The organism is Tardiphaga sp. 841_E9_N1_2, from assembly GCF_051811065.1.
Taxonomy (GTDB): domain Bacteria; phylum Pseudomonadota; class Alphaproteobacteria; order Rhizobiales; family Xanthobacteraceae; genus Tardiphaga; species Tardiphaga robiniae.
In genome coordinates this window covers 5,971,826-6,028,923 of record NZ_JBPWQC010000001.1, presented here as the reverse complement: position 1 = coordinate 6,028,923, position 57,098 = coordinate 5,971,826, and the positions used below count along the sequence as shown (strand labels likewise).

Sequence of the window (57,098 nt, the reverse complement as noted above, 5' to 3'; positions counted from 1 at the left end):
TCGATACCCACATTATTCCTGATCCTGATCGGCGTGTTCCTGCTGCTGCAATTCGCACCGGGAGACACCGTCGATGCCATGATGGCGCAGATGGGCGGCGGCGATGCCGCGACCGCGCGCGAGCTGCGCAAGTTCTATGGGCTCGACCTTTCGATCCCGATGCAGCTCGGCAACTATCTGTGGCGACTGATCCGCCTCGATCTCGGCTTCTCATCGATCTATGGCAAGCCGGTGGCGACCGTGATCCTCGAACGGCTGCCGCCGACGATCCTGCTGATGACCGCGTCGCTGTCCTTTGCATTTTTCTTCGGCCTGTTGCTGGGCGTCGTCGCCGCACGCGGCGTCAACAAATGGCCGGACACGCTGATCTCCACCCTCGGCCTCGTCTTCTACGCCACGCCGTCATTCTGGTTCGGCCTGATGGCCATCGTGGTGTTCTCGATCTATCTGCAATGGCTGCCGGCCGGTGGTTTCGAGGATATCGGCGCCGTACAGACCGGATTTGGCCGCACCATCGACATCGCGCTGCATCTGATCCTGCCGACGCTGACACTGGGCCTGATCTTCCTCGCGATTTATCTGCGCATCATGCGCGCCTCGATGCTGGAAGTGCTCAACCTCGATTTCGTGCGCACCGCGCGCGCCAAGGGCCTCGACGAGACCCGGGTGGTGGTGAAGCATGTGCTACGCAACGCCCTGCTGCCGATGGTGACGCTGATCGGGCTGCAGGCCGGCACCATGCTCGGCGGCTCCGTCGTGGTCGAGAGTGTATTCTCCCTGCCGGGTCTCGGACGTCTCGCTTACGAGTCCGTCGTGCAACGCGATCTCAACACGCTGCTCGGCATCGTCTTCGTCTCGGCGCTTCTCGTGATCCTCGTCAACTTCCTCGTCGACCTTCTCTATGCGCGGCTCGATCCGCGTATCCAGGCGGAGGGCTGACGATGGACGCCGTAAAACGCTATTTCCGCAGCCCGGCAGCCGTCGTGGGCCTGCTGCTCCTGCTGGTGGTCATCGTGATGGCCATCACCGCGAGCTGGATCTATCCGCGCGATCCGCTGGCGCTGGCCGGCCGGCCGCTGATCTGGCCGTTCTCCAATCCGCGCTTCCTACTGGGTACTGACAATTCCGGCCGCGATATCGCGGCGCAGATTTTCTACGGCGCGCGCATCTCGCTGCTGATCGGCGGTGTGGCGACTGTCATCGCCGTGGTCATCGGTGTGCTGATCGGCGCCTTTGCCGGCTATTATGGCGGCTGGGTCGATACCGTCTTGATGCGCATCACCGAGGCGTTCCAGACCCTGCCGAATTTCGTGCTGCTGCTGGTGCTCGTCGCCGTGTTCGGCTCGACCATCACCACCGTCACCATCGCCGTCGGCATCGTGTCATGGCCGGCACCGGCGCGGTTGACGCGCGCAGAATTCATGTCGCTGCGCAGCCGTGAATTCGTCCAGGCCGGGCGCACGCTGGGCATGAAAGACATTCAGCTCATTCTGGGCGAGATCCTGCCCAACGCGCTACCGCCGGTCATCGTCTATGCCAGCGTGGTGATGGCGCTGTCGATCCTGCTGGAAAGCGCACTGGCCTTCCTGCGTCTGTCCGATCCCAATGTGGCGTCATGGGGTAACCTCATCGGCCTTGGCCGCGACGTGCTGCGCGTGCAGTGGTATGTCTCTGCGATCCCCGGCATCGCGATCCTGCTCACGGTGCTCGCGGTGTCGCTGGTCGGCCAGGGCCTCAATGACGCGCTCAATCCGAGACTGAAAAGCCGATGAGCGCCGTGGACAATCCGATCCTCACCATCGATGGCCTGAGCGTGAAGCTGCCGAAAGGCGCCGATCGCTCACACGCGCTTGGCGGCGTCTCCATGGCGATTTCCGCCAATGAGATCGTCTGCGTGGTCGGCGAGTCCGGCTCCGGCAAGTCTGTCATGGCCAACGCCATCATGCGGCTGCTGCCCGGCGAAGTCGCGATCGATGGCGGCCGCGTGCTGTTCGAGGGCAAGGACCTCGCCAGCGCCAGCAATGCCGAGATGCGCAAGGTGCGCGGCGCCGGGATCGCGATGATCTTCCAGGAGCCGATGACGGCGCTTAATCCGCTGCGCACCATCGGCGACCAGATCGGCGAGATGTTCGAGATCCATACCGATCTCTCGAAGGCCGACATCAAGGCGCGCGTGCTGGCTTTGCTGCAAGACGTGCACATTCCCGATCCTGCCCAGGCCGCACGCGCCTATCCGCACGAACTCTCCGGCGGCCAGCGCCAGCGCGCGATGATCGCCATGGCGCTGGCGCTCGATCCGCGTCTCCTGATCGCCGACGAGCCGACCACCGCGCTCGACGTCACCACACAGGCGCAGATCCTGAAACTGATCAAGGAACTGCAGAGCCGCAGGAATACCGCGGTGCTGTTCATCACCCACGATTTCGGCGTGGTCGCCGAGATCGCCGACAGGGTCGTGGTGATGCAGCACGGCAATGTGGTCGAACAGGGCACGGTCAAGGATGTGCTGACCGATCCGCAGCATCCCTATACGCAGCAGCTGATCGCCGCGGTGCCTCCGCTGACGGCGCCGCCGCCGCGCGCACTGTCCGACGACATCATCCTGACGCTAGACAACGTGTCCAAGACCTATCGCAATGGCGGCTTTCTCGGCCGCGGCGTGCGTGTGACCCATGCGGTGAAGTCCGTCTCCCTAAAACTGCCACGCGGTGCGACGCTCGGCATTGTCGGCGAGTCAGGTTCGGGCAAATCGACGCTAGCCCGCTGCATCATCAGGCTGATCGATCCCGATGGCGGCGCGATCGTGCTGGAAGGCAAGGACTGGGCGAAGCTCTCACGCGACGAGGTGCGCCGCGAGACCAGACATATCCAGATGGTGTTTCAGGATCCGTTCGCCTCGCTGAACCCGCGCCGCAAGGCCGGCGACCTCGTGGCGCAAGGCCCGATCGTGCACGGCACGCCGCGCACCGAGGCGATAGCGGCGGCGAAAGAACTGTTCAGGCTGGTCGGTCTCGATCCCTCGGCCATCGATCGCTTCCCGCACGAATTCTCCGGCGGCCAACGCCAGCGCATCGGCCTTGCGCGTGCGCTCGCGCTGAAGCCCGACGTGCTGGTGGCCGACGAGGCTGTCTCGGCGCTCGACGTCTCCGTGCAGGCGCAGGTGCTGAAGATGTTGCACGAACTGCGCGAGCGGCTTGGGCTCTCCATCGTCTTCATCACGCACGATCTGCGCGTTGCCGCGCAGATCTGCGATCTCGTCGCTGTGATGAAGGACGGCGAAGTCGTCGAACACGGACTAGCCGGCGAAGTGTTCGGCAATCCGCAGCACGCCTATACCAAGGCGCTGCTGGCTTCGATCCCCGGCGGCGACTTTGCGCGCAGCCGGAAGCCGGTGACGGTGTAGCTCCATCCCTCATGGTGAGGAGCGCGCACTTGCGCGCGTCTCGAACCATGAGATGGCTAGGTTCCGAGCTCGCGCCCATCCTTCGAGACGCCGCTGCGCGGCTCCTCAGAATGAGGGCTGAGTGTGTGGCGTACGCTAAGCCATCTCCTTCGCGTCCCTTCGCCGGTACACCAGCAGCATGAACGGCGCGAGCAGGCGCATCAGCCCGTGGGCTGCGATTGGCACCGGCTCGGAGAATGGCAGCGCCAGTTCGCTCTCCGGCACACCGCGCACCACCTTCGAGAATTCATCGCCGAGCGCCACCGACAGCGCCACGCCGCGGCCGTTGCAGCCGGTCCAGCCGTAAGCATTCGGCCCGAGTCTGTGCATGCGCGGCAGGAAGTCCGTGGTCATGCCGACATAGCCGTTCCAGACATAGTCGAACTTGACGTCACCGATCTGTGGCCATAGCCGTTTCAGCCGTTCGGCCACCATGACTTTCAGCCGCTCCGTCTTGTCGCCGAGCCCGACCACATTGCCGCCGGTGACGAGGCGATTGCGCGCGTCATAGCGCGCGAAATACAGTTCGCCATGCGTATCCGACATCGACTGGCGGCCGGGGATGATGGTCTTGCGCGCCTCGTCTGACAGTGGCTGCGTCGCCATCTGCCATGACAGAACCGGCATCACTTCGCTGGCGATGCCCGGGGAGAGTTGCTTGGAGAATTCGCCGGTATAGGCGTTGGTGGCGACGATCAGGCTGCGCGCGCTGACCTGCCCATTCTTCGTCTTGACGATCCAGCGATCGCCCTTGCGCTCATAACTCTCCACCGGCGAGCGCGCATAGATGCGGCCGCCCTGCTCCAGCACCACGCGCGCAAGGCCGCGCGCCAGCGCCAGCGGATTGATATGGCCGCCGGTCCTATTCCAGAAACCGCCGAACCACGCATCGGAGCCGAGCAGCCCGCGCATCTGCTCGCGCGAGAGCAGTTCCACCGGCGCGCCGTGCTTGGACCACTGCCGCACGCGGCGCTCCGCGATCTTGATGCGGCCCGGCGAATGCACCGGCTGGATCCAGCCGTTTTGTTCGGCCTCAGCCTGGATCTGATAGCGGCGCGTGAGATCGAACAGGATCGAGGCGCTGTCACGGATCAGGCCGACGAGACGTTCGCCGGCCGCGCCATAGCGCTTGATGATGTCCTCCGGATCGGGCCGCGACAGCGTCGGGATCACCTGGCCGTTATTGCGCCCCGACGCACCCCAGCCGGGCTCCATCGCCTCGACCACGGCGACATCGACACCGGCTTCTCGCAGATGCAGCGCCGTCGAGAGCCCCGTGAAGCCGCCGCCGATGACGACCACATCGGCATCAACAGCGCCTTTCAGCTCGGGCAAGTCCGGACCCGGAGGCGTGACGCCGGCCCAGAGCGACTTCGGCCAGGGCACAGTTGCGGTATCCATCGTCACGCCCTTCTGCAGCATCAATCATGCATTGCGCCGCGCAAACCGAACATAACCGTTCTCTTGCGGCACCCCTGCATTCTGCATAGTTTACGGCCCTGATCCATTGCAAGGTAATGAGCACGTGACGCTGAAAAACATCGTTGGAATCGACCACGCCGTGGTCGTCGTCAAGGACCTCGACGCTGCTGCTGCGAACTGGAAGAGCCTCGGCTTTACGGTGTCGCCGCGCGGCACCCACAGCGCCAAGATGGGCTCCGGCAATTACACCATGATGCTCGGCCCGGACTATGTGGAGCTCTTGGGCGTGCTCAACGAGACCGAGCACAATGCGCCGACGCGGGCGTTCCTCGCCAAGCGCGGCGACGGCATCGAGCGCATCGCCTTCACCACCACCGACGCCGCTGTCGGCGCCGAGGAAATCCGCGCGCGTGGTTACACGCCGATCGGCCCGACCGATTTCGAGCGTCCGGTGACCATGCCGGACGGTAGTCTGAGCGCGGCGAAATTCGCCACCTATCAGTGGCCCTATGAGGAAGCCCCCGGCGGCCTCCGCATCTTCGCCTGCCAGCACAAGACCCGCGAGACCGTCTGGATTCCCGAACTGCAGGTGCATGCCAACACGGCGAAGCGCCTGAAGAAGGTGTTCATCGTCACGCCGGAGCCGGAGAAGGACGCGCAGCACATGGCGAAGCTGATCGACGGCGCTGCGCGCAGCGAAGCCGATGGCGCTGTCGTCGTGCCGTCAGGCGGCGACCGCGCGGACTTTGTATTCGTCACCAAGGACGTGCTTGCGAAGCACTTCCCCGGCACATCGCTGGCCGGCATTCCCGAGCGTGGCGGCATTTCGCTGGTGTTCGGCGTGGCTGATATTGCAGCGGCCGAGAAGGCCGTTGGATCAGCTGGCGGCCGCAGCGATGTCGGCGTCGTCGTGCCGCCGAGCAAGGGCAACGGTGTGTTGCTGGCGTTTGTGAAGGATTGAGAGGGCGCTGCCCCCTCCTCATCATCCCCGGGCTTGACCCGGGGATCCATCTTTTTGAAGATGACGGGTGCGAAAGATGGATGGCCGGGTCAAGCCCGGCCATGACAGCGCAAAGCACGAGCGCCATTGCTCATCGTTACTATCGCAACGATTAGGCCCGCACAGTCGCCTCACCCAAATCCCAGAACAACCCCGCCATGATGTTCAGCGCCTCCTCCGTCACCGGCAGGAGAATGTGCTCATCCGGCGCGTGCTGCGAGCAGCCGGGATAGGAATGCGGCACCCACACAGTGGGCAGGCCGAGAATATCCGTGAACACGTCATTCGGCAGCGAGCCGCCGAAATTCGGCAGCAACGCCGGCGCGCTACCCGTCGTCTTGCGCACGGACTCCACGGCCCAGCCGACCCAGGGATTATCGATATCGGTGCGCGACGCCGAAAAATATTGCGACTGGCTCACCCTGATATCAGCGAAGCCATTTTCAGCGAGATGCTTCTGTATGGCCGGCACGACATTTTCGATATCGGTGCCGACCACGAAGCGGAGCTGCAGCACCGCGCTTGCCTTGCCGGGAATGGCATTGGCCGGATTGTTGATATTGCCGGCATTGATCGCCAGCACTTCCAGCGTATTCCAGGCATAGAGCCGTTCCGCCGGCGACAATCCGTCTTCGCCCCAATTCTCCGACAGAGCCGGTTCATCGGCCGACGGCGCGACGATCACGTCAGCCAGAGCCGCACGGACCTGATTGGAAATGCGCGGCGGCTTCAGTGCGTCGAGCAGGATGCGGCCGTTCCTGTCGACCAGCGTCGCTATCGCCGAAGCGAGGATCGTCGCGGGATTAGCGAGCAGCCCGCCCCAGTTGCCGGAGTGATGCGCGCCGTCGCGCAATTCGATATCGAGATGGATGCGGCGGCCACCACGGCAGCCGAGAAAGATCGTCGGCCGCTCGGCCGAGAGCCGCGGCCCGTCGGAGGCCAGAAACAGGTCGGCCTTCAGCGCATCGCGATGGGCCTCGCAGACCTTCGGCAGATCCGGCGAGCCGATCTCCTCGCCCATCTCGATGATGAACTTCGCATTAAAGCCGAGCCTGCCGCCGCGCGCTTCATGCACGGCGCGAAGTGCGGCGATGTTGATGGCGTGCTGGCCCTTGTTGTCGGCGGTGCCGCGGCCATAGACGCGCTCGCCGACGGTGGTGCAGCGCCACGGATCGAGCCCGTCGCGCCATTCGCCTTCCATGCCGGGGACCACGTCACCATGGCCATACATCAGCACGGTCGGTAGGTCGTCGCTCTCATGATAGGTCGCGAGCAGATGGGGCCCGCGTCCCGATGGCGACGGGATGATGTCAGTCGTAAAGCCGAGCGCCGTGAAGGTCGGCGTCAGTTCCTGTTCGAGATAGGCGCGCAGATCGTCGGCGCGCTTGTCGCTCTGGCTCTCGGTCTGGTAGCCCACCATGCGATCGAGCGTGGCGAGGAAATCACCCGACGTGAACTGCGCGTTGACCCGCGCGATGGCATCAATTCGTGTCATCTCAGAGCGACGCCATCACGGCTTCGGCCTCGGTCAGCAGGCGATCGGCGTTCGCTTCGGTGAAGACCAGTGGCGGGCGCACCTTCAGAACATTGGCATGAGGACCCGTCGCCGAAATCAATACGCGGCGTGCACGCAGACCATTGACCACGGCAGATGCCGCGGCAGCATCTGGCTCCTTGGACGCACGGTCCTTGACCAGTTCAACGCCGACATACAGCCCCGAGCCACGCACATCGCCGATCTGCTCGTATTTCTTCGCCAGCGCATGGAAGCCATCGCGCAGGATCTTGCCGACGCAGAGCGAATTCTCGACGAGCTTCTCGTCGCGAATGACGTTCAGCACAGCCTGTGCGGCCGCCATCGCCACCGTATTGCCGCCGAACGTATTGAAATAGCGGTTATCGCGGCCGAATTTCTCGACGATCTCCGGCAGCATCACGGCGGCAGCAACCGGATAGCCGTTGCCCATCGGCTTGCCCATGGTGATGATATCCGGCGTGATGCCATGGCGCTGATAGCCCCACAATTTCTCGCCACTGCGGCCGAAGCCGGACTGCACCTCATCGGCGATGAACACACCGCCCGCCTTGTGCACCACGTCGAGCACCGGCTTTAGTACATCGGTCGGATGCGAGAAGATGCCGTCGGACGAGAACATCGAGTCGGCGATGAAGGCGGCGACGCCGACGCCGCGGCGTTGCAGGTCAACGATCTGCTCGGACACTTTCTCGGCCATCCACGCACCGATCTTCTCCGGCGCGATGCGATAGGAATCCGGCGCGGGCACGCGGCGCACATAGGTGCCGAGCGGCGAATACGGCCCGAGCGATGGCGAGAAACCCGCGGTCAGCTCCGAATTGCCGTGATAGGCCTCGTCGGTGATGATGATGCCCTGATTGCCGGTGTGATGCTTGGCCATGCGGACGGCGAGATCGTTGGCTTCCGAGCCGGTACAGGTGAACATCGCGTGGCGCTTCGGCCCGTCGAAGGTGCCGAGCAGATCCTCGGCGTAATCGAGAATGCCCTTCTGGATGTAGCGCGTGTGGGTGCAGATGGTCTGCGCCTGCTGGGTGATCGCATCGACCACGCGCGGATGGCAGTGGCCGACCGACACCACATTGTTATAGGCGTCGAGATATTCGTTGCCTTCCGAGTCATAGAGCAGCACGCCTTTGGCGCGCGCGACCTCGACGGGGTTGCTGTAGAACAGCCGGTAGGCCGGGCCGAGTAACTCAGTGCGGCGCGTGACGAGCTTGCGGCTCTCTTCAGTGAGGCCGGTTGCCGTGGCGGGGTCGAAGCCGTTGACCATCTTGCCGCGCGGGGCGCTGGTGATTGCGGTCATGTTGTTGTTTCCTCTGGAAGCAGGGTCGGATGTGGCGAAGATTATCTGGCGAAATCCATCAACTGATCGGAGATCTCGTCCATCGAGCGGGCGATGAACCAGTCCATCTGCACCCAGGTCTGCTCATTGTTGCGCAGGACATAGGCGGCGACGGACGGCACCCGGTTGGCCATCGCCGTCGACAGCAGCAGGCGCGTCGCCAGACGCGAGAAGATCAGATGCGGAATGAGGCTGAGTTCTTCCGCGGTCAGATCGGCTATCGAGAGATAGCCCTTGAGCAGATCGCGGCCGTCGGCAAAGACATCGCCCTTCATCGCGACAGGCAACTGGTTGAGCATCGCCGTCGAAGCATCGATGGCGATCGCGGTACGGACCGTATCGCCGAAATCGATGATGCCGCTCACGAAACCCGGCAGCGACGCATCGACGACGACGTTGGAGCGGGTGAAATCATTATGCAGCACCTGCATGCGGCACTGTTTGAGCCGGGTTTCGATGGCGGCGAAGCGCTCCAGTGCAGCCTCGACCTTGCGGCGCTGTGCGGCATCGGTGATTTCCGCCAGCAGATCGCGCAGCGTCAGCAGGTTCTTGACGTCCCATGCGACAACCCGGGAATCCGACGGATGGCTGAAATCGGCCAGCGCGAGGCGGAGCCGCGCCAGCAATTTGCCGATCTCGGCCCGACCCGACGCCGTGGACGGCACCTCGCTGAGAGGCTGGCCTTCGAGATAGGACATCATCCGCACCTGCCGGTTCTGACCGGCGCGATCCAGATAATTGAAATGCCGCTCGCCCTTGTCGTTCGGAATAACCCGCGGCACCGGCAGATCGGGCGCACGTGCCGCGACGTGATCGAGAACCTGCACCTGCAGATCAATCTCGGGAATATCCTCGACGGGATTCGCAACCTTCAGGATAAAGCGCGGCCCGCTTATCGGCGCGATCCGGAAGGTGTCGTCCTTCTCGGTGGCAAAGCGTGTTGGGCGGCCTTCGATGCCAAAACGCTCGCGGGCGAGATCGACGGCCTCATCATCCGTCATATTTATATACGATGCCGCGAGTCCGCCCTGCATTGCACCCGGACGCGCGGAAGGCTCAAATGTCACCTGAACTGATCCATCTCGATTCGGAATCCGGCACGTCGCGGCCGGTACGCGCGACCATAGCAACGCTGTTCCCGCTTGTCAGGGTGTCCGCGCGAATGCGGGCATTTTCGACGAATTAAGCCCGCATTTTCTGCCTTTGCTGCCCATTTGGGCACGGATGCCACGGAAGCCACATCCATCGCATATGCGCGGCATCGATGCGCCGGGCGCCGTCAACGCCTATAGCGTGGGCCGACCGGCCGGCGATACAGCAGGCGACGGCGTAAGCGCCGTTGCTCTGGCCTTGGCTATTTGCCCTTGACGGCGCCAGGCCGCACATCGCTGATCGGCACACAGCTCTTCTTGCGACGCTGGTTGTTCGGCGCACCTTGCACCTTCAGCACCTTGCCCGCCGAACACGAACCGTTGTCGACGAACACGGTCGCATACGGATCCATCATCAAAGGTTCGAAGGAGAGAAATTTTTGCGCGAAACACGGCTGGGCGACGGCCGTCAGGAACAGTCCAAGTAGAATAGTACGCACGACGATTATCTCACATAGATGACAAGACCGCCGATGATCACCAGGGCCGCGATAGCAAGAACATGGGCGCATGCAATCGAAACCGCCTCGACGGCGGAACCGACCTTCTGCCTGAGCTTCGACTCCTTGAATCGGAGCATAGGCATGCGAGACGCCACTTGCGCCTTGAAACGAGAGTCAGTCAATGAGCAGTCCCCAAATGCCGGCGCAAGATGTGTCCCACTTTGCCGACGAGCAAAGACTTGCGGTCAAATGAGGCGACAGTGAGTCAGGGTAACAGCCGACAATGATCGCCGGGATTCGTCGGTCAGTTGGATTCCATGATCCATGCCCTGCCCGCTTGCGCGACGGACGGCGCAACATCGCGGCCGCAGAACTCCGCAGCGCGTTCGAATTGTTCCTGAATTTCCGATGTTACCACCCCATTTGCGGCATCGAGTTCCCGCAGCGAGATGGTCGATGTGAAGGTTCCGGCAAAACAGCTGCAGAACTTTTTGGAATCGCTCGAAGGTTTGTTCGGCCGCTTGCGAAAGTGGTTCGAACAGCTTGTTTCCAGATTGTTCGCCATCTGATCGATTTCGTTCGCATAGATCGGGGACGCGATCACGGCGGCAAGTGCCAGTATAAATGTAGTTTGTCTCATAGTGCGATCATAACCTCGGTACTCCAGCAACGCATCGTCACTCTGTCGTCATCCTCAGGTTCCACGGGAGAAAGCTCGTGCTCACGCGCCTGTGTTCGGTATTCCGACATTCGGGGTTGAATTGTTGCAATTGTGACGGTTGAACAAATGAGCCGCATTGGCGATGTTCGCGGATGGGGGGATGCCGAAAGTGATTGTGATTCTGCGATCTGCGGTCTGAGCGCCGCATTATTCGCTTATTCAATGGGTTCTCTGCTACGCGACGATCTCGGCATTTCCAGCAGACATGTCAGGTCGATAACGCTACACTGTCCGGGATTGATTGCGCTGTTGCTTGCGCTCGAATTCCTGAGCACCAACTGGACCACGCCGTTGCAGGATAGCGGCATGCCCCACAGGGACGCCTTCATGGACAAGATCGCTCCGCATAAAGTCACGAAAGCCGATATCGTCTTCTCCGTCGGCCGCGGTCTCGTGATGGCCGCAGCTATCATCGGCGCTACATATTTCCTTGGAAGCTGGTATCTCGGCGGCAGCGACCTGGAATCGATCTATCAGACCGAAAGCTATAACGACGCCTCCACGACGCCGCGAATCGAACATGCGACTGCGCCCGGCACAACGGAGGAAGCGACGCAGTAAGACACTGCGCGCCTCCCGGTATCTGCGCAGATGCGCTGGCTAGTAAGCCACTGCTTGCGGCCGCCCGACGCCGCTATAGAGAAATCCGTTCCGCGTCACTTCATCCGGCGAATAGATGTTGCGGAGATCGATGATCACCGGACAGGCCATGATCGCCGCCATCTCCTTCAGATCGAGCGCGCGGAACTGCTCCCATTCGGTGACGATGACCATGGCGTGACACCCGCGGGCGCATTCATAGGGGCCCTCGCAAAAGGTGACATTTTCGAACACCTTCTTCGCCTGCTCCATGCCCACGGGATCATAGACCCGCACCTCGGCGCCCATATCCTGCAGCGCCGTGATCAACGGGATCGACGGCGCGTCGCGCATATCGTCGGTATTCGGCTTGAAGGTCACACCGAGAATGGCGATGGACTTGCCGCGCAGATTGCCGCCGAAGGCATGCGCCACCTTGCGTGCCATCGCGCGCTTGCGCTGGTCGTTGACGGCAACCACGGTCTCGACGATGCGCAGCGGCGCTTCGTAATCCTGGCCCGTCTTGATCAGTGCCAGCGTGTCCTTCGGAAAACACGAGCCGCCATAGCCCGGTCCGGCGTGCAGGAATTTCAGGCCGATCCGGTTGTCGAGGCCGATGCCCCGCGCGACTTCCTGCACATTGGCACCGACTTTCTCGGCGAGATCGGCGATCTCGTTGATGAAGGCGACCTTGGTCGCCAGGAACGAGTTGGCGGCGTATTTGGTCAGTTCGGCCGTGCGGCGATCCGTATACATGATCGGTGACGAGTTGAGATGCAGCGGCCGGTAGACTTCCGCCATGACATCCTTGGCGCGCTGATCGCTGGAACCGATGACGATACGGTCGGGATGTTTGAAGTCTCTGATAGCCGCGCCTTCGCGCAGGAACTCCGGATTCGAGACTACCGCGAATTCGGCGTCCGGGTTCTCCTCGCGAATGATGCGCTCGACTTCGTCGCCAGAACCGACCGGCACCGTCGACTTGTTGACCACCACGGTGAACTTCTTGATGGCCTTTGCGATCTCGCGCGCCGCTGCATAGACATAGGACAGGTCCGCATGACCGTCACCGCGCCGCGACGGCGTGCCGACGGCGATGAACACGACCTCGGCCGCACCGACAGCAGATGTGACATCGGTGACGAATTTGAGACGTCCCTGCTTGACGTTGCTCGCGACCAGCGCATCGAGACCAGGCTCATGGATCGGAATCTCACCGTTGTTCAGCGCATCGATCTTTCCCTGATCCGTATCGACGCAGGTGACGTGATGGCCGAAGTCCGAAAAGCACGCCCCCGACACGAGCCCCACATAGCCAGCGCCAATCATGGCAATTCGCATTGCATGTCCTGTCTTGTAAACAGTCCGCGGTCAGAACGACCCGGACATCCCCCGAGAATTCCGCATGCGCCTCAGCTGTTGAGGATCAACTCGCCGTCGAGATGCTGCGGAAAGAAAAAGAAGTTGTTGACGTAAGCTTGCCCGGGTTTACGGCCACCATTGGGCAACAGCGCATCGGCGTCCTGCATTTCCCCAGCGTTGAAATGATCGATGGAGATCACCTCGTCGTCCTGGAGGAAGAAGCCGCGATAGGATTTGTCGCGAAAGAAATCGAACACCGAGCGCGTCGCCTCGGCACGGTGACGATCCTCTGCCTCGACAAGGAAGACCGGCTGGCACCGGTCGATCAGGCCGACGGCTCCATGCAAGACGCTCAACTCGTGCCCCTCGACGTCCACCTTCACAAAGGACACGTCCTCGCGCACGACACCATCGAGACGCGCCAATGGAACATGCGTCGTGATCAGTTGCTTTACCGACGGCTCATATTGCTGCTCGAGCGATGCCCGCCCGTAAACCAGGCCATCCTCGCCTTGCGGTGTGTAGAGCTCGGCATCGCCTTCATGATCCGAGAGAGCCACTTCATGGATGCGGACATTGGACGCGGAGGTGCGCCGGAGCAGATCGGCCATCTCATGCGACGGCTCGAACGCATGGACCTGACCGGACAACCGCGCCAGTTGCTGGGTATAGAGACCGCAATTGGCGCCGACATCCACCGTGACAGCACCCTGCGGCACGATCTTGTCGAGATAGGCCAGTTCACGCTCCGCCGATTTGGGACGCTTCAGGAAGCGCCAGCGCAAATACATCGACGGGAAAGCGTCTTTCAGGAGCTGCTTGGTCCGTTGCGTCGCCGTCATGGCTGTCACCCTTCGTTCGAGGCTGGTTTCAAGGCAAAACAATTCCAGGCGCCGGACGGAGGTCCGCCAGCGCAATGTCTGCAATGTGTGGTGTGATCGATGCCGCCGCTCAATCGGTCGTGGGCATCAGAAGGCATTACCGGAGAGGAATTCGCGCCGGACCGTCTGCACGATGATCATGATGTCCATACGCATCGACCATTTCTCGATATATTCGAGGTCGTAATCGATGCGCGAGATCGCCCGGGGCGCCTCCACAGTGCTGCCCCGGCAGCCGCTCACCTGGGCCAGACCGGTGATGCCGGGCCGTGCGCTGTGACGCGTAAAGTAATACGGCACGAGATCTTCATAGAGCACGTTGGCGGCCAGCATGCCCGGTACATGGGGCCGCGGCCCAACCAGAGACATATCGCCCTTGAGCACGTTGATAAGCTGCGGAATTTCGTCGAGGCTGGTCTTGCGCAGCAACTTGCCGATCCGCGTCACCCGGGCGTCGCCTTCGACCGTCTGCTGAATGCCGCGCTTGTCGCCGGCATCGGTGCGCATCGAGCGGAACTTGTAGATCTTGAAGAAGCGGTTGCGGTAGCCGTAGCGATACTGGGTGAAGAACACCGGTCCCGGCGAGGTCGCCTTGATAATGATTGCGATCGTGATCAGCAGCGGCGCGAGAAACAGCAGGGCCGAGCCCGCGGCCGCAATGTCGAACAATCGCTTGGCAATCGACTCCGACGGCTCGCACCGGGCAACCTGGTTCGTCCGGCGGCTGCGATAGGCGCTGTTCCGATAGGACCCGTGGCCGGCAAACTCGACCGGCCGCACTGAAATGAACTGCCGCTCTTTCCAGAGCGGCGTCACCTTGTTGCGATCAAAACCAACTGAAACTGTAGAGGCCATGCTCTCGCTCCCTGCTGGAACTTTGGTGCGCGATAATCGAACAGAAACATGCCTATGTGGCAGGCATGCGAATTCAGAACCCTTCCCTTCGACGAACATTCGCAATTGCGAAACCATCTTCGTCGATCAGCAAGAACCTTCATCCCTGAAGATTTCTTAACTGTGCGAACGAATTAGGGCGGCAAAACGGTATTGGCGTGTAACATTACGCAGTCGCAATATTGATATAATTGTGCGGCGCGCAAAAATCTTTGTGCACGGAAGCGCTTAGATCGTTTTGTCCGTCTATTGCGCTGCATCACGCTCACAGCAGCCATGCAAAATAATTACACGACGCAGATCGATGAATTGCATCGCGTCGCTGCGAGATCGGGTGCATGATCTTCGCAATTAACAAATAGCCACCAAGCGGCAATCGATTCGAGCTTGATTTTTCACTCGATACTAAAGCGCGCCCATTATGTTGCGCACTGAGACTGCTCACTCCGCCAGATATTTCGGCATCGCCATGGTCGCTCGACGAACACCTCAGATGACTACAGGGGACATTTCATTTCCCCCGCGCGCGATCGCCGTGGATAAGGCGGCGATCTCCAGCCCTGTGGATAGTTCTACCTGCGAGGTGCGTAACGCATCCGGCCGCAAACTGCGAAACAGACTTCTTCTTATCAATGCGGCCGTCTGGGTCGCTGTGATCGTCGCCGTTCGCATCATTTTCTTCTGAGCTCATCGCTATCCCCAAAGCTTTATGAGTCCCAAGGCGTTGCGCGGCCGATTGAATTTGACCGCGACGGTTCCCTGATCGTAGCTTGCGCGAAATGCCGCGCTCCCTCTCCAGGTCAGATTCGAACAAGGCGGCACTGCCGCCCGATACGCGTATCTATGCCATCGGTGATATTCACGGACGCGCCGACCTGCTGCAGGAAACCATCGCGCGCATCGATGAGGACATCCGACGTCGCCCGATCACCTATGCGGCGGAAGTCTATATCGGCGATTACATCGATCGTGGCGCGGATTCGAAAGGTGTGATCGATTTGCTGGCAGTCCGCATGGTGCACAACCATGCAATCTGCCTACGCGGCAATCACGAAGCCATCATGGAAGACTTCCTGGAGGATGCCAGCGTGCTGGAGCACTGGCGCCAACTGGGCGGACTTCAGACTCTCGCGTCCTATGGCGTTTCTCCATCGCGCACGGCAACGGCGCGCGACGTGCAGAACGCCTTTCGCGCCGCATTCCCTCCGGCGCACGACGCTTTCTTGCGTTGCCTGCGGAACAATATCAGATGCGGCGACTTTTTGTTCGTTCACGCGGGCATTCGTCCCAATGTACCGCTGTCATCTCAAGATCCACATGATCTGATGTGGATCAGGGACGAGTTTTTGGATTCCAAGCGCGATCATGGCGTCTATGTGGTGCACGGACACACACCGGTTCCCCATGCAGATATTAGAGATAACCGTGTGAATATTGACACAGGTGCGTGGCGCAGCGGCATCCTCACGTGCATTGCCATCGAAGGCACAGAGATTCTGGTTCTCTAAGAAGACATTAGTACGCAATCTGCGCACTCTCTGAGTACGCCACATTCTTTCGCCGTTTTTTGCCGGACACTCTCGCGCAATTGTCGTCTGCATCAATTGTCATCGAATTGATGCAGATGATCACATTGATGTTGTGTTGGGGGTCTACCATGTTGCGAACGAACCGATGCGCCGGCATTTTGATAGTACCGGTGCTTTCATTTTTCCTTGCTGGCGTCGCTCCGTCGATCGCGCTCGCACAGGACCAGCGGGTTTCTGCGGCTTCGCCGTCAGGCACCTATCTTCTTGGACCGACTGACCGCGTTCGTCTGAAGGTCTATGGCGAAGCTGATATCACCGGTGAATATGAAGTCGACAGCAACGGATTTGTATCGATTCCCCTTGCGGGCCACGTGAAGGCCGCAGGCCTGACCACACGGCAATTAGAGAAGGGCATCTCCTCCGCGTTGGCCAAGGGAATCGTGCGAGACCCACGCGTGAATGTGGAAATCGCGCTGTATCGACCCTTCTATATCCTCGGCGAAGTGAAGAAGAGCGGCGAATACCCTTATCGCATGGGCCTGACCGTGATGGATGCCGTCGCGACCGCAGGCGGGTTCACCTACCGTGCCAATGAGAACAAAGTGTATTTGCGGAGGTCGGGCTCAACCGTCGAAGAGATCTATGCGCTCGATTCGCCAGTCCTGGTATTTCCCGGCGACAATGTGCGTGTCCCAGAACGATACTTCTGAACTCATCATTTTTGATTTTGTCTGATGTGTAGTGACCGATGCGCGCCTTCATGTCGCGCGTCGCCATAGTCTCGACTTTTTGCGGTGCGTATTCTTGTGCAGTGCGACGAACTTTACTTCGTACTTCGCATTGTGGGCAGCAAAGAGAAGGGCGTTTCATCAGACGAGTGTTGAGTGCGCTAGTGGGGGCGCGACATTCATCACGGGCTTGCTGAGTTTGTAAGCGCCGGGATGAATTTCTAAGCGGCAATCAAGTCTCGACGACAATTCGATAGCGGAGGAATGCATGTCCTTCGCAAGGGATGAGTGATGAAATGTACGTTTGTATCAGCAGGATCGGATGCGATCGGCGAAGGACCGGAGGGGCTGCGGCCGATTCCCGTCACGCGCCGCGCTCTCCGTATCGCGCCATGGCCGGTCACGGCGATTCTGCTTGGTATTGCATCACCCGCCAATGCTCAGGCGATCCCGGCAACCAGCGACGAGCTCGCGCCGCCCTGGAATGCGCAACGGATTTTCGAACCTTCCGCGCTGCCCGATCTGGTCGACCGGGATAACCGCGAAGCAGTAGCGCCAGAGGACATGCCAGTAAAAAAGCGACAGCAACCTGGTTATGAACCCGTCGGCATCCGCCAGGGATCCTGGATGTTCAACCCGTCGCTGATGACGGGCGCACTCTATGACAGCAATGTGTTTGCCTCGAACACCCAGAAGCGCGGCGACGTCGCGGCGGTGATCGAACCCAGCCTGCGTGCTCACACGCTGTGGGAACGACACGGCATCGACATCAAGCTCAATTCACGAACCACGGCCTATAACGAAAATTCAAGCCTCGACCAGACCGATGTGAGCCTGAAGGGCGCCGGCTGGATCGATATCGCCAACGATATGGTCGTGCTGGGCAGTTTCCAGATCGCGCATCTCAATGAGGGTGTGGGTTCGCTGAGCTCGCCTTCCAATGCCGTGACACCGACGCCTTATAATCTGATGTCCGGCGACCTGACCGTCCGCAAGGAATTCAACCGGCTGGCGACATCGATCGGTGCACGCGTCGACTCCTACGATTACGGTACGGCGCGCGCGCAGGATGGCAGTCTGATCGACCAGAGCAGCCGCGACGGCCAGATCTATGCACTTCACGGCCGCGTCGATTATGCGTTCTCGCCTGTGCTCGGCTGGTTCGGCGGCGTCGAAGGCAACCAGCGCAACATCCGCGGCGTGCCCGGCCAGACGCTGGACTCCACCGGCTATCGCGCTTTGTCCGGCTTGACCGTCGGTTTCGGCAATCTGCTCCGCGGCGAATTCGGCGGCGGCTATGTCGAGCAGCGCTTCGACAATCCTCTGATTGGCACCGTCGACGGGCCATCCTATCGCGCCAAGCTCACATGGAGCCCGACGCGATTGATGGACATCCACGTCAAGGCCGAACAACTGGTCACGCAGACATCCGATACCAGCTCGACCGGCGTGCTGGCCAATGCGGTGCAGGTCGGCGTCGACTACGAACTGCGTCGCAACGTCATCCTGTCGCTGGCGGGCGCCTATGAGATCGATCGCTTCTTCGGCCAGGCCCGCAAGGACCGCGTGACCACGACCAATGCCAGCGTGAAGTATTTGATGAACCGCTTCAGCGCGATCTCGGCCTATCACCGCTACACATCGCGCGACAGCGATATACCCACCTTCAGTTACGACAAACACCAGGTAGGGCTCAATGTTACAGCGCAATTTTGATCAGCCTTATCCGGCGGCACCGGAGCCGGTTCCGACCGCCGTTGCCGGTTGGCAGGCGCCGACCGTCGATCTCCGGGAAATGGCGCGCATCCTGCGCCGGCGCTGGCGCGCGGTCGTGCTGCCCGCCGCCGTGCTCGGTGGTATCGCCCTCGCTTATGTGGCGACGGCGACCACACTCTATACTGCGAACTCCACCGTACTGGTCGATCCCCGGCGCGCCAATGTGGTCGAAACCAATCAATCGGTGCTGACCAATTTCGGCACGGACGATGCGACCATCGAAAGCCAGACGCTGCTGATCCAGTCGCTGACCATTCTGCAGCGTGTGGTCGACAAGCTGAAGCTGACGCAGGATCTCGAGTTCATGCCAAAGCCCGGCCTGCTCGATCCGATCCGCAATCTGTTCCGCAGCAGCAGCCCGGTCGATGGCGTGAGCCCCGAAGACGCCGCGCGTGCATACTCTATATATCTGCTCCAGCGCCGCATGAAGGTGACACGACAAGGCACGACATTCCTGGTCGATATCGCCGTCAGCTCGGAATCGCCGCAGAAAGCCGCGACCATCGCCAATGCGGTGGCTGACGCCTATTTCGAGGAACAGGTCCGCGCCAAATTCGACGCGACGCGCATCGCAGCCAAATGGCTCGGCGGCCAGATCGATGCGCTGAAGAACCGCGTCGTCACCTCCGAACAGGCCGTCGCGGACTATCGTTCCGCCAATAACCTCGCGGTCTCGCAGGGCGTGACGGTCAACGACCAGCAGATCACCGATCTCAACAGCAAGCTGATTGCTGCCCGGGTGCAGACCGCCGAGGCGCGTGCCAAGTTCGATCAGGTGCAGCAATTGGCGAAAACCGGCGGCGATGCCGGCGGGCTCAATGCCGCCGTCTCCTCAGAGATGGTGACCAAGCTGCGCGCGCAATATGCCGATATCGCCAAGAACGAAGCCGACCTGACCAGCAAATATGGTCCGCGGCATCCGCAGGTCGCCAATGTGCGGGCGCAGCTCAAGGACACGCAGCGGCTGATCAACGAGGAAATCGGGCGCATCGTGCAGGGCACGGCGCATGATTATGACGTTGCGAAATCGCGCGAGGCGTCGCTGCAGGACAGTTTCGACAAGCTGCAGGGCGTCTCCAGCACGTCCGGTCAGGCCGTGGTCCGGCTGCATGAGCTGCAGCGCGAGGCCGAGGCCAACCGCACGCTCTATGAGTCATATCTGGCGCGCTCGAAGGAGACGACGGCGCAGGAAAGCCTGGAGATGCCGGACTCCCGCATCGTCAGCTTTGCCAGCATCCCGCTCAAGCCTTCCGCGCCGAAGACGATGCTTATTCTCGGCTTTGCCATCCTGCTCGGCCTCGGCGGCGGCACCGTGCTGGCATTCCTGACCGACTACCTCGACGGCCGGATCAAGACGCTGGAACAGGCCGAAGAGATTTCGGGCGTTCCCGCCCTGGCAGCGCTGCCGTCGATCAGCAGCCGCGAACTCGCCGGGCGTGCCAAACGCGGCCGCACCGAACTCGGCAATTACGATCCGCGCACCATGCGGCTGCTGCCGGCTGCATTGCAGCCACCACTGATGCGCTATGCCATCGAGGAGCCCGGCACATTCTTCGCCGAAGCGATTCGCGCGGTGCGTCTGGCGATTCAGCGTGCGCGCAAGATCGACACGGTCAAGGTCGTGCTGGTGACGTCGGGCCTCGAAAGTGAAGGCAAGACGACCTTCGCCGGCAATCTCGCACTGTCTTTCGCCACGCTGGGCATCAAGACACTGCTGATCGACGGCGATCTGCGCAATCCCGGCCTGACCCGCGCCGTCAGCCCCAATGCCGATGCCGGCCTGCTGCAGGTGGCGACGGGCGAAGTGTCGCTGGAGCGCGCCATCCTGCTCGATCGCAGCACCGGCCTCTCGATTCTACCCTCTCCCGCTATCAAGGACGTCGATGCCATCACCGAGTTGATGTTCTCCGAGCAGATCGTCGAAATCCTCGACCGCCTGAAGTCGCATTATGAGCTGATCATCATCGACTCGCCGCCGCTGATTCCGCTGGTCGACGGCCGCGCGCTGGCCGAACTCGCCGACCGAATTTTGCTGGCCATGGCCTGGAATCAGACACCGCGCGAAGTCGTCGCCCACACGATGGAGCTGCTGGCTCCGGTGCATGATCGCATTCTCGGCACCGTGCTGACCCAGGTCGATCTCAGCAAGATCCGCTTCTACGACTATTATCGCAGCTCGGCCTATCTGAAGCCCTATGGCGTCGCCGCCGCCAGTGCGGGAGCTGCGCGTTGACATTGGCCCGGACCGCGCCGCTCAGGCTGCATCGCAACGGCGCCGTCGCCGCGGCGGGCTCGCGTGCACGCGTTCCGCAACGACGCCAGATCGTCAACACCGCCCAACTCATTAATTTGATGATCGTCAGCGTGCTGCTGGGCGCCATCGTCGCGATCTTCACGCTGTCCGGCGGCGTTCTGACCAATCTCAAGATTCACTATCTGACACCCGGCGGAAATTTTCTCGAGAAATTGCATCCCGGCACCTATGCGACATTCATCGCGACGCTTTTGCTGCTGACGCGCGACGGTGACCCGATCGGTGAGATCAACCGTGCCTTCACGGACGCCAAGCTTTTGCTGGTGCATTTGTTCTGCTGGTTCGTCCTGCTGATCCAGATGTTCGTGCTGGAACGCCCGTTCACGGTCATCATCGACACGTTCCTGCTGCCGGTGCTGTTGTGCCTGCTGATCTGGCGGCTGACGTCGGCGCAACGACGGCCGTTGGTCTGGGCCATCCATGCGACATTGCTGCTCAACATCCTGATTGGCTATTACGAATATTTTTCCGGCCATCGCATCATTCCGCTGACACTCGGCAGCGTGCTGGTGGTCGGTGAATGGCGCTCGGCTGCGCTCCTCGGCCATCCGCTGACAGCCTCGGGCATCGTCGGCGCCTATATCATGGCGCTGGTGCTGCGACCGGCCATCTGCCCGCCGATCATCATCCGCGTGCCATTGATCGCCTTCAGTCTGGGCTCGCTGATGGCCTTCGGCGGCCGTACCGCACTGATGACAGTATTGTTCGTGTTGGCTTGCCTCGGTCTGCTTGAGACGATCCGGCTGATCCGCGGCAAGCGCGTGCCGCTGCTGTTCGCTGTCGGCGCAATCTGCTTTCTTTTTGCGGCGGCAGGCGTCGTGTTTGCTGCGCTCTATCTCGGCATCTTCGACAAGATGCTGCTGCGCTTCTCATCGGATAAAGGCAGCGCCCTGGCTCGCTTTGCGACCTTCGACATGCTCAATCATTTCCAGTGGAGCGAACTGATCCTCGGACCCAATCCGGTTCGCGTGAACGCGCTGCAGTCGCAGCTCGGTTTGAATTATGGCATCGAGAATTTCTGGGTGTCCTGCATCGTGCAATTCGGCCTGATCCACACCATCCTGATCACGCTCGGCCTGACTTGCTTCTTCATCGAACTGCTGCGCCGGTCGGACCGCGCAGCCTTCGCCATCTTGCTGCTGATCCTGATGATTGCGGCAAGCTCGGTGAGCTTCTCGTCGAAGAACATCCAGCTGGCGCAGCTCGTTCTACTCATCGCGCTGCTGTTGCCGCGCGAACGCGCGCCGGCCGTGGCGCCGCCGCGCTATGTCCATCAGCGGCGGCCGATGGCCGCCCCGCATGTCCGCGCCGTCCCCCGGGATCAGGAGTTTGCATGACTATCTATGTCGATCACACCCATCTCGGACGCCATGTGACCGGGCTCGAACGGATCACACTGGAGCTGTTCTCGGAACAGGCGCTGGCGCCGCTCGATGTCGTGCCCATCACCTCGCGCGGCACCGGCCAGATGGTAGCGACGCAGACTTTCGGTCTGCCGATGCGCCTGGCGTCTCCCTCGTCGTTCCTGCTGTGCCCCGGCTTCCCGCCAAGCCCGCTGCTGCGGATGTTTTCATCACGTGTGCTGCCCTATATGCACGACGACTTCCTGCTGACGCGACAGGCCGATCTCAATGCCCGCGCGCGACTCTATATGGCGACGCCTTTCAAGATCGCGCTCAAGAACTATCCGCGTTTCCTGACCAATTCGCGCGACACCCAGCGCAAGCTGGCCGAGCATTGTCGCCCGGACGCCGAGATCACGCTGTATCGCCCGCCGGTGCGCAACGTGTTCAAGCTGGAATCCGCCGAGCGCACCGAACGCGAGCCCGAGACGTCGCCGCTGCGCGTCGTGGCCCTCGGCACCGTGGAGCCACGCAAGAACTTCATCGCCGCGGCCAATATCGTACGTGAATTGCGCCAGCACGGTTTTCCCGGCGCCACCCTCGACATCGTCGGCCGCAAGGGCTGGGGCGATGACTGGAAGACACTGGAACGCATGTCATGCGTGACCTTGCATGGCTACCAGTCTTCCAAGAACGTGACGCGCATTCTCAATGAGGCCGATATTTTCCTTTGCACTTCGCATGATGAAGGTCTCGGCTTGCCACTGCTCGAAGCCCAATATGCCGGCTTGCCGATCGTGGCGCCGAATGCGCCCGTCTTCCATGAAGTTCTGGGCACATCCGGCATCTTCATCGATCCGTCGGACCACGGCACCGCAGCGTCGCAGATCGGCGGGGCTATCGCGGCTTCTCAGTGGCGCAGGCAGTATGTTGCGGCAGCTACCGAGAACCTCGCGCGCTGGAACGCGCTGGCAGCGAGCGACCACGACATCGTCATCGACCTGATCGCCGAACTCGCCGGCGGGCAGTTGGCCGGCAGTCGTTCGGCGGCGAAGCCCAACGTCGCGCATTAGGATCGTGACGCCAGCGTCCATGCCGGATCGGGGCCACGCCTGGTCCGTTCAACAGGGGATATTGCTTCTTGCAGGATATCGACACCAGCACACGACATCTGGACGGGCTGCGCATCGTTGCGGCCAGCGCCGTCGTGATCCTGCATTATTCGGATTACATCAAGGAACTGCCAATTGGCCGCTTCATGGTGGACCACACCTGGCACTTCAATCTGTTCGTCGACCTGTTCTTCGTCATTTCGGGCTTCGTCATTGCCAGCCAGTATCTGGCGAAAGTTGGCTCACCCGCCGCGGTCGGCCGCTTCCTGTGGCGGCGCCTCGCGCGGATCTATCCGCTGCATCTGGCAACGCTGGCTTTCTATATCCTGATCGCATTGGCGCTTCATGCCGGCATCGCCAAGACCGACAACCCGGCACGCTATCCATTCTCCGATCTGCCGGCGCAGTTCCTGCTGCTGCACGCCATCGATGGCGAGCGGCTGACCTTCAATTTTCCGAGCTGGTCGCTGTCGGCCGAGTTCTTCTGCTACGTGCTGTTTCCGCTGATGGTGCTGACGATCGCGCGGAACAGGACGGTGATCATCGCACTGGTCGTGCTGCCGCTGCTGGCCAACAGCATCTATGCCATTGCCATGGGCACCGAGCCCTGGCCTGACTGGATCAACAAGGGGGGCGCCTTTCGCGCCTTGCCTGCCTTCAATCTCGGCATTGCCTGCTGGCTGTTTCGCGACCGGATTGCCCGGCTTCCAGCGATACCGGGCCTGCTGACCACGGCCCTCGTCCTGTTCCTGATCTTCGGCGCGCAGCTTCCGATCATGGCAGCACTGGCAGTAATCTATCTCATCGCGGTGCTCGCCATTCATCACGACCTCTCCGGCCAGACCACCCTGTTCTCGCGCCTTGGCTTTGAGCGCTGGTCGTCGCTGACCTATTCCTCCTACATGCTGCATATTCCGGTCGCGACCGTCGTCCTCACGCTGGCGGCACGCTTCCTTGCCCCCGTCATTCCCGGCGGCAAGCTCGCCCTGGTGCCGCTGGCCATCGCCGTTCTTGCGGCCGCCAGTATTCTGTCCCTGCGCTATTTCGAGACGCCCATGCGGCGCGCTCTCAATGAGGCTTATGATCGCCATTTCAGCACGCGAATTGCCGCGGCGACGGTGCCAAGGCAGACGTGACCTGATGGTGGATGCAACGCAGACAATGTCCGGGACGGCGCGGCCGCTGGCTCAAACGAGGACGGCCAGCCGGGATCTGGCCATCGACAGCATGCGCGGCCTCGCCATTCTGATGGTGATCGGCATCCATTCGCTGCAGCAACCGCTCGATGCATCGTGGAAGACCATGCTCGACGCGGCGTTGCGCCCCTGTGTGCCGATCTTCCTGTTCGCATCCGGCTATCTGACCGCCCTGTCGGGCCGCGTTCCACTCGGCAAGCGTGTCATGGCCGCATTGATCCCCTACGCAATCGCTTTCGCTGCAGCCTATCTCTACATGGCGCTGCAGAACCCGGCGATGGACCATCGACCGACAACCACGGTCGCCCGTTTCGTGCTCGCTTACGTGTTCGTGTATTATTATGTCTTCGTCTATCTCGGCTGTACGCTCATGCTCTGGCTGACCCTGTGGTTTACCCATCGTGTGCCGACCCAAGCCGATGAGCGACTGCGCCTCGTCCTGATGCTCGCCCTGGTCTTCGGCCTGATCATCGGCAGCTATCTCGATCCCCTGCTGATCCAGCGCGGACTATCCGATGGGCTGATCGAAGAAGTGCGCATGCGTGATATCCCGTTCTGGTTCAGCTTCGTGGCCCTGGGAATGCTGGTCGCCGGATCGACGGCGCGGCCGGCCCTTCCGCGGATGCGCCTGACGCTGACCGCTGCGGCACTGCTGGCCTATGTGATCTATGCGGCGGCGAGACTGCTCAAGATCGGCGACGCAGCCGATTATGATTCGATGGCGTTCTTCGGCTATGCCGCGGCGCTCTGCGTCCTATTGCTCGCACTCGGCATCCGCGCGCCGGTCCTGGCCATGCTCGGGTCCGGCAGCTACTTCATCTATCTCTGGCATATTTTCATTGTCATGGCCTTGCGCGATCATGGCGGACTGCGCCAGTTCGGCCCGGTTGCGGGAACATTTCTGATGTATGCCATCACCGTCGCCTTGAGCCTTGTCGCGTTGCTCGCCGTGCAACGATGGGCGCCGCCGCGCGCGGCCCGCTGGCTCGGAGCCTGACCATGCTGCTGAAGCGCACCATCCTTTATCTTCCGGCCCAGATCGTCGGGCCGATGTTCCAGCTGATCGCGATGATCGTGTGGACCCATGTGGTCAACGAGCATACGCTGGGTGTGATTACGCTGATCACGGCGACGCATGAACTGCTGCAGATCGCGTTCCTCGCGTGGTGGTCACAATATGCGCTGCGTTTCTTCGGTCGCTATCAGGACGGCGAACAGGCCGAACGCTTCTATCGCACCGAGAATGTCGTCATTCTTGTTTCGCTGGTGCTGCAGAGCGCCGCCGTGATCGGTGTGCTCTATACGGTCATCGCGACTGACACCAACCCGGCGCTGCTCGGCGCCACAATCGCTTATGTCATCAGCCGCTCTCTCAATCTCTATATCGCCGAACGCGCCCGGGTCCGGCACCAGATCGGCGTCTACTCGATCCAGCAGATCGTCGGCCCGTCGATCGGCTTCATTCTCGGCCTAGTGCTCATCAAGCTGATCGGCCCGTCGCCGGAATGGCCGCTGCTGGGCTATGCCGCCGCGCAGCTCATTGCCGCTTTGGTCGTCCTGCCCCATATCGGCTACAGCCGCCGCCTGTGGCCGATCGATCGCGAGATCATTCGCCATGCGGTGAGCTACGGCATTCCGCTGATTATCGGTGGCGCGCTGGGCTGGGTCGGCCTCAATGCCTCGCGCTTCATCGTCAATGACATGCTCGGCGTCGCCGCCGCCGGCCTTTTTGCCGTTGGTTATGGTCTGGGCCAGCGCGCCGCGGCGGTGGCTGCGATGCTGGTGACGGCAGCGGCTTTCCCGCTGGCGGTCAAGAGCATGGAGCAAGGCGGCAGCAAGGCTGCGATGCGCCAGCTTGCCGACAACAGTGCACTGCTCATCGGCATTCTGGCGCCAAGCATTGCTGGCATCTTCCTGCTACGGGCCGAGATCGTGCACCTGCTGATCGCCACGCCGTTTCAACAGGTGACGCTGGCAATTCTGCCTCTCTCGGCCCTGGCCGGTTCGATCCGCAACATCCGTGCCCATTTCGGCGATCAGGTGTTTCTCCTGCACAGCAAGACACAGCTCATGATCGTGGTCTCCAGCATCGACGCGCTGGTGACGATCGTGGCGAGCTTCATCTGTATCCACTATTGGGGACTCGTCGGCGCGGCCGGCGCGACAGTGCTGTCCGCCATTGCCGCAGCGCTGGTCAGTTTCATCATCGGTTTTTCGAAATTCGGCCTGACCCTGCCCTGGGCGCATCTCGCCCGCATCGTCCTCGCAACCGGGGCCATGACGGCACTGCTGACGCAACTGCCCGAAGCGCCCAACCATGTCTTACTGGCAGCACATGTCGCCGCAGGCGCGGCGATCTACGTGTTGGTCCTCGCCATCCTTTACGGGCCGACGTTGCTTCGGATGCTGCGCCGGCAGCCGCAACTCTCGGAGCTCTAATGTCGTGAAATCGTCACGACCGTTTGGCGGTCTCCAGCGCACGGGCCATTGCGTACCACAGCGGCTTTTTCTGCATGTTCTCATCGAACGGCAGCGGCCGTGGCAGTCGTTCTGCGAGAGGATTCTTCTTTCTCGCGGCGTCCGTATAGAATGAATAGTGATCGGACAGCTGCCACGCGATCACGGCCTTGACCGCCGGGACCTGTAGCACCGTCTCGAGGAATTTCCCGCCGGTCTCCGCAATCATCTTGTCGCGCGTGGCTACATCATCAGGGAACGTGTCGTCGCGGACATCGAATTCGGTGATGTAGATGTCGACCTTGCGTTCGGCGAGCGCGTGGACGAATTCCAGAAACCGCTGGGGATCATGCGGATAGCGCGGCTGCAAGTGGCCCTGCAGGCCGACGACATCAAGCCGGACGCCGGCATGCTGCAATTCATCGACCAAACGCAACAGTCCGGTGCGTACCGCGAGACCGACATCGTCATCGCGTTCCGCCTGTGCCTCATTGAGCACAAGTTTAGTCTTCTTATCCACAGCACCGGCCCGCGCGAAGGCGCGCCTGATATAATCAGTGCCAAAGGCATCGTACCACGGGCCAAGGCGATAGCCGCCGGGTGCCTTGTGACCGGGCCAGAACGGCTCATTCACGACGTCCCATGACTGCAATTGGCCGGCATAGCGCCCGGCGACTTCATCGATATAACTATCGAAGAAAGCTTGTCGCTCGGAATTGCTCATGGACTTGATCCATTGCGGAACCCATTCGTTCCAGATCAGACAATGACCGCGCATGGGAATGCGATTGCTCGCACAAAATTGTAGCAATCGATCGGCGCTCTCGAATCGCTTCGGACCCGCCATCGGCGCAAGCGTGCCCATTTTCAGAGCGATATCCGTCGTTATAATTTTCGTCTGTGTTGTGTAAAGCTCACGATATCCGACATCCTTGTCGATCACCGGCCCTGCAGCCGCGCCAAACATCAAACCATTTTTTGCCGCAATTGTACCAAGGCTCTGCATTTGAGTCGCGCCGAGTGCATGTTGTTGCATAGCGACTGTCGCACCGGCGATGACTGCGAGCGACTTTCTCCTTGAACATTCGAACATATCCACTCTCCATCGATTCAAAATCGTGACTGCTATCTTTTCCATATTGCGCGACAGCATCGCCATCGTTGCGTCGCAATAGTTCGTTTTGATGTCCATGACGTCGGGGAGATGATTTTCGACTCACTTTTCTTTGCTGCATCGGCAGCAAGCAGGTGTGCACTTCGTTCAAGCGTACCTCGGCTACATCGTCATCAGGGGACCGACATGTCGAAGACGCAGGCACCACACGCCAAAAATCTCACCGTTGACGGAGTCACCGTGAACGTTTCATCGCTCGACGAAGCCGTTTTATCGATCGTAGAAGCGGCCGAACGCGGCGATAACTTCAGTGTATGCACGCTCAATCTCGATCATGTCGTACATCTGCAACAAAAGCCCGATTTTCGCGCGGCCTACCGGCGCGCACGCTTCGTGACTGCGGATGGCTTTCCGATCGTCGTTCTCAGTCATCTGCTTGGCAAACCTATTTCACGAACAACCGGCGCTGATCTTGCTGCTCCCTTGTGCGAAGCTGCAGGCAAGAAAGGGCTTCCCATCTTTCTGTTCGGCTCCGACAGGCCAACGCTGGACAAGACTGCAGCGGAATTGCGCAAACGATATCAGGGCTTGCAGATCGTCGGCACCTTCGCGCCTGGTCGCAACTTCGAGGCCTATTCAGCGGAGGCCGATACAGCGATTGCACAGATCCGCGCATCCGGTGCAAAGCTCTGCTTCCTCGCGCTGGGCGCCCCGCGGCAGGAAGTGTTTGCGTCGCGCTGTATCGATGAGCTGGACGGAACGGGCTGCCTGTGTTTCGGCGCAGCGCTGGACTTCATCGCAGGTACACAGGTTCGCGCACCGATGTTCACCCAACGTGCCGGTCTTGAATGGGCCTGGCGCATGTTGCGGGATCCGCGCCGCCTTGCGCCCCGTTACGCACGCTGCGCGGCCGCCGTGCCACGTTTGATCGCCAGTACGCTTCCACAAATCCTGAACGCTCGCATGAGGAAAGCCGCATGACCTCGACACTCACTCTGGGTCTTCGCGCCCGGAACGCCGCGCCGGCCAAGCAACGCTACCAGATCTGCCTCATCCACCCGTTCGATCCGCGCGGCCAGAAGGTGGGTGGGCTAGAGACCTATATCCGCGACTTCATCACCTTCCATCCCACGGACACGGACATCCTGTTCGTTGGCGTGGATTCGATCGGCGACCTCAAGCTCGGCGAAGTGCGACGGCTGACTTTCCGCGGGCGCGACTTCGACTTTCTCCCGATCCTGCACTATTCCGACCAGCAGGCCCGAGAGGCCGCGCGCACCATCCGCTCGTCACTCACTGGCCAGTTCTTCATGGCGTTACTGCGCTATTTCGGGCCGGTGTCGCGCTTGATCCGCGAGCGCGGCTGCACGGTCGATCTGCGCCGTGTCGAATTCTCCTGGCTGCCGACGCTGCTGCGCCGTCCGTTCATCCAGATGCTGCATGGCGAGGGCGCGCCGAAGCTGCAAATGGATTCGCTCCTCAAGAAGTATTCGTTCGTGCATAATATCGGCGAGCGTTTCGCGGTCACGACCAGCGCAAAATTTCTGTGCGTGAATCCGTTCATCACCGAACGGCTGCAAAAGACATATCCCGGTCAGAGCGGCAAGATCGACACGTTGTGGACCTGGGTTAATACCGACATCTTCAAGCCACAGCCGTTTCCGGCGATGACCGAGCCGTTCCGAATCATCTTCGCGGGACGCCTTGACGAGTTCAAGGATCCGCCGCTGATGTTCAGCACCATCGCCCGTCTGCGCGAGCGGCTGCATGGCCATCTCGAATTCCATTATATCGGGACCAGCGATCCGCATCGCTTTGCCGAATTCGCCGCGATCGAAGACATCACGATCCGGCACGGCTTCAAGGACGCTGTCGGCATGGCCGCAACACTGGCCAATGCCCATGCAGGCATCCTGACGTCGGAGTTCGAGGGCATGCCGCGTTGCGTGCTCGAGACGCTTGCGGTCGGCCGCCCGGTCGTCGCGGTGCACCTGCCGCAGCTGGAATCGGTGATCCATGATGGCGAGAGTGGCTACCTGATTTCACGTAGCGCGTCGCGCGACGAGATGATCGAGAACCTGGCCCAACGTTTCCTCGATACCCGCGATGCGATCGGCACCGGCGAGATCAACCCGGCGCAGGTTGCCAGCGCGATCGATAATTTCACACCAGCAACACAGCTGGCGCGCGTCTTTACCTATCACCAGGACATCCAGAATGCGCGCAACATGACGATGACGCCCTCCGCGGCACACTGAGGTTATTTGTGAATATCCTGTTGCTATCGAGCGAATATGCTCCCGCACGCGGCGGGATAGGCACCTACGCCCATGAGATCGCATTGGCCGCAACGCAGCTCGGCGCGCGGGTGACGCTGGTCGCTCCCGATTACGCACAGGATATGTCAGCCGACGATCGCGCCATGCCCTTCGCAATCCACCGCTTCAGCGGCGGATTGCATTCGGCGCGTGATCTGCCTGCCAAGATCATGCTGGCGCGCAGCCGGATCGGTACGGCCCCGTTCGATGTGGTGCATGCCGCCGACTGGCCCTTCTTCATTCCGGTCGCACTCGCGCGCGGCCGCACGCCGGCGCGGATGCTGATGACTGTGCACGGTACAGAGATCAATGAGACGCAGACGCCACTGAAGCGGCTGGCGATCCGGTTCAGTGGCGTGTTCGGGCCACGCACCGAGATCGCTGCCAATAGCAACTTCACACGCGAGCTATTTCGCAAAAGATTCACGATCGACGAACGCCGCATTCATGCCATTCGCCTTGGCGTCTCCGATTTCTGGTCCGGCCGGCGCAGCGACCGCGCTGCCACACGCGCGATCTATGACATTGCGCCAGACCGGATCGTCATGGTCACTGTGGCGCGGCTCACGCGGCGCAAGGGACATCATCTCACGCTCGCCGCCCTCGCGCAGCTTCCTGACGAATTACGTCAGCGCGTCACCTGGCTGGTCATCGGTCCGCAAGGAGAAGCTGACTATGTCGATGAGCTTCGCGGCATGATCGCTGCGTCGGACTGCGACATCAGGCTACTCGGCGCGCTATCGAATGAAGAAATTCGCGATATCTACGGTGCGGCAGACTTCTTTTGTCTGACCGGTGTGCCGGATTCGTCCGGCCGCGTCGAAGGCTTCGGTCTCGTCTATCTTGAGGCCGGTGCCACGGGCCTGCCGAGCGTCGCAAGCAATATCGGAGGTGTGCCCGATGCGGTGCTCGCCGGCCAGTCTGGCCTTCTGGTCGCCCCCCGCGTCGACATGATCGCCCATGTGATCCGGCAATTGGCCGAGGACGATGAGCTGCGGGCGCGCCTCGGCGCTGGCGCCGCCGCACATGCGCGTGATCTGTCGTGGGAACGCTGCGCCGCAGAAACCTATGGTTTGAAACGGCCATCACCGTCGGAGGATGCCTTGCAGACCGGATCGGAGCTGAGGGCATCGGCATGAAACAGCTCGCTGCCATCGTCACATTGCTCGTGCTCACCGCAGGCGCCGCGCAGGCCGACAACTGCAACAAGAGCCGGGAGTATTTGCTCGGCGGCCTTGCAGGCGATCTCACCATGCCGCCACAGGCCTATGAAGGCCTGTTCAAGGTTTGCACCGCGACGGCGACGATGCCGAACGTCAAAGATGCCTACATCCTGAAGGATGGGGCCATCGCGGTGATTCCGAAACAGGACACGGTGGCCGCCACCGCGGCGACGCTGTCGCGATTCTGCGACGCCAACCCCAGAGCCACGCTACGCTTCATCTCCGCCAAGGAGCTCGTGCTAACGAAATCGACATCGGGCATTGTGCAGATGTCGTCAGGTTCCGCAACATCGTGTAAGAAGATCAAGGGTCTCACCTGAGCCAGAGGGAAATGCCGCCATGCTGAAGCGCATCTTTCGCTCCTCGTCCGAGACATTCCGGACACGCTCGCCGGAACGCGATCGCATCACCGATGAACGGCTGGTTCTTGCCATTGCGGCGACCATCGACTCCGGCCTGCGCAGCGCAGAATACGAGCATGACGGCCTGAAGCGTCGGCTGGAAGACGTCATCTCCATCGCCGCAATTGTCGGCGGTAACGAGATCGAGGACGTTAACAGCCAGTCGGACCCACGGGCGGAACTCCTGCAGAAATCGGACGACGAGATCCGCATCGGCGAAGCACGGCTGCGGACGCTCGAAAACAATATCGAGCATTTCAGATCGCTGAAGCGGGACCTGAAGCGGCGTTTCCCGAGCATCAATCTCGATGCCGCCGAGCCGACGCCGAAATAGCGGTTTTCCACCGATCAAGACCAGCCGATCAGCACGCCCTGCGAGAGTCAGTGACGCCACGACACTCTTCAGGGTGATCGATGCCTCGTAGCCGAGTTCGATACGATCAGGCATACTGGTCGTGTAAATGCTATCCCTCACCTCGTCGCCGGCCACCACCCGTACCGTGATCGGCCCCGCCTGCCTCAATCCTGCCCCAGGACTTCGCCCAAGGGGGCGACCGGAGTATCTGCTTCCATGACTGATCGCGCCGACGCCATTGCCGCCAGGATCGAGACCTTCATTCGCGCCGAAGTCATCCCCTATGAGAAAGATCCGCGGACAGGTGCTCACGGCCCGAGCGACGAACTGGTGCAAGAGCTGCGCGACAAGGCCCGCAAGTCCGGCGTGTTGACCCCGCATATTCTTGCGGATGGGTCGCATCTGACGCAGCGCGAAACGGCAAAGGCCCTAATCAAATCCGGTCTTTCGCCTCTGGGGCCGCTGGCTTGCAACACGATGGCACCCGACGAGGGCAATATGTATCTCCTCGGCAAGGTTGGCACAGCCGAACAGAAGACGCGTTTTCTGGAACCGCTGGTGTCGGGGAAAGCACGTTCGGCATTCTTCATGACCGAGCCGGCAGACGAAGGCGGCGCTGGCTCCGATCCGTCGATGATGCAGACCACCTGCAAACTCGATGGCAATCACTGGGTCATCAACGGGCGGAAGAAGTTCATCACCGGCGCGGAAGGCGCCAAGGTCGGGATCGTCATGGCGAAGTCCGATGACGGCGCCTGCATGTTCCTCGTCGATCTGCCAGATCCTGCGATCCGCACCCTGCGCGTGCTGGATACGATCGACAATTCGATGCCCGGCGGCCATGCAGAGATCGAGATCGAAAACCTGCGTGTCCCGGCAGACCAGATGCTTGGCGCGTCAGGCGACGGTTTCAAATACGCACAGATCCGCCTCAGCCCGGCGCGCCTGTCGCATTGCATGCGTTGGCTGGGTCTTGCGATCCGCGCCAACGAGATCGCGACCGACTATGCCTGTCGTCGCCATGCGTTCGGAAAGGCCCTGATCGATCACGAAGGCGTCGGCTTCATGCTGGCGGAAAACCTGATCGATCTCAAACAGTCGGAACTGATGATCGACTGGTGCGCGGACGTGCTCGACACCGGCTCGCTCGGCACGGCCGAAAGCTCGATGGCCAAGGTGGCCGTGTCGGAAGCGCTGATGCGGATCGCCGACCGTTGCGTGCAGGTGATGGGCGGCACCGGCGTTTCCGGCGAAACCATCGTCGAACAGGCCTTCCGCGAGATCCGCGCGTTCCGCATCTATGACGGCCCGACCGAAGTCCACAAATGGTCGCTCGCCAAGAAGATCAAGCGCGACTGGAAGACCGATCAGCCAGGCATACCGGCCGCCTAGACGTCGACCTCGACCTGGAGCACGTCGTTGAAGCGGTTGAACGCACCGCATAGCGCGATGCGCCAGGTCAGTTCGACGATCTGCGCATCGTTGAAATGCGCGCGCAGGCGCTCGAACATCGCATCGCGGATTCGATGCCAGTTGCTGGTGACTGCGATCGCGTATTCGACCACGAGCCGATCGACTTCGGTGAGTTCGGGATGCTTCTCCCAGTCGAGCAGGTTTGCCGCCCCTTCCGTCGTGATACCTTCAACCGCGAGCTTCGGCGTGTGCTGCGCAACGCAGAAGTCGCATTGATTGACCAGCGAGACAGCGACAATGGCGAGCTCGAGGTATCGCTTGGGCAGCACGCCTTCGTCGGCAAGCTGGGTGAGAAGACGCCACATGTGCTCGAACACCGGCAGCCGGTTGGCCATTGCGGCGGCTTGGCCCTCGAACGGGCCATATGTGGTCATGCGATCCCACAAAGCCCTTAGGTGCTCGGGCAGCTGATCTCTTTTTTGCAGGGCAACGCGGGCCATATCGAAACTCCGGTTATCAGAAACGAGAGGATGTCTTGTCCGCGAGCGCAGAGCGCGGCTCGCGGCCAAAACCATCCGGCTTGAAGATCAGCAATACCACCAGCCCCACGCCAACGAGGAACAGGCGAATGGCGGCGAGTTCGGACGCCCCAAGACCAGGAACGAGGTCTATCAGAAACCGGCTGCCTTCCAGAAGGAAGATCAGTGTGAAGGCGCTGGCAACGACGCCGCGGTTGCTGCCGCGCCCGCCCACCACCACGGCCATGAAGGCATAAGCGGTGACGATCGGGCCGAATTGCGTGGGGTCGATGTAACTGTAATAGAATGCGTGCAAGCTGCCTGCGAGACCGAGGATCGCGCCGCCGATGGCAAACACCCGCACGCGAACGGCGAGCACGGACTTGCCGAGCGCTTCCACGACGCCGGGGTCGTCGCGCGTCGCACGCACAAGGCGCCCGAAGGGGGAGCGGGCCAGCGCCTGCAGGACGGTGTAGACGATCAGCACGGCCAGCAACGCCAGAAGCAAAAAGCCTGTATCGCCCCAACCGCGGGGCCACCATGCCTGGAACGGTCGTTCGATCCCCGAAACACCGAGCATGCCGCGGGTCAACCAGCCTTCGTAGCTGATGACGAGGCGTAGGCATTCAGCAAAACCAAGCGTCACGATAGCGAGATAATCTTCGGACAACCGCACGGAGATGAGCGCGCTGACCGCACTCAACGCTGCCACGCCGAGCATGGCCATCCCCAGAGCGACCAGAGGTGGCAGCCCCTGCACCGTCAGCAAACCGGCGATATAGGCGCCGAGCATGTAGAAGCCGAACAGGCCGAAATTGACCAGACCGCCCATTCCCCATTGCAGATTGAGCGCGAGCCCTGCCAGCGCAGCCATCGCAACAAGCGTCAGAGTGGCGATGAGATAGACCGTCATTTGGTAACCCACCGCGTTCCAAACAGGCCCCAAGGCCGCACGAGCAGAAGCGCGACCATCACAAGGAATGTCACGATCATCCGGTAGTGCACGGGCATCACCAGCGTCGCCAGTTCCTCCGCAATACCGAGTGTCAGCGCGCCGGCGACGGCGGCCATCGGATTGGCAATGCCGCCGAGAATGGCCGCTGTGAACACAGGCAGCAGATAAGTCCAGCCCATCTGCGGCTCGACATTGGCATCCAGCCCGACGAGCACGCCGGACAGCGTTGTCAACATTCCGGCGATCAGCCAGACATAGGCGACGACGCGTGACCGCGAGATGCCGCGCACTGCTGCAAGGTCCGGGTTATCCGCCACGGCGCGCATCATTCTGCCAAGCCGCGTAAAGCGAAAAATGATCCACACCACAGCGAGCGCCGCAATGACCGTAACGAGAATGGTGAGCTGTTCGTGGTTCAGCCGGATATCGCCAAAACGCATCGGTCGCGCCACAGGCACGTTATAGGCCCGCGGCGAATTGCCGGCAAAGAAACGGATCACATTCTCCAGCGCGATGGCGACTCCCATGGAGGCCACCAGCAGCGTCACGCCCCCTCGATTGCGAAGCGGGCGATAGGCAAGCCAGTCGATACCGACAGCGATCACCGCAAAGAGTGCCGCGCCGGCACTAGCCGCAAGCCACAGCGGCATGCCCAGTAGGACATTGCCGATATAGACGAGATAGGCGCCGCAGGAGAGATAGGATCCAACCGCATAATTGGCAAAGCGCAACACGCTGAACGTCAGCGACAGCGCAAGCGCAGGCAATGCCAGCAACAGACCGGCGACAATGCCGTTGACGAGAAGCTGACCCATCACACCCCTCCGAGATAGAGGCGGCGGATATCCGGATCGGCGAGCACTTCGGCAGCGGGCGCGGCGAGGCGTATCCGCCCACCCACCAGAACCACGCCGTGATCCGCAGCGCCGAGGCCGAGGCGCGTGTTCTGCTCGACGATCAGCAGCGTCACTCCCGAGGCAGCCACCCGGCCTATCACCTCGAACAAAATCTCCGCATTGCGCGGTGACAATCCGGCGGAAGGTTCGTCCAGCGCCAAAACAGATGGCTCAGGCATCAGCGCCGCGGCCATCGCCACCATCTGCCGCTGGCCACCGCTGAGATGCCCGGCCGTGCTGCGAAGTTTAACGCGGATCTCCGGAAACAGGTCGAGCACGGCATCGAGGCGCACGCCGAACGATGGCGCCGAACGTGATGCCACGAATTCATAACCGACTTGCAGATTTTCCAGCACGCTCATGTTGCGGAAGATGTTGGCCTCCTGCGGCACGTAAGCGAGGCCCCGCGCGGCACGCGCAGGCGCACCGAGCGTCGTGACGTTCGCTTCACCTAACAGCACTTGGCCTGAGATCGGACGCAACAGGCCAACGGCCGTCTTCATCAGCGTCGATTTTCCGGAGCCGTTGGGGCCGACCACGACAAGTGTTTCACCTGCGCGAACCGAGAAGCTCACGCCACGCAGGATCGGGTGGCCGCCATAGCCAGCCACCACGTCGCACAATTCCAGTCCTGTTGCGGAGGTCGTTATGACTGCGCCCCCAGATAGGCCGACGCCACCTCCGTATTGGCGATGACATCGTCAAACCGGCCTTCGGTCAGCACCTGCCCCTCGGCCAGAACATAGACGTGGTCACACAGCAGACGGACCATGCCCATATTGTGCTCCACCAGACCGAAAGTGGTGCCTTCCGTGCGCAGCGCCTGAACGAATTCCACGATCTCGCCAATCCGCGTCGGGTTCACGCCCGCACTCGGCTCATCCATCAATACGATACGCGGATCGAGCATCAGCGCGCGGCAGATTTCCAGCAACTTCTTCTGCCCACCCGATAGTGTACCGGCTGGCGCGTCTGCAAGTTTCCAGAGATCGACGCGCTGCAGCAGTGCGCGGGCCTTGTCGATGGCTGCGTCCTCCTCGTCACGTACCGCGCGGCGGGACCAGAGCAGCGACAGGACGTTTTCCCCGCGCATATGAGGCTGCGCGACAAGGACGTTCTCAAGCACCGTGAGGCTCGCTAGTTCGCGCGAAAGCTGAAAGGTCCGCGCCAGCCCACGACGCGCCCGCCATGCCGGGCTATGCTGCGTCACGATCTCGCCGCCGAGCCGCACTTCGCCTGCGACAGGTCGCACCGCGCCGGCGAGCACGCCGAACAGCGTGGACTTGCCGGCCCCGTTGGGACCGATAAGTCCCGTGACGGCGCCCGCAGCGAGCTGCACCGATGCACCATTCAGCGCCCTGAAGCCGCCTTCGTAGATCACGCTAACATTGACGACCTCGAGCATTGGTTCAGCGGATCTCGCCAACCAGTTTGCTGTCGCCTGCCTTGATCAGGAAGTGCCCGAACGTCAGGTCGGTCTGATCGCCATTGGGCGCAAAGCGGAAATCCGACGCTGCCCCCGCATAACGGAACGGCTTGCCTGCACGCAGCGCCTGGAGCGCTTCGGCCGGATCGCCGATCGAGGGAGCGTCGGCATTGACCAGTGCAGGAACTTCCACGCCGAAACGGACACCATCAGTGCTCTTGGCCTTCTCGATGGCCAGTGCTGTCAGCACGATCTGGTCGAACACCTGGGCACCGAAGGTCATGATGGTGCCGTCGGGCTTGCCGATTTCCTTCAGATAGCGGCTATAGGCGGCCGATTTGCCAACGGGCACCTGCTGGGTGTGATGCACGCCTTCAGCGACTTCGGCGCCGACGTTCTTGACGAACTGACCGTTGCTGCCCGCGGCATTGCCAAACGCATAGATCTTGCTGTCATAGCCCGAGCGGAAAGCTTCCTTGGCGATGGCACTGAGCTCGTTGATATAGGCAGCAACGAACACGGCGTCCGGCTTCTTGGCGAAGATGCGCTCGACCTCGACCCGATAGGACGGCTGGCCAGCGTTGAAGTTGACTTCGTCCAGCACCTTGCCGCCGGCGTCCGTGAAGCTCTTGCGGAACGGCTGGATGGTGCTCTGCGTAAACGGCGTCTGCAGCACGAGGATCGAGGCGGTCTTGATGCCATCCTTGGCCATCGCCTTGCTGAAGGCCTCGCCCCAGCTCTTGCCATTGGTCTGGAAACGCCAGACCAGATTCTTGTTGTCGCCGTCGGTGATTTCATCGGCTGAGCCGTTGACGGTGAGAAGCACGCCCTTCTCGAGCGTAATCGGCTTGACCGCCAGCGCCACGGCACTGCTCCATACGCCTGCGATCGATGCGACCTTGTCCACGTCAATCAGCTTACGCGCGGCAGCCACACCGGCGGTCGGCTGCGTCTCGTCATCCGCCACGATCAGTTCCAGCGGGCGACCGAGAACACCACCGGCGTCGTTGATAATTTTCACGGCGGCGCGAGCGGCTTGCTCTTCCTCCTGGCCGTAAGGTCCGCCGATCCCCGTCAGCGGGGCCAGCAATCCGATACGAATCGGTGATTGCTGGGCGAGCGACATTGGCGGCGAAGCGAGGCTCGCTGCGAGCGCAACCGATGTAGCCAAAAGAGCGCGGCGGGACAGATACGAGGTAAGCACGATGATCTCCAGGATGCGTCACGGGCGAGCCCATGGAACAGATCTCTGCCCATGCCGGCCGTCGAACGCCGCAAGCCGTGAAACAGCCATGACATGCATGTCAATGCTACCCACGAAAGAAGCGCTTTTAGCCTCGTTTGCATCGCTATGGAACCTCGCGCGAACCGGGACACAGCCGGGAAAGAGATTTTTATTCTCGCACTCATAAGACGCATGGCGCTTACGATAACCTGAATGGGTGTATCGATTTCGTGTCTCCAATCCGCCCCGTATCACGGGACGTCAGCACAACTTCCGGCATGGAAGGAGCCGCGGGCAGGCCTCGTCAAACAGACAAGCTGGCTCTTCATTCGGTCGCCTATGGAGAGCAAACCGCCTTCTCTCCTCGCAAGGATTTCGAGAAAAACCGTCTCACTTCGATCGTTGCGCCAGTGGGCTTGTTCTGAAGATGGTGCCATCGCATCTGCGCGCTGGACGCATTACCTGATTTCCTGAAGTGTAGTTGCAACTTCTCCAAAGCGCACACTTATGCCGCATCAGCAGGCACCGAAGAGACATATCATGAAGACAGCAAGATTTCTGCACGCCGGCGCGCTCGCATTGGGCTTTGTCGCGGCGACTATGCAAGGCGTTCGGGCCGAGACGGCCCAACTCCGCATCGCGCAGCAATTCGGGATCGCCTATCTCCCGCTCATCGTCGCGAGCGAACGAGGCCTGATCGAGGAAGAAGCCAAGGCGCTTGGCATCACGCCGCCGAAGATCGAATGGCTGCGGCTCTCGGGCGCCGCATCGATGAACGAAGCACTGATTTCCGGCGGGCTGGATTTCGCGACCGCCGGCATCACGCCAATGATCCTGACCTGGGACAAGACGCGAACCACCGCCAAGATCATCGGCGTCGCCGCCTTGGGATCGATGGCCAATATCCTCACCACCAACAATCCGAACGTCAAGACACTGGCCGACTTCACCGAGAAGGACCGCATCGCGCTGCCGTCAGTCAAGGTCGGTTTCCAGCCGATCGTGCTGCAGATGGCGGCCGACAAGGCGTTCGGCAAATACGACAAGCTCGACGAGCTCACCGTCAGCATGCCGCATCCGGACGCAACGGCGCAGATCCTTTCAGGTCGCTCCGAGATCACAGCGCACTTCACCTCACCGCCGTTCTCGCAACAGCAACTCGCCAGCGGCAAGGTGCACCAAGTGCTGAACAGCTACGACGTGCTCGGCGGCCCGCATACTTTCAACGTGGTCTATGCCACCACAAAATTCGTCAACGACAATCCGAAGACGATCCAGGCCTTCGTGCGCGGGCTCGACCGCGCCAATGACTGGATCAAGACCAATCCGAAGGAAGCCACTGCGCTTTACATCAAGGCGGAAAACTCGAAGCTTGCGCCGGATTTCGTCGAGAGCATCATCCGCGACAAGAACATCAACTTCACCACGATTCCCGAAGGTGCGCAGAAATTCGCCGACTTCGAAGCCAAGGTCGGCCTCATCAAGCAGGCACCGGCGTCGTGGCGGGATCTGTTCTGGTCCGGCCTGGGCGAAAAGCCGGGAAGCTGACGTGAACGTCGCGCCGCGATCGGCTGACTTCATCGGTGACGCCGCAACGGCGCCGCTGCTGGTGCTGGATCATGTCAGTATCAGCTATCCCACCCGCGACGGCATCCTCACGGCTGTCGAGGATGTCAGCTTCACACTGTCGGCCAGCGAGCGGCTGGTGCTGCTCGGCCCGTCCGGCTGCGGCAAGTCCACGCTGCTGCGTACCGTCGGCGGTTTTTTGAAGCCCAGCGCCGGCGAGATCCGGCTACACGGGCGGCGCATCGATGCGCCTGGCCCCGATCGTATGACGGTGTTTCAGGAATTCGACCAGTTGCTGCCGTGGCGCACGGTGCTGGGAAATGTCCGCTACGCGCTGCAACGCGGCAAGTCGCTGCCGCGCCCGCAGGCCGAAGAGGTGGCGCGCCACTGGCTCAGCCGCGTCGGGCTGAAGAATTTCGTCGACGCCTATCCGCATACGCTGTCAGGCGGCATGAAGCAGCGCGTCGCCATTGCTCGTGCCTTCGCGCTCGAGCCTGCATTGCTCTTGATGGACGAGCCGTTCGCTGCACTGGATGCGCTGACGCGCCGGCAGATGCAGGACGAACTGCTCAAGCTGTGCGAGGAGACCGGGAGCACGGCGCTATTCGTCACCCACGGCATCGACGAGGCGATCCGCGTCGGCACCCGCATCCTCGCACTGACGCCGCATCCCGGTCGGCTGGCCGCGGCATTCGACGTACCGCCCGATACCCGCATCCGCGGCACCGCGCGCTTCGCCGAACTGGAACGACAGATCCAGCAGAGCGTGTTCGCCGATCCGGAAACCGAACATGTCTGATATTGCTGCGCCGAAACTGGTGCGCGCGCCTGCCCTACAACGCGCGTTCTCCGGCACGCCGTGGCGCCGTGCCGTCATCCTGCTGGGCTTCGCGCTGATCTGGGAGCTCTATGCACGCTGGCTGGACAATGCGCTGCTGCTGCCGACCATGGGCGCGACTTTGTCGGCGCTGTGGGCGGCTATCGTCTCCGGTGAACTGCCGGACCGCACCCTGACGTCGCTGCGTGTCCTGATCACCGGCTATGCGCTGGGCGTCGCCGTCGCCGCGGCGCTCACCACCCTCGCCGCGCTGTCACGCTGGGGCAACGAAGCGCTCGGGCTGCTGACATCCATGTTCAATCCGCTTCCCGCCATCGCGCTGCTGCCCGTTGCATTGCTGTGGTTCGGCATCGGCACGCCGAGCCTGATCTTCGTCATCGTCCATTCGGTGCTGTGGCCGGTGGCGCTGGCTTGCTATGGCGGCTTCCTCGCCGTGCCGCCGACGCTGCGGATGGCTGGCCGCAATCTCGGCCTGTCCGGCGGCCGCTTTGTCGTGGAGATCCTGGTGCCTGCGGCGTTCCCGCAAATCCTGTCGGGCCTGCGGATCGGCTGGGCCTTCGCATGGCGGACGCTGATCGCTGCCGAACTGGTATTCGGCGTCAGCGCGCGTTCCGGCGGCCTCGGCTGGTTTATCTACACCAGCCGTGCACAGTTGGAGACCGCCAGCGTGTTCGCGGGACTGCTCACGGTCATCCTGATCGGCCTCGTCGTCGAAGGGGTCATCTTTCGCACATTGACGCGGATCACGGTGCAGCGCTGGGGCCAGGAGCAGGCCTGAGCGAGCAATCTGCGGCGGCAATACCGGAAGCACAACGTTCTCCGAATGGCGGCATTGTGCAGAGCGATCAACCCATGATCGTCCTGGTTTTTGGAATTCCCCAGATCGCCTGCTTGGGACTCTAATGCGTCATCAGTGATGGCGCCTTTCACGCCCCAATGCAGGACAACGACAATGCATGCCAGACGAATGATCTTGAAAGCCGCCATCGCCATGGGTCTCGGCGTGGCTGTCGTCTCCGTTCCCGCGCTGATCGGTTCCGGATCAGCGCACGCGCAGGAGAAGACCGTCCGGATTGGCTTCCAAAAATACGGCAAGCTGGTTCTGCTGAAGAGCAAGGGGAGTTTGGAGCCACGCCTGAAGGCACTTGGCTGGACCATCAAGTGGACGGAGTTTTCGGCGGGCCCCGCGCTGCTGGAAGCCATCAATGTCGGCGCGCTCGATTTCGGCAACACCGGCGAGGCGCCGCCGATCTTCGCGCAGGCCGCCGGCGCACCGATCCGCTATGTCGCCTACGAGCCGCCAGCGCCGAAGGGCGAAGCGATCCTGGTGCCGAAAGGCAGTCCGATCAAATCAGTCGCCGAGCTGAAGGGCAAGAAGGTCGCACTCAACAAGGGCTCCAACGTTCACTATCTCCTCGTCAAGGCGCTGGAGAAAGCCAATGTCAAATATTCCGACATCACCCCGGTGTTCCTGGCGCCGGCTGACGCGCGCGCGGCGTTCGAGCGCGGAGCCGTGGATGCCTGGGTGATCTGGGATCCGTTCCAGGCGGCCGCTGAAGCCGCGATCGAGGCGACGGTTCTTGCCGACGGCACCGATACCGTGTCGAACTACCAGTTCTATCTGTCATCGCAGAAATTCCTGGAATCCGATCCCAAGGTGGTCGATGCGATTCTCGAAGGCCTGCGGGAAGTCGACGACTGGGCCAAGACAGACATCAAGGCCGTGGCCGAGCAGTTGAGCCCGTCGGTCGGTCTGCCGGTTCCTGTCCTGGAGGTCGCGCTCAAGCGGCAGGCCTACGGGATCAAGCCGATTGATCGCAAGGTCATCACCGAGCAGCAGCAACTGGCCGATACGTTTCTGGCGCTCGGACTGATCCCGAAAGCCATTGCCGTAGCCGACGCCGCCGGGACACCCGCACCATGACGGCCGTCGACGACGCTCTCAAGATTCTCTGGTTCCTGCCGACCAGCGGCGATGGCCACTATCTCGGAACCACGGCCGGTGCGCGCGAGGTCGATTTCGACTATCTGCGGCAGATTGCGCGTGCCGCGGACAAGCTCGGCTATTACGGGGCCCTACTCCCGACCGGGCGCAATTGCGAAGACTCCTGGGTCATCGCATCGGCCATCGCGCCGTGGACGGAACGATTGCGCTATCTCGTCGCCGTGCGCCCCGGACTGCAGTCGCCCACGGTGGCGGCGCGTATGACTGCCACGCTGGATCGCCTGACCAACGGACGGTTGCTCATCAACATCGTGACGGGCGGCGATGCCGTCGAGAACAAGGGCGATGGCGTCTTCCTCGATCACGACGAACGCTATGAAGTCACGCGTGAGTTTCTGAATGTTTACGCGCGGGAGCTCGCCGGCGAAGCCGTCACTGTCGCGGGCAAACACATCACGGTCGAAGACGGTCGTATCCTCTATCCACCGATCCAGACACCTCATCCGCCGTTCTATTTTGGCGGTTCGTCGGATGCCGGCATCGATGTCGCCGTCGATACCGTCGACAAATACCTGACCTGGGGCGAGCCCCCGGCCCAGGTCGCGGAGAAGATCGCACGCGTGCGCGGGATTGCCGAGCAGCGCGGCCGCAAGATCACGTTCGGCATTCGGCTGCATGTCATCGTCCGCCATGCCAACGAGGCCGCATGGAAGGCCGCCGACGAACTGATCGAGCATCTCACCGACGACACGATCGCATCCGCGCAGAAAATTCTCGGGCGAATGGATTCCGTCGGCCAGCAGCGCATGTCGCAATTGCACGGCGGCCGGCGCGACCGGCTCGAGGTCAGCCCGAATCTGTGGGCCGGCGTCGGCCTAGTGCGCGGCGGCGCCGGCACGGCGCTGGTCGGCGATCCCACCACCGTCGCCGCACGCATCCGCGAATATCAGGACCTCGGCATCGATACGTTCATTCTGTCCCGCTATCCGCATCTCGAAGAGGCCTATCGGTTTGCCGAACTGGTGTTTCCGCTGCTGTCGCTGCAACAAACTAGCAATGTCCGGCAGCTCCGCGCCAATACCGGCCCGTTCGGAGAGCCACTCGCAGATCACCGCCGGGCGACCGCAAAAGTTTGATGCGCCGCCGGTCTTGATCCAAGCGGCGCAATGACGCCGCGGCATCTGGAGGACACCACGTGACCAAGCAGATTCGCCTCAACGCATTCGCCATGAACTGCGTGGCGCACCAGTCGCCCGGCCTGTGGACGCATCCCGACGATCGCTCCAGCGATTATAATCGCCTGCCCTACTGGCTCGATCTGGCCAAAACTCTGGAACGCGGTCGTTTCGACGGCCTCTTCCTTGCAGATGTGCTCGGGGTCTACGACGTGTTCGGCGGCAATCCGGACGCGGCATTGCGCAATGCCGCGCAGGTGCCGGTCAACGACCCGCTGCTGCTGGTGTCGGCGATGGCTGCCGTCACCGAGAATCTCGGTTTCGGCGTGACCTGTACGCTGTCCTACGAGCCGCCCTATCCATTCGCGCGCCGGATGTCGACCCTCGATCACCTCACCGATGGCCGCATCGGCTGGAACATCGTCACCGGCTATCTCGACAGCGCCGCCAAGGGCATGGGCAAGGCCAGCCAGAACGCCCATGACGACCGATACAACGTCGCCGAAGAATATATGGAGGTCGTCTACAAGCTGTGGGAAGGCAGCTGGGAAGACGACGCCGTGCAGCGCGACAAGGCGCGCGGCATCTTCACCGAGCCGTCGCGTGTTCACCGCGTCCAGCATTATGGCGAGAACTACACACTCGACGCCATCCATCTCTCCGAGCCGTCACCGCAGCGAACGCCGGTGCTCTATCAGGCCGGAACGTCGCTGCGCGGAAAACTGTTCGCCGCGCAACATGCCGAATGCGTGTTCATGTCCGGTCCGTCTGCAAAGGTGATCGCGCCGCGCGTCGCTGCGATCCGCGCGCTTACGGCAGAGACCGGGCGCGATCCGTCGGAAATCCTGATGTTCAGCATGATGACGGTGATCCTCGGGCGCACCGAGGAGGAAGCCGCCGCGAAACATGCGGAGTATCGTCGCTACATCAACCATGAGGGCGCCCTGACGCTGATGTCCGGCTGGACCGGCGTCGATTTCTCGACCTATGACCTCGACCAGAAGGTGGAGCACGTCCACAACGAGGCCGGCCGCACGGCGATGGACAATATCACCCGCGCCGATCCCGATCGCACCTGGACGGTGCGCGAGGTGGCCGAGCATGTCGGCATCGGCGGCATCGGGCCAATCGTGGTCGGAACGCCCGAACAGGTGGCTGACGCCATCGAGGACTGGGTCGCGCAGACCGACGTCGATGGTTTGAACCTCGCCTTCGCGATCTCGCCGGGCAGCTTCGAGGACATCGTCGATCTGCTGGTTCCGGAACTGACCCGGCGCGGCATCTACAAGAGTGCCTATGCGCCCGGCACGCTTCGCGAAAAACTGTTCGGTGCCGGTCGCGCACGGCTGCAGGCGCCGCATCCAGCCTCCTCGTTCCGCCCCGCGCTGCCAGCCGCTATCGCCGCGGAGTAACGGCCGAACGACTCGACGTCGGCCTCCGGCTCGGGCTGGCATCAAAGCAGCAGAGGGATCGACGCATGCGGGACGCTCTGATCATTCCGGGCCTTCACGGCTCGCCGGACGGCCACTGGCAGACCCTGTTGCAGAGCCATACGCCGTTTGCGCGCCGCGTCGAGCAGGACGACTGGGACGCGCCTGTGCTCGATCGCTGGGTGGAGCGACTTCTGTCGAGCGCAGATGCCAATCCCGGCGCGATCGCAGTCGCCCACAGTCTCGGCTGTATCCTCATTGCTCATGCAGCGCTGCGGGTGCCGGACATCAAAATCGGCGGCGCACTTCTGGTCGCACCGGCCGATGTGGAAACGAACACCGACGCATTCCCGCAATTACGCAACTTTGCACCGATGCCGACGACATCCCTGCCGTTTCCGAGCATCGTCGTCGCCAGCAGCAACGATCCCTTCATGTCGCTACAGCGGGCGCGCATGCTGGCCAGGAGCTGGGGCTCGGACTTCGTCAATATGGGCGATGCCGGCCACATCAATATCGCGTCGGGCTATGGCGCGTGGCCGGCGGCGCACCATCTGGTCGATGCGCTGACAGCGAAAGCCGAGTCGGCACAGCACCCGCCACGGCCACTCCGAAACCGGACGACCGGCAAACGGGTGCCGGCATCGTAGAGTGTTTCAACCGTCTTATCGTCCCGTTCAAACCGATCGTGCCGTCGAAAGGCCAGCCGTCGCCGCATTGGCAGACGAACGCACGAAGGCACTCTCGATCGCGGGGATCGATGACAACAAGGCCCTGGTGTAGTCATCGGCCGGGTTGGAAAATACCTGATCGACCGGTCCGGATTCGACGATCCGCCCGCGGTGAAACACCAGCACGCGATCCGCGATATGCTGGACGACGCCCAGATCGTGAGAAATGAAAAGCAGCGCCGTGCCGAGGCGCGCCTGCAACTCGCTCAGCAGGTCCAGCACCTGCGCCTGGATCGAAACATCCAGCGCCGACACTGGCTCGTCGCACACGATGATGTCCGGCTCCGCCGCCAGTGCACGTGCAATGGAGACACGCTGCCGCTGGCCGCCCGACAGCGACCGCGGATAACGACCGAGATGACCGGCGTTCAGACCGACCTGATCGAGCAGCGCGACGATGCGGTCGCGCTTTTCGCGCGCATCACCGGTCAGGTTTTCGGCAATCACATCGGCGACCCGGTAGCGCGGATCGAAACTGCTGAGCGCATCCTGCGGGATATATTGCAGCCTTGCGCGCAGCGCGCGCCGCTCGGCCTCCGCCACCCCGGACCACGGCTGCCCGAGCAGGCGCACCTCGCCCTCGTCCGGCGCAAGCAGACCGAGCACGATCTTGGCGCATGTCGACTTGCCAGATCCGGACTCGCCGACAATGCCAACGACCTCGCCGGCCTTTACAGCAAAGCTGACCTGGTCCAATGCCGGAAGAGACGGTTCGCGGCCCGCGGTCCGCCGCTGGACATAACGTTTAGAAATGCCCTCAACCTGGAGCACCAAAGCTTCATCCGACGGCTTTCGGACCGGAAGGCGCTCGCGGACGATGACAGAGCCGACGGCGCCGTCCCCTTCGACGCTTGCAACATCAAATCGGGCAGACGCGAGCAGATGTCCTTTTGAATCAGCGGATGGGATCGCAGCAAGAAGCTGGCGCGTATAGGGATGGCGCGGACGGCGCAAGACATCCGCCGTGGCTCCGCTGTCCACGATGCGGCCGTCGCGCATCACGATCACTCGATCGGCGATTCCGGCCACGACAGCGAGATCATGGCTGATCAGCAGCAGTCCGGCGCCTTCCCGCACGCGCTCGGCCAATACGGCGAGCACCTGCGCCTGGACGGTGACGTCCAGCGATGTGGTTGGTTCGTCTGCGATAATGAGATCCGGGTCGGCCGCAATGGCCGACGCAATCAATGCGCGCTGGCGCAAACCGCCGGAGAGCTGATGCGCATATTGTGTAGCTCGATGTTCGGGATCGGGAATGCCGACCTTGCGGAGCACATCGGTGACGCGTGCGGCAACTGTGTGTCGCCCACGTAACGTCCGATGCGCGGAGAGCACCTCGCCGACTTCCTGGCCGATGGTGCGTAGCGGATCCAGCGACACCAACGCGTCCTGCATGACAAGGCCGGTGACCGTGCCACGCAGCTTGCGCCAGTCGGCTTCGCGAAACTGCAACGCATTGCGGCCCTTGATCAGGAAGCGATCAGCGTCGACCTCGGCCCCGTCACCAGACAGATTCAGCAGACTGCGTGCCGTAATGCTCTTGCCCGATCCGGATTCGCCGACCAGCGCCACGCATTCGCCGCGGCGGATCGTCAGGTCGAAGTTGCGGACGATCGGCGTGCCGCCATTGGCGCCGGCAAAACCGATCGAGAGTCCCTCAATGTCGATCAGCAGATCATCGGGTTGTGGAATGACCAGATATGGTTTGTCCGTCATGCCAGCCGTCCTTCGAACCGTTTCTGGATGGCATTGCCGACCAGCGTGAAGGCGATCACCGTCAGTGTGATGGCGAGGCCGGGAAACACGCCGGGCCACCACGCCACGCGCAGCACATCGCGGCTCTCCGCCAGCATCACGCCCCATTCCGGCGTCGGAGGCTGCGGGCCGAGGCCGAGAAAGCTGAGGCCCGACACCGCGAGGATCGTATTGCCGATATAGACCGTCGCGATTACCGGCACCGCGACCAAGACATTCGGCAGCACATGGCGGATGAAGATCTGCCAGCGGCCGAGGCCGTAGACGACCGCATGCGTCACGTAATCGGCATCGCGCACCAATTGCGTTTGGGCACGGATCACCCGGCCGAATTTCGGAATGCCGGCAATTCCCACGGCAATGGCGATGTTGAGCATACCCTGCCCCAGAAACGTGACCACCAGCATCGCCAGCAGCACGCCGGGGAATGACGACAGCACGTCGAACACGCGCGACGTCGCCTCGTCGAGGAAGCGGTTGCGCTGTCCGGCGAGAATGCCAAGCACGATGCCGAAGGCCAGGCTGATCGCCATACCGCCGAGCCCGATCAACAGCGAATAGCGCGTGCCGTGGATGGTCCGCGCGAAGACGTCGCGGCCGAGCCGGTCGGTGCCGAACAGATGCTCCCAGCTCGGCGGCTTCAGCCCCAGAGCGTAATCGCCGATCAGCGGATCGAACTGAGTGAAGGCGCGTGGGAATGCCGCGGCCAGAAGCAGCACGAACAGAAACGCCAGAGAGATCGCAAGGCCCGGTGACAGCAATCGCGGCGCGATCACGGCCGCCGTCGTCACCGGTTCCACCGCACCGGGCGGGTTAACCTGCGGGTCAAGCGCGATGGACAGGTCCGCGAGCGGACGGGTTTGCACGTTCATTGCGCCCTCAGTCTCGGATCGATCAGCAAATACAGGATGTCGAGCAGGGTCGACGCGGCGACATGGATGAAAGCGGCCAGCAGCACCACGGCCAGCACCACCGGCACGTCATGGGTCAGCACGGCGCCGAGCGTCACGGTGCCGAGACCAGGACGCCCGAAGACTTTCTCCGTGATCACAGCGCCGCCGAGCAGTCCGCCGATCAGCCAGCCGCCGAGCGTCACCGCCGGCAGCAAGGCATGCCGCAGCACATGGCGTGCGCGGATCACGAGCTCGCCGACGCCGCGCGAACGCACCGTGGTGACGAAGGGCTGATCGAGCGTCTTCTCCATCGCCTCACGCAGCACCTGCGCGAGGAGGCCGGCCGTCGGCAATGCCAGTGTCAGCGACGGCAGCACGATCGACTGCCAGCCACTGGCACCGGACACCGGAAACCAGCGCAGCGTGAAGGAAAACGCCATCAGCAGCAGGATGCCAAGCCAGAACACCGGCGTGGATGCGAATACCAATTCCAGAAAGGATGCGATCTGGCGCGAGATGCGCCCACGGCCGGCCGTCAACAGCGCCAGCGCGACTGCGATCACGATGGCCAGAAGTCCGCCGAGCAGCGCAAGCTGCACGGTCGGCATCAGTTGCGATCCCACGACCTCGGTGACGGGCTGACGCAGCACATAGGACGTGCCGAAATCGCCCTGCAGGATGCGCCAAAGAAAATCCAGGTACTGCGCGGGCAGACTGCGATCGAGCCCCCACTCCGCCGCAATCGCCTCGCGCAGCCCTGGATATTCCAGATCGCCCGCCAGGATATCCTGGATGCGCCCCGGCAAAGCGTGCAGCGCGAGGAAGGACGCCGTCACACTTGCCCAGGCCACCACGAGGCTGGTGAGCAATCTGGAAATGATACGAGACCACATGATCTCGTCTACTTCGCCAGCCAGAAGTCATAGGCGCTCGACGGCGAGTCCAGACCCGCCTCGAAGCTCAGCCCGTTGACATTGTTCTTCGCCGCCAGGAACCAGCTCGGAGCGAACATCGGCACGATGAAGGCCTGATCGACGCCGAGCTTCTGGATTTCATCGGTGAGGGCACGCTTCTTCGCCACGTCGGTCGAGCGCAGCGCTTCATCGATCAGACCCGTGATCTGAGGATCCGGATTGGCGATGTTGGAATACAGAAACCCTTTGGAGCCGAGCATGTCCCACAACTCCCGCGCCGGATCCGATGGATTGTCGGTGTTCGGATAGATCGTCCAGTTGCCGTTGGCGTTGTTCTTGGCATATTCGCCAGCGGTGATGATGCGCAGGTTGAGATCGAAGCCGATATTCTTGCGCAACGCGGCCTGGATGCCCTGGATCAGCACTTCGCGGTTGTCGCGGACGTAAGGCTGCGGATAGCCGACGTCGATCTTCAGGCGCACGCCGTTCTTGGTGCGGAAGCCTTCAGAATCGCGGCCGGTCCAGCCGGCTTCGTCGAGCAGCTTGTTGGCGCCCGCAATATTGTTGCCCCATGTACCAACCAGCGCCTTGTTATAGGCTGGGTTGGCCGGCCCGATGATGGACCATGCACGCGGCACGGTGCCGAGATAGACCTGCTTGACCAGCGGCTCGAGATCGAAGCCGTCTCGCAGCGCGCGCCGGACCCGCACGTCATCCGCAGGCGGAATGGTGTAGTTGATGTTAAACGTGAATGACGTGCTGGCGCCGGACGGGCCGGTCAGCAACTTGAACTCGGCCTGATCCGCAAACAGCGCCACGTCGGTCGGCTGCACGCCTTCGATCAGATCGACCTGTCCCGACGTCAGCGCACCGGCCCGCACTGCAGCCTCCGGCAAAAAGCGCAAGGTCACGCGATCGAGATAGGCCGGCCCGCTATGCGCCGCATACCCCGGCCCCCACTTGTAATCCTTGTTGCGCACGAACACCGCCGACTGGCCGCGGCTGTAGCGCTCGAATACGAACGGCCCGCTGCCCGCCAGCAGCGGCCCGCCGCCGCACAGGTCACCCTTGGCGAGAGCCTTTGGCGAGATGATGCCCAGCTTGACGTTGGACGTGGACTCCAGGAACGTCGAATCCGGCTGCGTCAGGATGAGTTTGACGACATAGGGCGACACGACTTCGGCACGATCGAAATATTGCAGCAGCGCGACCGCATTGGCGGCGTTTTCCGGCTTCTTGACGAAATCGTAATTCGCCTTCACCGCCGCCGCGTCGAACTTCTCGCCGTCGTGGAAGACGACGTCCTCGCGCAGCTTGTACGTATATTCCTTGCCGTCCGGCGAGATCGACCACTCAGTCGCCAGCCATGGCGCGAAGGTGCCGTCGGTCTTCTTGCCAACCAGCGAGTCGATATAGTTGCGCGCCACGAAAAATGCAGCCTGCTGCGAGGCGCGATGCGGATCGAAGCAGCTCGGTTCGGTCGCAACGCCCCATGTGATGGCACCGCCGGAAACCGGCTTGCCTTCCTGCGCCTGCGCAAGCTGTCCGCCCAGCATGACCGACGCGATGACGATCGCAGTGCGTGGCGAAATACTAATCTTCCTCATTGGGGACCGTCCGTTGGTGTTTTTCACTACCAACCGCAGCAGCAACGTCTCGCATTTTCTGAAGTGATCGATGGCATGGAATTGCCACTTCATCTGAGCGCTGCAACGCGGTAGCAATTTGTAGCGCGATCTAAATCTGCAATCCGCGCAAAGACAATGCACTTCACGCGATCTCACCGTCGCGACACCAAGTTTGAAAGATCATTCGCGATGCGATGCGATCAGTGGGCGAATGTCATACGTGCGAGCCCGAAGACAACTGGATCGCTCTCCGCCTCGCCCATCAGGAATGCTCCATGAGTGAACGCAAACTGCATCTCAACGTGAACCTGCTCCATTCCGGGGTTTATGCATCGGCATGGCGGCTGCCGGACAGCGATCCCGGCGCGTTCTACGATGTGCAGCATTATGTGAATGTCGCGAAGATCGCTGAGCGCGGAAAATTCGACGCGATCTTTCTCGCCGACACGCCGGCCATCACCGACCGCATCGACCTGCGGCCGTTTCAATCCATGGAGCCGACCATCGTTCTGGCAAGCGTGGCTGCGGCGACCACGCATATCGGCCTGATCGCCACTGCATCCACGACCTATAACGAGCCATATAACATCGCACGGCGCTTCGCGACGCTCGACCATGCAAGTGGCGGACGCGTCGGCTGGAATGCAGTGACCACGGCGGATGCGTCTGCGAGCCGCAATTTCGGCCTGTCGAACGTGCTCGAACACGGCTTGCGCTATGAGCGCGCGAAGGAATTCGCCGAAGTCGTGCACGCGCTATGGGACAGTTGGGAAGACGATGCCTTTGTCGGCGACAAGGCGACTGCGCGTTTCGTCGATACGTCGAAGGTCCACGCCATCGATCATCGCGGCACGCATTACACCGTGGCTGGCGCCCTGACCGTGCCGCGCTCGCCGCAGGGACGGCCGATCACCGTGCAGGCCGGCGGATCCAGCGACGGCCGCGACCTCGCCGCGGCGCAGGCCGATGCGGTGTTCACGCTGTCGCAATCGATCGAGGATGGCGTCGCCTATGCGCGTGATCTGCGGGCGCGGGCCGTTGCCTATGGCCGACCGTCGGATTCCATCGTGATCCTGCCGGGCCTCGCGACCATCATCGGCAGCACCGAGGCCGAGGCGCACCGACGGCAGGATGAGTTGTGGGACCTGGTGCCGATCCAGTACAGCCTGTCGCGCCTGGCGGGAACACTGCATGTCTCGCCCGATATCCTCGAACTCGACAAGCCACTACCGGACATCCCACTGCCGGCCAATGCCAACCAGACGATGTTCAAGGGCACCGTCGCCATGGCCCGCAAGGATAATCTGACGGTGCGGCAACTGCTCAAGGCGCTGGGCGGCGGGGTCGGCCATCGCATCATCGTCGGAACGCCCGAGGCGATCGCCGACGATATCGAGGCCTGGTTCAGGGCCGGTGCCGCCGATGGCTTCAACCTGATGCCTGACGTCTTGCCGACCGGTCTGGCCGTGTTCGTCGACGAGGTCGTCCCGCTGCTGCAGAAGCGCGGCATCTTCCGCCGCGACTACGAGGGGACCACGCTGCGCGATCACTTCGGACTCGAACGTCCGCCCAGCCGCTACGCGAAGCGCCCCACAGCGGCCGTCACGGCGTGATAGCACCATAGGTGACTGCTCCCGCCGCGATCGGCGGGAGCAGTCATGGTCGCGCTCACCTGCCCTATGGCGCGTGGAACACCAGCGCGCGCAGCTCGATGCTCTCGCGCGGCGGCGCATCCGCAGGCGCGGTCGGATCGGCGAAGGCCGTGTGCGGAGCGAAACGTGCGACGCCGTCTTTGGTCGAATCGTAGCACTTCAGCAGCAATATCTCGTCGGGCGTCATATCCGGTACGTAGTACCAGCGATGCTGCGGATTGAATTTTACCGCGTAGGTTTCACCGACCCGGTGCTGATAGACCAGATCCGATCCCACCAACTCGTCAAAGCGAACGGTCCGCGCATCGGCGACGGCCAGCGGTGAATCCTTCAACGGGCCACGGATCGGACGCCACAGATTGATGATCTGCACGCGCCCCTTGAGCAATTCTTCCGCATCCTCCGGGAGTAGATCGCGGACACGTTGCGGACCCGATTTGTCGGTGTGATCGACATGCACCCGGGCGACTGGCTGGCGCGGGCCTTCGCCGCGGTCATTGACGCCATCGACGCGCTTGCGCACGGTACGATCGAAGATGAAGACGCGGCTCGCGCCGGTGATGTCTTTGAGCAGCTTCTCGGCTTCGGGATAGTAGACGCCCTTGACGTTCTCGTCGTCGTAGAAGTCGGAGACCGCGCTGTGCTGGTGCGCCACCGCAAAGCCGTGTTCATCGAGCGACCACTGATCGATGCTCGGTCGCGCATCATGGATCGCAACCGCATGCGGCTCCGGCTCCGCAGTGGAACGCGGCTCGCCGGCCGGAGGATCGAATGTGTAGGTACGAGGGCGGCCATTGATCGGTGCCAGGTAGTTCAGATCCGCGGTGACGAATGCACCGGCCGTGATCTTCTCGTTGAGCAGTCCCATGATGGTTCTCCCGATTGATATGGGCTCATCACACATTTCATGCGGCCCATTTGGTTCAATCTGATCCCGGAGACCCACCGCGCCAATGGGGCGTTTCAAATAAGAACGTCATTTCCCGTCAGCGTGAAAACGGATGATGTGATTTCAGCATCGGTATCGATTGAAGATGTTTAATGTTGTGATCACGATCATCGTGAACAACGTTCGGCGTCGGCGTTCCCACGCAAGCAGGACATCGCTTGCATCCGCAAGCATTTACGCCTCATGACCGATGCTCCGAAAGAAGGATTGGAAGCCGTTCGGCCCAACTTTGGAATTCCCAAGCGCGCTGTGTGGAGCGTTAATGGGCGCCTTCAGGAGTCGAATTGATGCCACATCCGCCACTTCTCGCCGTTGCCATCGCAGGCGCTCTCGCGCTCGCGACGGTCGTCGAGACCTATCACGCTGCCCATCAGCCCAAGCCTGACATGTTCCGGAATGCTGCAGCCACAGTGACGCCAGCCCAGCAACTCGATCGCGCCCTGCAGGCGCTCCGCCTCGATACAGTCAGAGACAACGCATCGGCCATGTAGACAGGAGAAGGGACCAAGGCATGTATCTCGGAAAGATGATCGCTTTGGTACTGGGACACGCGACGTTCCTCAGCCTTTTCGTGTGGTGGTTTCACTAAACGGAGATCACGCCTTCCGGCAGCACTGCCTCGCGGTGTCAACTCAACCGCGCGAGGCCTTCGGTAAAGCTGCCTCCCTCTCCACCCGCGGAAAGATTTGTTCGGCGAAACGCTGCATCTCGCTCTCCAATGGCTGGAATTGCAGCATGAACAACTCGATGCCGGCGACGTGGAATTCGCGAATGCGCGCGGCCACCGTATCGTAGCTTCCCACTAGACCCGCAGCGGTCCCGCCATTGGTGCCGACCCGCGGTGACTTCTGCATCGTCTGCATCATCACGACCCTGGGATCGGTATTGGCACGCTGAATGGCCTTCATCGGCGCATCCTGCGCGGCCAATGCCAGCAGACGTTGATGCGCTCGCTCGGCTTCTGCGTCCGTCTCACGCGCGATCACGAAGGCAGACAGGCCGAAACGGAGCGGTGCGCCGGCCCGCGGTCGTGCCGCCACATTGGCGATCAGCGCTGCCACATCGGCCAGCGGCTGGCCGTTGATGAACCAGACATCGCCATGCGCTGCCACCAGATCGCGCGCCGGCTCGGACTCGCCGCCGACATAGATCGCAGGCCGCGCGCGGTACAGGTCCTTCGGCCGCAGCGCGTAGTCTCGGATGTCGAAATTTTCGCCGTTGTGCGTCAGCCGTTCCCCGCTCGTCAGTTGCGCGACGATCGAGATCCATTCCTTGCCATAGGCATAGCGATCGTCATGCTCGGCAAAGCCGATACCGGCCTTCTCCAGCTCGGGCTTGTTCCAGGCATTGACCAGATTGAGCGCAAAGCGGCCGCGGCTGATATTCTCGATCTGCAGTGCCATCTTGGCGAGTACGACCGGATGGAACAGATAGGGCTTGATCGCCGCAATGATCTCGATCCGGCTGGTCAGCGCAGCCAGCGCCGCTGCCGAGCTCCAGGTCTCGAGTTGGTCGAGATCTTCCTGATGCGGATTGATGGTGTGCTGCGCAATCAGAGTCGAATCGTAACCTAGTGCCTCGGCCTGCAAGACCAGCGCCTTGTTGCGCTCCCACGATGCATCATACGGCTCTTCAGGATCATGATGCGACGCCCGTGGCCCATGCACCGGTGCCCAGACGCCAAATCGAAGAGGATTCGTGCTCATTGTCTGCCTCATATTCACGTCGCTCTCGCTATAAGACGACCCGCACACGACAATGCAAGCACCGCCATGCACTCATGACATCGGCGGCAAAATAGCGCGGATCGAACGAGAAACTTCTTCTTCGCATGACGCATAGCACCACAAGAAAATTCCACTGCGCTTCGGGCCGATCAAATTTTAAGGCAACACGCAGCTTCATTTTCCAAAAACAAGCACTGCAAAAGATCGTTCACCTCTCAATCGCGTCGCTCGGATATCAAACTGATCTAATATCGCATGGAGAATGGTTTCGCCGAAGAAACCGAAGACGCTGCGCTTTTTGTTGCTCTATCATCTCCGCTGAATTTCAGAACTGCAGCAATGGATGGCAGGGTGAGCAACGTCGACTACGTCATTCAACAGGAGTATCGCGCGCCCGCAACGCCGACACCCGCGCGCAACGCTTCCGCCATTGCCAAACCCGGCCTGAAGCCAAATCTGATCGTCCTGTCCTGGATCGCGCCAGTCGTCCTCATGGTTGTATGGGAAGCGCTGGCGCAGGCCGGTTGGCTGTCGCCGCAAGTGCTTCCTGCACCTTCGAAGGTGCTGCGCACGGCGTGGAAGCTGACTTTGTCGGGCTCGCTGCTGAACGATCTCGGCGTCAGCCTGCTGCGTGCGGCCGCGGGCTTTGCAATCGGCGGCAGCATCGGCTTCATCCTCGGCACGCTTGTGGGCTTCTCGCGCATCGCGGAAGCATTGATCGATCGCAGCGTGCAGATGATCCGCGCGATCCCGTTCCTCGCCCTCGTGCCGCTCGTCATCGTCTGGTTCGGCGTCGGTGAGGGACAGAAGATCTTTCTGGTC

53 protein-coding genes (2 of these 53 running past the window's edge) are annotated in these 57,098 nt (G+C 61.8%); 30 read left to right on the top strand and 23 right to left on the bottom strand.

Annotation, left to right across the window (positions count from 1 at the left end; all coding sequences use genetic code 11):
- The 3 genes in view from AB8A50_RS28960 to AB8A50_RS28950 are tightly spaced (at most 2 nt apart) and all read left to right on the top strand, a layout consistent with a single transcriptional unit that may run on beyond the window.
- Positions 1-939: the 3' portion of an ABC transporter permease gene (locus AB8A50_RS28960; RefSeq protein ID WP_439079755.1), read on the top strand. The gene continues 39 nt to the left of window position 1, outside the view; 939 of the gene's 978 nt are visible here — the last part of the coding sequence; its start codon lies off the left edge, out of view; its stop codon occupies positions 937-939.
- 2 nt (positions 940-941) lie between these two features.
- On the top strand, positions 942-1,772 hold the full coding sequence (locus tag AB8A50_RS28955) for an ABC transporter permease (protein WP_068738869.1): 831 nt from the start codon (positions 942-944) through the stop codon (positions 1,770-1,772).
- Positions 1,769-3,403, top strand: coding sequence for an ABC transporter ATP-binding protein (locus tag AB8A50_RS28950; RefSeq protein WP_439079754.1), 1,635 nt, complete (start codon positions 1,769-1,771; stop codon positions 3,401-3,403). Before AB8A50_RS28955 ends, AB8A50_RS28950 begins: the two co-directional genes overlap by 4 nt.
- Before the next feature lie 135 nt (positions 3,404-3,538).
- Here the strand turns inward: AB8A50_RS28950 and AB8A50_RS28945 are convergent, their stop codons facing one another.
- Entirely contained in the window at positions 3,539-4,843 is a 1,305-nt protein-coding gene (locus tag AB8A50_RS28945) for an NAD(P)/FAD-dependent oxidoreductase (protein ID WP_439079753.1), read from the bottom strand.
- A 124-nt stretch (positions 4,844-4,967) separates the two neighbouring features.
- Between AB8A50_RS28945 and AB8A50_RS28940 the strand changes: the two genes are divergently transcribed.
- Positions 4,968-5,825, top strand: a complete 858-nt coding sequence (locus AB8A50_RS28940) for a VOC family protein (protein WP_439079752.1) — start codon at positions 4,968-4,970, stop codon at positions 5,823-5,825.
- 151 nt (positions 5,826-5,976) lie between these two features.
- On the opposite strand, the gene AB8A50_RS28935 is transcribed toward AB8A50_RS28940, so the two are convergent.
- The 6 genes from AB8A50_RS28935 to AB8A50_RS28910 all read right to left on the bottom strand — a co-directional run bounded on the left by AB8A50_RS28935 (position 5,977) and on the right by AB8A50_RS28910 (position 10,902).
- Positions 5,977-7,359 (bottom strand): M20 family metallopeptidase, encoded by a 1,383-nt coding sequence (locus AB8A50_RS28935; RefSeq protein WP_439079751.1) that lies wholly within the window; start codon positions 7,357-7,359, stop codon positions 5,977-5,979.
- A 1-nt stretch (position 7,360) separates the two neighbouring features.
- Positions 7,361-8,704: an aspartate aminotransferase family protein gene (locus tag AB8A50_RS28930; RefSeq protein WP_439079750.1), complete on the bottom strand. Its 1,344-nt coding sequence runs from the start codon at positions 8,702-8,704 to the stop codon at positions 7,361-7,363.
- 41 nt (positions 8,705-8,745) lie between these two features.
- The gene (locus AB8A50_RS28925; protein ID WP_439079749.1) at positions 8,746-9,744 is read right to left on the bottom strand and encodes a phosphotransferase; all 999 of its coding nucleotides are present in this window, start codon (positions 9,742-9,744) and stop codon (positions 8,746-8,748) included.
- 353 nt (positions 9,745-10,097) lie between these two features.
- Positions 10,098-10,334: a DUF6719 family protein gene (locus AB8A50_RS28920; protein WP_184514296.1), complete on the bottom strand. Its 237-nt coding sequence runs from the start codon at positions 10,332-10,334 to the stop codon at positions 10,098-10,100.
- A gap of 5 nt (positions 10,335-10,339) precedes the next feature.
- Positions 10,340-10,480, bottom strand: a complete 141-nt coding sequence (locus AB8A50_RS28915) for a hypothetical protein (RefSeq protein WP_158596770.1) — start codon at positions 10,478-10,480, stop codon at positions 10,340-10,342.
- A 161-nt stretch (positions 10,481-10,641) separates the two neighbouring features.
- The gene (locus AB8A50_RS28910; RefSeq protein WP_141137206.1) at positions 10,642-10,902 is read right to left on the bottom strand and encodes a hypothetical protein; all 261 of its coding nucleotides are present in this window, start codon (positions 10,900-10,902) and stop codon (positions 10,642-10,644) included.
- A 462-nt stretch (positions 10,903-11,364) separates the two neighbouring features.
- Between AB8A50_RS28910 and AB8A50_RS28905 the strand changes: the two genes are divergently transcribed.
- Entirely contained in the window at positions 11,365-11,619 is a 255-nt protein-coding gene (locus AB8A50_RS28905; protein WP_139069969.1) for a hypothetical protein, read from the top strand.
- A gap of 39 nt (positions 11,620-11,658) precedes the next feature.
- Here AB8A50_RS28905 and AB8A50_RS28900 read toward each other — a convergent pair whose 3' ends face one another.
- The 3 genes from AB8A50_RS28900 to AB8A50_RS28890 all read right to left on the bottom strand — a co-directional run bounded on the left by AB8A50_RS28900 (position 11,659) and on the right by AB8A50_RS28890 (position 14,735).
- Entirely contained in the window at positions 11,659-12,978 is a 1,320-nt protein-coding gene (locus AB8A50_RS28900; RefSeq protein ID WP_439079748.1) for a UDP-glucose dehydrogenase family protein, read from the bottom strand.
- A gap of 71 nt (positions 12,979-13,049) precedes the next feature.
- A complete protein-coding gene (locus AB8A50_RS28895; RefSeq protein WP_089268058.1) occupies positions 13,050-13,841 on the bottom strand; it encodes an FkbM family methyltransferase in 792 nt (263 codons plus the stop codon).
- 126 nt (positions 13,842-13,967) lie between these two features.
- A complete protein-coding gene (locus AB8A50_RS28890; protein WP_068738572.1) occupies positions 13,968-14,735 on the bottom strand; it encodes a sugar transferase in 768 nt (255 codons plus the stop codon).
- A gap of 818 nt (positions 14,736-15,553) precedes the next feature.
- On the opposite strand from AB8A50_RS28890, the gene AB8A50_RS28885 reads away from it, so the two are divergent.
- The 9 genes from AB8A50_RS28885 to AB8A50_RS28845 all read left to right on the top strand — a co-directional run bounded on the left by AB8A50_RS28885 (position 15,554) and on the right by AB8A50_RS28845 (position 27,211).
- A complete protein-coding gene (locus AB8A50_RS28885; RefSeq protein ID WP_089268102.1) occupies positions 15,554-16,282 on the top strand; it encodes a metallophosphoesterase in 729 nt (242 codons plus the stop codon).
- A 116-nt stretch (positions 16,283-16,398) separates the two neighbouring features.
- A complete protein-coding gene (locus tag AB8A50_RS28880; protein WP_244628432.1) occupies positions 16,399-17,013 on the top strand; it encodes a polysaccharide biosynthesis/export family protein in 615 nt (204 codons plus the stop codon).
- 309 nt (positions 17,014-17,322) lie between these two features.
- Positions 17,323-18,747, top strand: coding sequence for an outer membrane beta-barrel protein (locus AB8A50_RS28875; protein ID WP_175366891.1), 1,425 nt, complete (start codon positions 17,323-17,325; stop codon positions 18,745-18,747).
- A complete protein-coding gene (locus tag AB8A50_RS28870) occupies positions 18,728-21,040 on the top strand; it encodes a GumC family protein (RefSeq protein ID WP_120288781.1) in 2,313 nt (770 codons plus the stop codon). The genes AB8A50_RS28875 and AB8A50_RS28870 overlap by 20 nt, the downstream gene beginning before the upstream one ends.
- On the top strand, positions 21,037-22,458 hold the full coding sequence (locus AB8A50_RS28865) for a VpsF family polysaccharide biosynthesis protein (protein ID WP_439079747.1): 1,422 nt from the start codon (positions 21,037-21,039) through the stop codon (positions 22,456-22,458). Before AB8A50_RS28870 ends, AB8A50_RS28865 begins: the two co-directional genes overlap by 4 nt.
- Entirely contained in the window at positions 22,455-23,537 is a 1,083-nt protein-coding gene (locus AB8A50_RS28860; protein ID WP_439079746.1) for a glycosyltransferase family 4 protein, read from the top strand. The genes AB8A50_RS28865 and AB8A50_RS28860 overlap by 4 nt, the downstream gene beginning before the upstream one ends.
- 68 nt (positions 23,538-23,605) lie before the next feature.
- On the top strand, positions 23,606-24,712 hold the full coding sequence (locus AB8A50_RS28855) for an acyltransferase family protein (protein WP_439079745.1): 1,107 nt from the start codon (positions 23,606-23,608) through the stop codon (positions 24,710-24,712).
- 25 nt (positions 24,713-24,737) lie between these two features.
- Positions 24,738-25,769: an acyltransferase family protein gene (locus tag AB8A50_RS28850; RefSeq protein WP_439079744.1), complete on the top strand. Its 1,032-nt coding sequence runs from the start codon at positions 24,738-24,740 to the stop codon at positions 25,767-25,769.
- 2 nt (positions 25,770-25,771) lie between these two features.
- Positions 25,772-27,211 (top strand): oligosaccharide flippase family protein, encoded by a 1,440-nt coding sequence (locus AB8A50_RS28845; protein WP_439079743.1) that lies wholly within the window; start codon positions 25,772-25,774, stop codon positions 27,209-27,211.
- Between the two features lie 13 nt (positions 27,212-27,224).
- Here AB8A50_RS28845 and AB8A50_RS28840 read toward each other — a convergent pair whose 3' ends face one another.
- Positions 27,225-28,388, bottom strand: coding sequence for an endo-1,4-beta-xylanase (locus tag AB8A50_RS28840; protein ID WP_439079742.1), 1,164 nt, complete (start codon positions 28,386-28,388; stop codon positions 27,225-27,227).
- 141 nt (positions 28,389-28,529) lie between these two features.
- On the opposite strand from AB8A50_RS28840, the gene AB8A50_RS28835 reads away from it, so the two are divergent.
- The 6 genes from AB8A50_RS28835 to AB8A50_RS28810 all read left to right on the top strand — a co-directional run bounded on the left by AB8A50_RS28835 (position 28,530) and on the right by AB8A50_RS28810 (position 34,032).
- Positions 28,530-29,324 carry a WecB/TagA/CpsF family glycosyltransferase gene (locus tag AB8A50_RS28835; protein WP_089268066.1) on the top strand — a complete coding sequence of 265 codons (795 nt, stop codon included), beginning with the start codon at positions 28,530-28,532 and terminating at the stop codon, positions 29,322-29,324.
- Positions 29,321-30,601, top strand: coding sequence for a glycosyltransferase (locus AB8A50_RS28830; RefSeq protein WP_439057514.1), 1,281 nt, complete (start codon positions 29,321-29,323; stop codon positions 30,599-30,601). Before AB8A50_RS28835 ends, AB8A50_RS28830 begins: the two co-directional genes overlap by 4 nt.
- Before the next feature lie 8 nt (positions 30,602-30,609).
- Positions 30,610-31,800, top strand: coding sequence for a glycosyltransferase family 4 protein (locus AB8A50_RS28825; RefSeq protein WP_439063130.1), 1,191 nt, complete (start codon positions 30,610-30,612; stop codon positions 31,798-31,800).
- Positions 31,797-32,204: a hypothetical protein gene (locus tag AB8A50_RS28820; protein WP_176454758.1), complete on the top strand. Its 408-nt coding sequence runs from the start codon at positions 31,797-31,799 to the stop codon at positions 32,202-32,204. The genes AB8A50_RS28825 and AB8A50_RS28820 overlap by 4 nt, the downstream gene beginning before the upstream one ends.
- Positions 32,205-32,223: 19 nt before the next feature.
- Positions 32,224-32,619 (top strand): hypothetical protein, encoded by a 396-nt coding sequence (locus AB8A50_RS28815; protein WP_439079741.1) that lies wholly within the window; start codon positions 32,224-32,226, stop codon positions 32,617-32,619.
- A gap of 237 nt (positions 32,620-32,856) precedes the next feature.
- Positions 32,857-34,032, top strand: a complete 1,176-nt coding sequence (locus AB8A50_RS28810) for an acyl-CoA dehydrogenase family protein (RefSeq protein WP_439073760.1) — start codon at positions 32,857-32,859, stop codon at positions 34,030-34,032.
- Here AB8A50_RS28810 and AB8A50_RS28805 read toward each other — a convergent pair.
- The 6 genes from AB8A50_RS28805 to AB8A50_RS28780 form a co-directional block, all read right to left on the bottom strand.
- Positions 34,029-34,487: a carboxymuconolactone decarboxylase family protein gene (locus AB8A50_RS28805; RefSeq protein WP_244499898.1), complete on the bottom strand. Its 459-nt coding sequence runs from the start codon at positions 34,485-34,487 to the stop codon at positions 34,029-34,031. The two genes, AB8A50_RS28810 and AB8A50_RS28805, sit on opposite strands and share 4 nt — an antisense overlap.
- Before the next feature lie 82 nt (positions 34,488-34,569).
- Entirely contained in the window at positions 34,570-35,484 is a 915-nt protein-coding gene (locus AB8A50_RS28800; protein WP_439073764.1) for a branched-chain amino acid ABC transporter permease, read from the bottom strand.
- Positions 35,481-36,341: a branched-chain amino acid ABC transporter permease gene (locus tag AB8A50_RS28795; RefSeq protein ID WP_439073766.1), complete on the bottom strand. Its 861-nt coding sequence runs from the start codon at positions 36,339-36,341 to the stop codon at positions 35,481-35,483. The genes AB8A50_RS28800 and AB8A50_RS28795 overlap by 4 nt, the downstream gene beginning before the upstream one ends.
- On the bottom strand, positions 36,341-37,036 hold the full coding sequence (locus AB8A50_RS28790) for an ABC transporter ATP-binding protein (protein WP_439080054.1): 696 nt from the start codon (positions 37,034-37,036) through the stop codon (positions 36,341-36,343). The genes AB8A50_RS28795 and AB8A50_RS28790 overlap by 1 nt, the downstream gene beginning before the upstream one ends.
- A gap of 32 nt (positions 37,037-37,068) precedes the next feature.
- Positions 37,069-37,827, bottom strand: a complete 759-nt coding sequence (locus AB8A50_RS28785) for an ABC transporter ATP-binding protein (protein ID WP_439079740.1) — start codon at positions 37,825-37,827, stop codon at positions 37,069-37,071.
- 4 nt (positions 37,828-37,831) lie between these two features.
- Entirely contained in the window at positions 37,832-39,052 is a 1,221-nt protein-coding gene (locus AB8A50_RS28780) for an ABC transporter substrate-binding protein (protein ID WP_439079739.1), read from the bottom strand.
- 561 nt (positions 39,053-39,613) lie between these two features.
- Here AB8A50_RS28780 and AB8A50_RS28775 point away from each other — a divergent pair.
- The 7 genes from AB8A50_RS28775 (at position 39,614) to AB8A50_RS28745 (ending at position 46,677) form a co-directional block, all read left to right on the top strand.
- Positions 39,614-40,621, top strand: a complete 1,008-nt coding sequence (locus AB8A50_RS28775) for an ABC transporter substrate-binding protein (protein WP_439079738.1) — start codon at positions 39,614-39,616, stop codon at positions 40,619-40,621.
- Position 40,622: 1 nt separating this feature from the next.
- Positions 40,623-41,438: an ABC transporter ATP-binding protein gene (locus AB8A50_RS28770; protein ID WP_439079737.1), complete on the top strand. Its 816-nt coding sequence runs from the start codon at positions 40,623-40,625 to the stop codon at positions 41,436-41,438.
- Positions 41,431-42,255, top strand: coding sequence for an ABC transporter permease (locus AB8A50_RS28765; RefSeq protein ID WP_439079736.1), 825 nt, complete (start codon positions 41,431-41,433; stop codon positions 42,253-42,255). Before AB8A50_RS28770 ends, AB8A50_RS28765 begins: the two co-directional genes overlap by 8 nt.
- A gap of 213 nt (positions 42,256-42,468) precedes the next feature.
- Positions 42,469-43,401: a sulfonate ABC transporter substrate-binding protein gene (locus AB8A50_RS28760; RefSeq protein ID WP_439080053.1), complete on the top strand. Its 933-nt coding sequence runs from the start codon at positions 42,469-42,471 to the stop codon at positions 43,399-43,401.
- Positions 43,398-44,558 carry an FMNH2-dependent alkanesulfonate monooxygenase gene (ssuD, locus tag AB8A50_RS28755; RefSeq protein ID WP_439079735.1) on the top strand — a complete coding sequence of 387 codons (1,161 nt, stop codon included), beginning with the start codon at positions 43,398-43,400 and terminating at the stop codon, positions 44,556-44,558. The genes AB8A50_RS28760 and ssuD overlap by 4 nt, the downstream gene beginning before the upstream one ends.
- 59 nt (positions 44,559-44,617) lie before the next feature.
- Positions 44,618-46,009 (top strand): LLM class flavin-dependent oxidoreductase, encoded by a 1,392-nt coding sequence (locus AB8A50_RS28750; RefSeq protein WP_439079734.1) that lies wholly within the window; start codon positions 44,618-44,620, stop codon positions 46,007-46,009.
- Positions 46,010-46,074: 65 nt separating this feature from the next.
- A complete protein-coding gene (locus tag AB8A50_RS28745) occupies positions 46,075-46,677 on the top strand; it encodes an RBBP9/YdeN family alpha/beta hydrolase (protein ID WP_439079733.1) in 603 nt (200 codons plus the stop codon).
- Between the two features lie 27 nt (positions 46,678-46,704).
- Here AB8A50_RS28745 and AB8A50_RS28740 read toward each other — a convergent pair whose 3' ends face one another.
- From AB8A50_RS28740 to AB8A50_RS28725, 4 genes are read right to left on the bottom strand one after another with little or no spacing between them, the layout of a single operon-like run.
- On the bottom strand, positions 46,705-48,474 hold the full coding sequence (locus AB8A50_RS28740) for a dipeptide ABC transporter ATP-binding protein (protein WP_439079732.1): 1,770 nt from the start codon (positions 48,472-48,474) through the stop codon (positions 46,705-46,707).
- A complete protein-coding gene (locus AB8A50_RS28735; RefSeq protein WP_120288766.1) occupies positions 48,471-49,385 on the bottom strand; it encodes an ABC transporter permease in 915 nt (304 codons plus the stop codon). The genes AB8A50_RS28740 and AB8A50_RS28735 overlap by 4 nt, the downstream gene beginning before the upstream one ends.
- A complete protein-coding gene (locus AB8A50_RS28730; protein ID WP_439079731.1) occupies positions 49,382-50,299 on the bottom strand; it encodes an ABC transporter permease in 918 nt (305 codons plus the stop codon). Before AB8A50_RS28730 ends, AB8A50_RS28735 begins: the two co-directional genes overlap by 4 nt.
- 8 nt (positions 50,300-50,307) lie before the next feature.
- A complete protein-coding gene (locus tag AB8A50_RS28725) occupies positions 50,308-51,927 on the bottom strand; it encodes an ABC transporter substrate-binding protein (protein WP_439079730.1) in 1,620 nt (539 codons plus the stop codon).
- Positions 51,928-52,223: 296 nt separating this feature from the next.
- Between AB8A50_RS28725 and AB8A50_RS28720 the strand changes: the two genes are divergently transcribed.
- Positions 52,224-53,561, top strand: a complete 1,338-nt coding sequence (locus AB8A50_RS28720; protein ID WP_439079729.1) for an LLM class flavin-dependent oxidoreductase — start codon at positions 52,224-52,226, stop codon at positions 53,559-53,561.
- 64 nt (positions 53,562-53,625) lie between these two features.
- Here AB8A50_RS28720 and AB8A50_RS28715 read toward each other — a convergent pair whose 3' ends face one another.
- Positions 53,626-54,468, bottom strand: coding sequence for a CmcJ/NvfI family oxidoreductase (locus tag AB8A50_RS28715; RefSeq protein WP_439079728.1), 843 nt, complete (start codon positions 54,466-54,468; stop codon positions 53,626-53,628).
- 368 nt (positions 54,469-54,836) lie between these two features.
- On the opposite strand from AB8A50_RS28715, the gene AB8A50_RS28710 reads away from it, so the two are divergent.
- Complete coding sequence (locus AB8A50_RS28710) at positions 54,837-55,040, top strand: hypothetical protein (protein WP_439079727.1); 204 nt, start codon at positions 54,837-54,839, stop codon at positions 55,038-55,040.
- A gap of 141 nt (positions 55,041-55,181) precedes the next feature.
- Here the strand turns inward: AB8A50_RS28710 and AB8A50_RS28705 are convergent, their stop codons facing one another.
- On the bottom strand, positions 55,182-56,255 hold the full coding sequence (locus AB8A50_RS28705; RefSeq protein ID WP_439079726.1) for an LLM class flavin-dependent oxidoreductase: 1,074 nt from the start codon (positions 56,253-56,255) through the stop codon (positions 55,182-55,184).
- Between the two features lie 513 nt (positions 56,256-56,768).
- On the opposite strand from AB8A50_RS28705, the gene AB8A50_RS28700 reads away from it, so the two are divergent.
- A protein-coding gene (locus AB8A50_RS28700; RefSeq protein WP_439080052.1) for an ABC transporter permease subunit crosses the window boundary here: on the top strand, positions 56,769-57,098 show its 5' end (the start). 396 nt of this gene lie beyond the right edge of the window; the window shows 330 of its 726 coding nt (coding positions 1-330); its start codon is at positions 56,769-56,771; its stop codon lies beyond the right edge, outside the window.

Excerpts from the sequence above, each read along its gene's own strand:
- AB8A50_RS28955 (WP_068738869.1), top strand. The coding sequence starts at position 942 with ATGGACGCCGTAAAACGCTATTTCCGCAGCCCGGCAGCCGTCGTGGGC.
- AB8A50_RS28950 (WP_439079754.1), top strand. The coding sequence starts at position 1,769 with ATGAGCGCCGTGGACAATCCGATCCTCACCATCGATGGCCTGAGCGTG.
- AB8A50_RS28945 (WP_439079753.1), bottom strand. The coding sequence starts at position 4,843 with ATGGATACCGCAACTGTGCCCTGGCCGAAGTCGCTCTGGGCCGGCGTC.
- AB8A50_RS28935 (WP_439079751.1), bottom strand. The coding sequence starts at position 7,359 with ATGACACGAATTGATGCCATCGCGCGGGTCAACGCGCAGTTCACGTCG.
- AB8A50_RS28930 (WP_439079750.1), bottom strand. The coding sequence starts at position 8,704 with ATGACCGCAATCACCAGCGCCCCGCGCGGCAAGATGGTCAACGGCTTC.
- AB8A50_RS28925 (WP_439079749.1), bottom strand. The coding sequence starts at position 9,744 with ATGACGGATGATGAGGCCGTCGATCTCGCCCGCGAGCGTTTTGGCATC.
- AB8A50_RS28915 (WP_158596770.1), bottom strand. The coding sequence starts at position 10,480 with ATGCCTATGCTCCGATTCAAGGAGTCGAAGCTCAGGCAGAAGGTCGGT.
- AB8A50_RS28910 (WP_141137206.1), bottom strand. The coding sequence starts at position 10,902 with ATGGCGAACAATCTGGAAACAAGCTGTTCGAACCACTTTCGCAAGCGG.
- AB8A50_RS28905 (WP_139069969.1), top strand. The coding sequence starts at position 11,365 with ATGCCCCACAGGGACGCCTTCATGGACAAGATCGCTCCGCATAAAGTC.
- AB8A50_RS28900 (WP_439079748.1), bottom strand. The coding sequence starts at position 12,978 with ATGCGAATTGCCATGATTGGCGCTGGCTATGTGGGGCTCGTGTCGGGG.
- AB8A50_RS28895 (WP_089268058.1), bottom strand. The coding sequence starts at position 13,841 with ATGACGGCGACGCAACGGACCAAGCAGCTCCTGAAAGACGCTTTCCCG.
- AB8A50_RS28890 (WP_068738572.1), bottom strand. The coding sequence starts at position 14,735 with ATGGCCTCTACAGTTTCAGTTGGTTTTGATCGCAACAAGGTGACGCCG.
- AB8A50_RS28885 (WP_089268102.1), top strand. The coding sequence starts at position 15,554 with ATGCCGCGCTCCCTCTCCAGGTCAGATTCGAACAAGGCGGCACTGCCG.
- AB8A50_RS28880 (WP_244628432.1), top strand. The coding sequence starts at position 16,399 with ATGATCACATTGATGTTGTGTTGGGGGTCTACCATGTTGCGAACGAAC.
- AB8A50_RS28875 (WP_175366891.1), top strand. The coding sequence starts at position 17,323 with ATGAAATGTACGTTTGTATCAGCAGGATCGGATGCGATCGGCGAAGGA.
- AB8A50_RS28870 (WP_120288781.1), top strand. The coding sequence starts at position 18,728 with ATGTTACAGCGCAATTTTGATCAGCCTTATCCGGCGGCACCGGAGCCG.
- AB8A50_RS28860 (WP_439079746.1), top strand. The coding sequence starts at position 22,455 with ATGACTATCTATGTCGATCACACCCATCTCGGACGCCATGTGACCGGG.
- AB8A50_RS28850 (WP_439079744.1), top strand. The coding sequence starts at position 24,738 with ATGTCCGGGACGGCGCGGCCGCTGGCTCAAACGAGGACGGCCAGCCGG.
- AB8A50_RS28845 (WP_439079743.1), top strand. The coding sequence starts at position 25,772 with ATGCTGCTGAAGCGCACCATCCTTTATCTTCCGGCCCAGATCGTCGGG.
- AB8A50_RS28840 (WP_439079742.1), bottom strand. The coding sequence starts at position 28,388 with ATGGCGATGCTGTCGCGCAATATGGAAAAGATAGCAGTCACGATTTTG.
- AB8A50_RS28835 (WP_089268066.1), top strand. The coding sequence starts at position 28,530 with ATGTCGAAGACGCAGGCACCACACGCCAAAAATCTCACCGTTGACGGA.
- AB8A50_RS28830 (WP_439057514.1), top strand. The coding sequence starts at position 29,321 with ATGACCTCGACACTCACTCTGGGTCTTCGCGCCCGGAACGCCGCGCCG.
- AB8A50_RS28820 (WP_176454758.1), top strand. The coding sequence starts at position 31,797 with ATGAAACAGCTCGCTGCCATCGTCACATTGCTCGTGCTCACCGCAGGC.
- AB8A50_RS28815 (WP_439079741.1), top strand. The coding sequence starts at position 32,224 with ATGCTGAAGCGCATCTTTCGCTCCTCGTCCGAGACATTCCGGACACGC.
- AB8A50_RS28810 (WP_439073760.1), top strand. The coding sequence starts at position 32,857 with ATGACTGATCGCGCCGACGCCATTGCCGCCAGGATCGAGACCTTCATT.
- AB8A50_RS28805 (WP_244499898.1), bottom strand. The coding sequence starts at position 34,487 with ATGACCACATATGGCCCGTTCGAGGGCCAAGCCGCCGCAATGGCCAAC.
- AB8A50_RS28800 (WP_439073764.1), bottom strand. The coding sequence starts at position 35,484 with ATGACGGTCTATCTCATCGCCACTCTGACGCTTGTTGCGATGGCTGCG.
- AB8A50_RS28795 (WP_439073766.1), bottom strand. The coding sequence starts at position 36,341 with ATGGGTCAGCTTCTCGTCAACGGCATTGTCGCCGGTCTGTTGCTGGCA.
- AB8A50_RS28785 (WP_439079740.1), bottom strand. The coding sequence starts at position 37,827 with ATGCTCGAGGTCGTCAATGTTAGCGTGATCTACGAAGGCGGCTTCAGG.
- AB8A50_RS28775 (WP_439079738.1), top strand. The coding sequence starts at position 39,614 with ATGAAGACAGCAAGATTTCTGCACGCCGGCGCGCTCGCATTGGGCTTT.
- AB8A50_RS28765 (WP_439079736.1), top strand. The coding sequence starts at position 41,431 with ATGTCTGATATTGCTGCGCCGAAACTGGTGCGCGCGCCTGCCCTACAA.
- AB8A50_RS28760 (WP_439080053.1), top strand. The coding sequence starts at position 42,469 with ATGGGTCTCGGCGTGGCTGTCGTCTCCGTTCCCGCGCTGATCGGTTCC.
- ssuD (WP_439079735.1), top strand. The coding sequence starts at position 43,398 with ATGACGGCCGTCGACGACGCTCTCAAGATTCTCTGGTTCCTGCCGACC.
- AB8A50_RS28745 (WP_439079733.1), top strand. The coding sequence starts at position 46,075 with ATGCGGGACGCTCTGATCATTCCGGGCCTTCACGGCTCGCCGGACGGC.
- AB8A50_RS28740 (WP_439079732.1), bottom strand. The coding sequence starts at position 48,474 with ATGACGGACAAACCATATCTGGTCATTCCACAACCCGATGATCTGCTG.
- AB8A50_RS28735 (WP_120288766.1), bottom strand. The coding sequence starts at position 49,385 with ATGAACGTGCAAACCCGTCCGCTCGCGGACCTGTCCATCGCGCTTGAC.
- AB8A50_RS28730 (WP_439079731.1), bottom strand. The coding sequence starts at position 50,299 with ATGTGGTCTCGTATCATTTCCAGATTGCTCACCAGCCTCGTGGTGGCC.
- AB8A50_RS28725 (WP_439079730.1), bottom strand. The coding sequence starts at position 51,927 with ATGAGGAAGATTAGTATTTCGCCACGCACTGCGATCGTCATCGCGTCG.
- AB8A50_RS28720 (WP_439079729.1), top strand. The coding sequence starts at position 52,224 with ATGAGTGAACGCAAACTGCATCTCAACGTGAACCTGCTCCATTCCGGG.
- AB8A50_RS28715 (WP_439079728.1), bottom strand. The coding sequence starts at position 54,468 with ATGGGACTGCTCAACGAGAAGATCACGGCCGGTGCATTCGTCACCGCG.
- AB8A50_RS28710 (WP_439079727.1), top strand. The coding sequence starts at position 54,837 with ATGCCACATCCGCCACTTCTCGCCGTTGCCATCGCAGGCGCTCTCGCG.
- AB8A50_RS28705 (WP_439079726.1), bottom strand. The coding sequence starts at position 56,255 with ATGAGCACGAATCCTCTTCGATTTGGCGTCTGGGCACCGGTGCATGGG.